The organism is Acidocella sp. C78, assembly GCF_907164655.1.
In genome coordinates this window covers 56544-99944 of the sequence record NZ_CAJQZK010000069.1, presented here as the reverse complement: position 1 = coordinate 99944, position 43401 = coordinate 56544, and the positions used below count along the sequence as shown (strand labels likewise).

The 43401-nt window shown below is 67.6% G+C and carries 47 protein-coding genes and 1 pseudogene (1 of these 48 cut by a window edge); 29 read left to right on the top strand and 19 right to left on the bottom strand.

Annotated features, from left to right (window positions below; all coding sequences use genetic code 11):
- The 7 genes and pseudogenes from ACIDOCELLA78_RS88050 to ACIDOCELLA78_RS88020 all read left to right on the top strand — a co-directional run.
- Positions 1 to 196 (top strand): annotated as a pseudogene (locus ACIDOCELLA78_RS88050) (hypothetical protein); the annotation flags it as partial.
- Positions 193 to 516: a hypothetical protein gene (locus ACIDOCELLA78_RS88045; protein ID WP_249675711.1), complete on the top strand. Its 324-nt coding sequence runs from the start codon at positions 193 to 195 to the stop codon at positions 514 to 516. The pseudogene ACIDOCELLA78_RS88050 and the gene ACIDOCELLA78_RS88045, both read left to right, overlap by 4 nt.
- Entirely contained in the window at positions 513 to 1580 is a 1068-nt protein-coding gene (gene acsF / locus ACIDOCELLA78_RS88040) for a magnesium-protoporphyrin IX monomethyl ester (oxidative) cyclase (RefSeq protein WP_201728541.1), read from the top strand. The genes ACIDOCELLA78_RS88045 and acsF overlap by 4 nt, the downstream gene beginning before the upstream one ends.
- A gap of 10 nt (positions 1581 to 1590) precedes the next feature.
- On the top strand, positions 1591 to 3453 hold the full coding sequence (gene puhE / locus ACIDOCELLA78_RS88035) for a putative photosynthetic complex assembly protein PuhE (RefSeq protein WP_201728540.1): 1863 nt from the start codon (positions 1591 to 1593) through the stop codon (positions 3451 to 3453).
- Between the two features lie 46 nt (positions 3454 to 3499).
- Positions 3500 to 4711: a 5-aminolevulinate synthase gene (gene hemA / locus ACIDOCELLA78_RS88030; RefSeq protein WP_201728539.1), complete on the top strand. Its 1212-nt coding sequence runs from the start codon at positions 3500 to 3502 to the stop codon at positions 4709 to 4711.
- Between the two features lie 180 nt (positions 4712 to 4891).
- Entirely contained in the window at positions 4892 to 5995 is a 1104-nt protein-coding gene (locus tag ACIDOCELLA78_RS88025; RefSeq protein WP_249675708.1) for an NRAMP family divalent metal transporter, read from the top strand.
- Complete coding sequence (locus tag ACIDOCELLA78_RS88020; protein WP_249675705.1) at positions 5992 to 6156, top strand: hypothetical protein; 165 nt, start codon at positions 5992 to 5994, stop codon at positions 6154 to 6156. The genes ACIDOCELLA78_RS88025 and ACIDOCELLA78_RS88020 overlap by 4 nt, the downstream gene beginning before the upstream one ends.
- Before the next feature lie 84 nt (positions 6157 to 6240).
- On the opposite strand, the gene ACIDOCELLA78_RS88015 is transcribed toward ACIDOCELLA78_RS88020, so the two are convergent.
- The 6 genes from ACIDOCELLA78_RS88015 to ACIDOCELLA78_RS87990 all read right to left on the bottom strand — a co-directional run bounded on the left by ACIDOCELLA78_RS88015 (position 6241) and on the right by ACIDOCELLA78_RS87990 (position 10333).
- On the bottom strand, positions 6241 to 6672 hold the full coding sequence (locus ACIDOCELLA78_RS88015; protein WP_201728538.1) for a dihydroneopterin aldolase: 432 nt from the start codon (positions 6670 to 6672) through the stop codon (positions 6241 to 6243).
- Positions 6673 to 6768: 96 nt separating this feature from the next.
- A complete protein-coding gene (locus tag ACIDOCELLA78_RS88010) occupies positions 6769 to 7194 on the bottom strand; it encodes a CHRD domain-containing protein (RefSeq protein ID WP_249675702.1) in 426 nt (141 codons plus the stop codon).
- A 126-nt stretch (positions 7195 to 7320) separates the two neighbouring features.
- Positions 7321 to 7611, bottom strand: coding sequence for a high-potential iron-sulfur protein (locus ACIDOCELLA78_RS88005; protein ID WP_201728536.1), 291 nt, complete (start codon positions 7609 to 7611; stop codon positions 7321 to 7323).
- Positions 7612 to 7775: 164 nt separating this feature from the next.
- Positions 7776 to 8753: a quinone oxidoreductase gene (locus ACIDOCELLA78_RS88000; protein WP_201728535.1), complete on the bottom strand. Its 978-nt coding sequence runs from the start codon at positions 8751 to 8753 to the stop codon at positions 7776 to 7778.
- A 19-nt stretch (positions 8754 to 8772) separates the two neighbouring features.
- Positions 8773 to 9267: a methylated-DNA--[protein]-cysteine S-methyltransferase gene (locus ACIDOCELLA78_RS87995; protein WP_201728534.1), complete on the bottom strand. Its 495-nt coding sequence runs from the start codon at positions 9265 to 9267 to the stop codon at positions 8773 to 8775.
- Between the two features lie 184 nt (positions 9268 to 9451).
- Positions 9452 to 10333 carry a pyruvate, water dikinase regulatory protein gene (locus ACIDOCELLA78_RS87990; RefSeq protein WP_201728533.1) on the bottom strand — a complete coding sequence of 294 codons (882 nt, stop codon included), beginning with the start codon at positions 10331 to 10333 and terminating at the stop codon, positions 9452 to 9454.
- Between the two features lie 280 nt (positions 10334 to 10613).
- Between ACIDOCELLA78_RS87990 and hemE the strand changes: the two genes are divergently transcribed.
- The 10 genes from hemE (at position 10614) to ACIDOCELLA78_RS87940 (ending at position 19420) form a co-directional block, all read left to right on the top strand.
- The gene (gene hemE, locus ACIDOCELLA78_RS87985; protein WP_201728532.1) at positions 10614 to 11690 is read left to right on the top strand and encodes a uroporphyrinogen decarboxylase; all 1077 of its coding nucleotides are present in this window, start codon (positions 10614 to 10616) and stop codon (positions 11688 to 11690) included.
- 5 nt (positions 11691 to 11695) lie between these two features.
- Positions 11696 to 12784: a ferrochelatase gene (gene hemH, locus ACIDOCELLA78_RS87980; protein ID WP_201728531.1), complete on the top strand. Its 1089-nt coding sequence runs from the start codon at positions 11696 to 11698 to the stop codon at positions 12782 to 12784.
- Complete coding sequence (locus ACIDOCELLA78_RS87975) at positions 12781 to 13467, top strand: HAD family phosphatase (RefSeq protein ID WP_201728530.1); 687 nt, start codon at positions 12781 to 12783, stop codon at positions 13465 to 13467. The genes hemH and ACIDOCELLA78_RS87975 overlap by 4 nt, the downstream gene beginning before the upstream one ends.
- The gene (gene hemJ, locus ACIDOCELLA78_RS87970) at positions 13464 to 13913 is read left to right on the top strand and encodes a protoporphyrinogen oxidase HemJ (RefSeq protein WP_201728529.1); all 450 of its coding nucleotides are present in this window, start codon (positions 13464 to 13466) and stop codon (positions 13911 to 13913) included. Before ACIDOCELLA78_RS87975 ends, hemJ begins: the two co-directional genes overlap by 4 nt.
- A gap of 159 nt (positions 13914 to 14072) precedes the next feature.
- A complete protein-coding gene (locus ACIDOCELLA78_RS87965) occupies positions 14073 to 14216 on the top strand; it encodes a hypothetical protein (RefSeq protein ID WP_201728528.1) in 144 nt (47 codons plus the stop codon).
- An 89-nt stretch (positions 14217 to 14305) separates the two neighbouring features.
- On the top strand, positions 14306 to 15052 hold the full coding sequence (locus ACIDOCELLA78_RS87960) for a ribonuclease activity regulator RraA (protein ID WP_201728527.1): 747 nt from the start codon (positions 14306 to 14308) through the stop codon (positions 15050 to 15052).
- A gap of 2 nt (positions 15053 to 15054) precedes the next feature.
- Complete coding sequence (locus tag ACIDOCELLA78_RS87955; protein WP_201728526.1) at positions 15055 to 16761, top strand: IlvD/Edd family dehydratase; 1707 nt, start codon at positions 15055 to 15057, stop codon at positions 16759 to 16761.
- Positions 16758 to 17741: a 2-hydroxyacid dehydrogenase gene (locus ACIDOCELLA78_RS87950; RefSeq protein ID WP_201728525.1), complete on the top strand. Its 984-nt coding sequence runs from the start codon at positions 16758 to 16760 to the stop codon at positions 17739 to 17741. Before ACIDOCELLA78_RS87955 ends, ACIDOCELLA78_RS87950 begins: the two co-directional genes overlap by 4 nt.
- The gene (locus ACIDOCELLA78_RS87945; protein WP_201728524.1) at positions 17738 to 18664 is read left to right on the top strand and encodes a dihydrodipicolinate synthase family protein; all 927 of its coding nucleotides are present in this window, start codon (positions 17738 to 17740) and stop codon (positions 18662 to 18664) included. The genes ACIDOCELLA78_RS87950 and ACIDOCELLA78_RS87945 overlap by 4 nt, the downstream gene beginning before the upstream one ends.
- Before the next feature lie 12 nt (positions 18665 to 18676).
- Complete coding sequence (locus ACIDOCELLA78_RS87940) at positions 18677 to 19420, top strand: SDR family NAD(P)-dependent oxidoreductase (protein ID WP_201728523.1); 744 nt, start codon at positions 18677 to 18679, stop codon at positions 19418 to 19420.
- A 7-nt stretch (positions 19421 to 19427) separates the two neighbouring features.
- On the opposite strand, the gene ACIDOCELLA78_RS87935 is transcribed toward ACIDOCELLA78_RS87940, so the two are convergent.
- Positions 19428 to 20333 (bottom strand): HAD-IC family P-type ATPase, encoded by a 906-nt coding sequence (locus ACIDOCELLA78_RS87935; protein WP_307850892.1) that lies wholly within the window; start codon positions 20331 to 20333, stop codon positions 19428 to 19430.
- Positions 20282 to 21673 carry a cation-translocating P-type ATPase gene (locus ACIDOCELLA78_RS87930; RefSeq protein ID WP_307850890.1) on the bottom strand — a complete coding sequence of 464 codons (1392 nt, stop codon included), beginning with the start codon at positions 21671 to 21673 and terminating at the stop codon, positions 20282 to 20284. Before ACIDOCELLA78_RS87930 ends, ACIDOCELLA78_RS87935 begins: the two co-directional genes overlap by 52 nt.
- 158 nt (positions 21674 to 21831) lie before the next feature.
- On the opposite strand from ACIDOCELLA78_RS87930, the gene ACIDOCELLA78_RS87925 reads away from it, so the two are divergent.
- The 7 genes from ACIDOCELLA78_RS87925 to ACIDOCELLA78_RS87895 all read left to right on the top strand — a co-directional run bounded on the left by ACIDOCELLA78_RS87925 (position 21832) and on the right by ACIDOCELLA78_RS87895 (position 29371).
- A complete protein-coding gene (locus ACIDOCELLA78_RS87925; protein ID WP_201728522.1) occupies positions 21832 to 22038 on the top strand; it encodes a heavy-metal-associated domain-containing protein in 207 nt (68 codons plus the stop codon).
- Between the two features lie 13 nt (positions 22039 to 22051).
- Complete coding sequence (locus ACIDOCELLA78_RS87920) at positions 22052 to 23179, top strand: FAD-dependent oxidoreductase (protein ID WP_201728521.1); 1128 nt, start codon at positions 22052 to 22054, stop codon at positions 23177 to 23179.
- Positions 23180 to 23380: 201 nt separating this feature from the next.
- Complete coding sequence (locus ACIDOCELLA78_RS87915; RefSeq protein WP_201728520.1) at positions 23381 to 24901, top strand: acyl--CoA ligase; 1521 nt, start codon at positions 23381 to 23383, stop codon at positions 24899 to 24901.
- Positions 24898 to 25869 (top strand): 2-dehydropantoate 2-reductase, encoded by a 972-nt coding sequence (locus ACIDOCELLA78_RS87910; RefSeq protein ID WP_201728519.1) that lies wholly within the window; start codon positions 24898 to 24900, stop codon positions 25867 to 25869. Before ACIDOCELLA78_RS87915 ends, ACIDOCELLA78_RS87910 begins: the two co-directional genes overlap by 4 nt.
- Positions 25870 to 26022: 153 nt before the next feature.
- Positions 26023 to 26622: a hypothetical protein gene (locus ACIDOCELLA78_RS87905; protein ID WP_249675699.1), complete on the top strand. Its 600-nt coding sequence runs from the start codon at positions 26023 to 26025 to the stop codon at positions 26620 to 26622.
- Between the two features lie 292 nt (positions 26623 to 26914).
- Positions 26915 to 28594, top strand: a complete 1680-nt coding sequence (ettA, locus tag ACIDOCELLA78_RS87900; RefSeq protein ID WP_201728518.1) for an energy-dependent translational throttle protein EttA — start codon at positions 26915 to 26917, stop codon at positions 28592 to 28594.
- 249 nt (positions 28595 to 28843) lie between these two features.
- Positions 28844 to 29371 (top strand): GNAT family N-acetyltransferase, encoded by a 528-nt coding sequence (locus ACIDOCELLA78_RS87895; protein WP_201728517.1) that lies wholly within the window; start codon positions 28844 to 28846, stop codon positions 29369 to 29371.
- Between the two features lie 25 nt (positions 29372 to 29396).
- Here the strand turns inward: ACIDOCELLA78_RS87895 and ACIDOCELLA78_RS87890 are convergent, their stop codons facing one another.
- Positions 29397 to 30224, bottom strand: a complete 828-nt coding sequence (locus ACIDOCELLA78_RS87890) for an IS5 family transposase (RefSeq protein WP_201727504.1) — start codon at positions 30222 to 30224, stop codon at positions 29397 to 29399.
- 118 nt (positions 30225 to 30342) lie between these two features.
- Here ACIDOCELLA78_RS87890 and ACIDOCELLA78_RS87885 point away from each other — a divergent pair, with 118 nt between their 5' ends.
- From ACIDOCELLA78_RS87885 to ACIDOCELLA78_RS87870, 4 genes are all read left to right on the top strand, one after another.
- Positions 30343 to 31281, top strand: coding sequence for a 5'-nucleotidase (locus ACIDOCELLA78_RS87885; protein WP_201728516.1), 939 nt, complete (start codon positions 30343 to 30345; stop codon positions 31279 to 31281).
- Between the two features lie 3 nt (positions 31282 to 31284).
- Complete coding sequence (locus tag ACIDOCELLA78_RS87880; protein WP_201728515.1) at positions 31285 to 31833, top strand: hypothetical protein; 549 nt, start codon at positions 31285 to 31287, stop codon at positions 31831 to 31833.
- Between the two features lie 171 nt (positions 31834 to 32004).
- Positions 32005 to 32280 (top strand): immunity protein Tsi6 family protein, encoded by a 276-nt coding sequence (locus ACIDOCELLA78_RS87875; RefSeq protein WP_249675696.1) that lies wholly within the window; start codon positions 32005 to 32007, stop codon positions 32278 to 32280.
- Positions 32281 to 32512: 232 nt separating this feature from the next.
- The gene (locus ACIDOCELLA78_RS87870; protein WP_201728514.1) at positions 32513 to 33052 is read left to right on the top strand and encodes a hypothetical protein; all 540 of its coding nucleotides are present in this window, start codon (positions 32513 to 32515) and stop codon (positions 33050 to 33052) included.
- 88 nt (positions 33053 to 33140) lie between these two features.
- Here ACIDOCELLA78_RS87870 and ACIDOCELLA78_RS87865 read toward each other — a convergent pair whose 3' ends face one another.
- The 10 genes from ACIDOCELLA78_RS87865 to ACIDOCELLA78_RS87820 form a co-directional block, all read right to left on the bottom strand.
- Positions 33141 to 34415: a sulfotransferase gene (locus ACIDOCELLA78_RS87865; RefSeq protein WP_201728513.1), complete on the bottom strand. Its 1275-nt coding sequence runs from the start codon at positions 34413 to 34415 to the stop codon at positions 33141 to 33143.
- A 7-nt stretch (positions 34416 to 34422) separates the two neighbouring features.
- A complete protein-coding gene (gloA, locus tag ACIDOCELLA78_RS87860) occupies positions 34423 to 34815 on the bottom strand; it encodes a lactoylglutathione lyase (protein ID WP_201728512.1) in 393 nt (130 codons plus the stop codon).
- Positions 34812 to 35672 carry an LpxI family protein gene (locus tag ACIDOCELLA78_RS87855; RefSeq protein WP_201728544.1) on the bottom strand — a complete coding sequence of 287 codons (861 nt, stop codon included), beginning with the start codon at positions 35670 to 35672 and terminating at the stop codon, positions 34812 to 34814. The genes gloA and ACIDOCELLA78_RS87855 overlap by 4 nt, the downstream gene beginning before the upstream one ends.
- Before the next feature lie 23 nt (positions 35673 to 35695).
- Entirely contained in the window at positions 35696 to 36502 is an 807-nt protein-coding gene (gene lpxA, locus ACIDOCELLA78_RS87850) for an acyl-ACP--UDP-N-acetylglucosamine O-acyltransferase (RefSeq protein WP_201728511.1), read from the bottom strand.
- Positions 36499 to 36996 carry a 3-hydroxyacyl-ACP dehydratase FabZ gene (fabZ, locus tag ACIDOCELLA78_RS87845; RefSeq protein WP_201728510.1) on the bottom strand — a complete coding sequence of 166 codons (498 nt, stop codon included), beginning with the start codon at positions 36994 to 36996 and terminating at the stop codon, positions 36499 to 36501. Before fabZ ends, lpxA begins: the two co-directional genes overlap by 4 nt.
- 41 nt (positions 36997 to 37037) lie before the next feature.
- Complete coding sequence (gene lpxD / locus ACIDOCELLA78_RS87840; RefSeq protein WP_201728509.1) at positions 37038 to 38138, bottom strand: UDP-3-O-(3-hydroxymyristoyl)glucosamine N-acyltransferase; 1101 nt, start codon at positions 38136 to 38138, stop codon at positions 37038 to 37040.
- A 6-nt stretch (positions 38139 to 38144) separates the two neighbouring features.
- Complete coding sequence (locus tag ACIDOCELLA78_RS87835) at positions 38145 to 38927, bottom strand: OmpH family outer membrane protein (RefSeq protein WP_201728508.1); 783 nt, start codon at positions 38925 to 38927, stop codon at positions 38145 to 38147.
- A 4-nt stretch (positions 38928 to 38931) separates the two neighbouring features.
- Positions 38932 to 41250: an outer membrane protein assembly factor BamA gene (gene bamA / locus ACIDOCELLA78_RS87830; protein ID WP_201728507.1), complete on the bottom strand. Its 2319-nt coding sequence runs from the start codon at positions 41248 to 41250 to the stop codon at positions 38932 to 38934.
- Between the two features lie 134 nt (positions 41251 to 41384).
- Complete coding sequence (locus ACIDOCELLA78_RS87825) at positions 41385 to 42341, bottom strand: cytochrome c oxidase assembly protein (RefSeq protein ID WP_249675693.1); 957 nt, start codon at positions 42339 to 42341, stop codon at positions 41385 to 41387.
- A 15-nt stretch (positions 42342 to 42356) separates the two neighbouring features.
- Positions 42357 to 42863, bottom strand: coding sequence for an Lrp/AsnC family transcriptional regulator (locus ACIDOCELLA78_RS87820; protein ID WP_201728506.1), 507 nt, complete (start codon positions 42861 to 42863; stop codon positions 42357 to 42359).
- Positions 42864 to 43007: 144 nt separating this feature from the next.
- Here ACIDOCELLA78_RS87820 and trxB point away from each other — a divergent pair, with 144 nt between their 5' ends.
- Positions 43008 to 43401: the 5' portion of a thioredoxin-disulfide reductase gene (gene trxB, locus ACIDOCELLA78_RS87815; protein ID WP_201728505.1), read on the top strand. 578 nt of this gene lie beyond the right edge of the window; 394 of the gene's 972 nt are visible here — the first part of the coding sequence; the start codon lies at positions 43008 to 43010; its stop codon lies beyond the right edge, outside the window.

Genomic DNA, 43401 nt, shown 5'->3' with positions numbered 1-43401 from the left:
TCGCCGCCCGCGCCCGCGCCGGCATCACCCGCGACCTCCCTTCCAGCTCGCCCTTTACGGGCCCGACCGCCTCGTCGTCGCCGATCCGGCCACGCACGAGCGGATCGACCTGCGCGCCTTCGGGCCCGCCAACGCGAAACAGTTCGCGACGCTGCTCCGCAACGCGGAGACCCTCAAACCGGGAGAGAAACCATGATCGGCAGCATCCGCGACATCGAGCTGCTCTGCTCGATCGACATCGAGCAGACACCCGAAAGCCTGCACGCCCACGCCATTCCCGAGGATGTCGAGATCCGCCCCGGCGATGTCGTGATCGTCCACGACATGCCGACCGCGATCGGCTTCGGCACCCGCCTGACCTGCGCGCGCCGCGCCACCCTGCGCCGCGCCGGCCCGATCGAGCGCTGGTGGGTCGAGTTCCGCTCGATCCTCGAGATCACGAGCTTTACGAGGTCGGCTTCATGCCGTTCGCCGAGGCCGAAGCCGCCCTCGCCGCGCCGGGAGCCTGAACCATGAACGCCAGAACCGCGCCCACGGCCGCCCCCAACGCGCAGACGGCCATCGCCCAGTCGAGCACCATGCTCAGCCCGCGCTTCTACACCACCGATTTCGCCGCCCTCGACCGGCTCTCGATCGAGCCGGTGCGCGCCGAGTGGGACCGGCTGATGGCCGAGTTCGAGGCCGATCCCAACAAGGGCCATTTCGTGCGGACCGACGAATTCGCCGTCGATCTCTCGAAAATGGAGCCCGAACTGCACCGCGAATTCATCGATTTCCTGGTCAGCTCCGTCACCGCCGAATTCTCCGGCTGCGTGCTCTATGCCGAAATCCGCAAGCGCATCGCCAACCCCGACCTCAAGGCCCTGTTCGGCTACATGAGCCGCGACGAGGCGCGCCACGCCGGCTTCATCAACGAGGCCCTGCACGACATCGGCATGAAGGTCGATCTCGGTTTCCTGACAAAGGCGAAGAAATACCATTTCTTCCGCCCGAAATTCATCTTCTACGCGACCTATCTCTCCGAGAAGATCGGCTATGCCCGCTACATCTCGATCTTCCGCCAGCTCGAACGCCATCCAGAGCTGCGGATCCACCCGATCTTCAAGTGGTTCCGCGAGTGGTGCAACGACGAGTTCCGCCACGGCGAGGCCTTCGCGCTGCTGATGCGCGCCAATCCCGGCATGCTCACCGGCACCAACCGGCTCTGGGTCCGTTTCTTCCAGCTCGCGGTCTTCGCGACGATGTACATCCGCGATCACGCCCGCCCCCGCTTCCACGCCGCCCTCGGGCTCGACCCCACCGCCTACGACATGCAGGTCTTCCGCATCACCTCGGCGATCTGCCGGCAGGTCTTCCCGCTGACGCTCGATATCGAGAACCCCGCCTTCCTCGCCGGGCTCGAAACCCTGCGCCGGCTCGACGTCGCCACTCTCGCCCTGCGCGAGGTGCCCGGCCCGCTCGCCCGGCTGCGCCGCGGCGCGAACGCCGCCCGCGCCGCCCTCGCCTTCGGCCGGCTCTACCTGATGCGCCCGAAGCCCAACGCCCTGCCGGCGGACATCCGCATGCAGCCGGTCTGGTAGGAGCCGCGCCATGCACCAGTATGTCATCCCCGCCGCCTTCGCCCTGTTCGTCTGGTGGTTCAGCACCGGCGCGATCATCTATCTCGATGGCCTGCCCCGCCGCACCTTCAAATGGAGCATGCTCGGCGCCAGCGCGGTGCTGCTCGCCTGCCTCTGGGGCCTGCACGACACCGCCGGGCGAACCACCGTCGGCGCCGCCTATCTCGCCTTCTTCTACGGCCTGTTCGCCTGGGGCTGGCAGGAAATCAGCTTCTACATGGGCTACGTCACCGGGCCGCGCCGCGCGCCCTGCCCGGAGAACTGCGCCGGCTGGCGGCATTTCGGCCACGCGGTGCAGACCAGCCTGTGGCACGAGCTGGCCATCATCGCCACTGCCGGCCTCGTCGTCGCCCTCACCTGGGGCCAGCCGAACCAGATCGGCACCTGGACCTTCATGGTGCTGTGGTGGATGCATCAGAGCGCCAAGCTCAACGTCTTTCTCGGCGTGCGCAACCTCAACGAGGAATTCCTCCCCGAACACCTGACCTTCCTGAAGAGCTTCCTGCGCAAGCGGCCGATGAACCTGCTCTTCCCGTTCTCCATCACGATCTCGACGGTGATCGCCGTGCTGATGTTCCAGCGCGCCGGCGCCGCCCCCACCGCCTTCGCCCGCGTCGGCGGCATGTTCCTCGGCACGATGATGTCGCTCGCCATCCTCGAGCACTGGTTCCTCGTGCTGCCGCTGCCGGCGGCGCGGCTGTGGAAATGGAGCCTGCGCTCGCGCGCCCCGGCGCGGCCCTTCGCGGTCGAGATCGTCGCCGGCTTCCTCGGCGCCGGCAAGACCACCTTCATGCGCCGCCGCCTCGCCATGCTGGCCGAGCAGCCGGCCGCCAGCCGCGAGAAAACCGTTGTCCTCGTCAACGATTTCGCCACCGTCGGCATCGACGGCTCGCTGTTGCGCGGCCAGGGGGCGGATGTGGTGGAGCTGCCGAACGGCTGCATCTGCTGCTCGCTGCGCGACGATCTCGCCACCCAGCTCGAAGAGGTGGTCGCCCGCTTCGCGCCCGACCGCGTCCTGATCGAACCCTCGGGCGTGGCCGACCTCGCCTCGCTGATCGGCGTCATCCAGCGCCCGACCATCGCCGGCTTCGTGCGCGACCTGCGGGTGATCACCCTGATCGATGCCGGCGCCTTCCTCGCCGATTTCGCCGAAATGCAGGCGCACCTGACCGTCCAGGCCCGGCTCGCCTCGCTCGTGGTGATCAACAAGACCGATCTCGTCAGCCCGACCGAGCGCCTGCTCGTCGAGGCGACGCTGCACCGCCTGAGCCCGGAGACCAGGCTGGTCACCGCCTGCTACGGCGCGGTGCCGCCGGCGGCACTCCGCCCCGATCCCGCGCCGGACGCCGCGCCCCCTCACGCGCCCCCTCACGCGCCCCCTCACGCGCACGATCACGCACACGATCACCACGCGCACGATCATGCCCACCACCACGACGCCCCCCACGATCATCACGACCATCACGATCGTGACGACACCGCCCACGGCCATCACGACGACCACGAGCACGATCACCACGATCACGACCACGGCGCCGCCGCCGGCTTCGCCTCCTGGCACGGACCGCTCGGCCCGCTCTGCGATGCCGAGGCGATCGGCCGGGTGATCGAGGCGGCGGCCCGCGGCACTTTCGGCCCGGTCGCCCGGCTCAAGGGCCTCGCCCGCGTCGGCCGCGGCTGGATTCAGTTCGATGTCGCCGGCCACCACGCCAGCATGGCCGCCTTCGCCGCCGCCGAGGGGGAATCCCCGCGCGTCGTCGCCATCGGCCGCGATCTCGATGAAACCGGCCTCGCCGCCGCCTTCGCCGGCTGCGAACTGCACCTCGCCACCTGATCCGTCACCGCGCGGCACCAACACCAAGAAAGGGAGGATACGCGCCATGGACTACGAACATTTCTTCCGCTCCCAGCTCGACCAGCTCCGCAGCGAGGGGCGCTACCGCGTCTTCGCCGACATCGAGCGCCATGCCGGCAACTTCCCCCGCGCCACCCAGCACGGCGACGATGGCGGCCGCCCGGTCACCGTCTGGTGCTCGAACGACTATCTCGGCATGGGTCAGCACACGGCCGTGCTCAGCGCCATGCACCAGGCGCTCGACCGCTGCGGCGCCGGCGCCGGCGGCACCCGCAACATCGCCGGCACCAACCACTATCACGTGCTGCTCGAAGCCGAGCTGGCGGACCTGCACGGCAAGGAAGCGGCACTGCTGTTCAATTCGGGCTACATGTCCAACTGGGCCTCGCTCTGCACCCTCGCACACAAGCTGCCGAACTGCGCGGTGCTGTCTGACGCCTCGAACCACGCCTCGATGATCGAGGGCATCCGCCACAGCCGGGCCGAATGCATCGTCTTCCGCCACAACGACCCGGCCGACCTCGCCCGCCACCTCGCGGCACTCGACCCCGCCCGGCCCAAGCTCGTCGCCTTCGAGAGCGTCTACTCGATGGATGGGGACATCGCCCCCATCGCCGAGATCTGCGACGTCGCCGACCGCTACAACGCCATGACCTATCTCGACGAGGTGCACGCCGTCGGCCTCTACGGCCCGCGCGGCGGCGGCATTTCCGAACGCGAGGGCCTCGCCCACCGCCTCACCCTGATCGAGGGCACGCTGGCCAAGGGCTTCGGCGTCATCGGCGGCTACATCACCGGCAGCGCCGCGCTGTGCGACTTCGTGCGCAGCTACGCCTCGGGCTTCATCTTCACCACCGCCCTGCCGCCGACGGTCGCCGCCGGCGCGCTCGCCAGCATCCGCCACCTCAAGACCAGCGACGCCGAACGCACGGCGATGCACGCCCGCGTCGCCACCCTGCGCCGCAAGCTCGACGCGATCGGCGTGCCGCATCTGCCCAACCCGAGCCACATCGTGCCGGTGATGGTGGGCGACGCCACGCTCTGCAAGCAGATCAGCGACACCCTGCTCGACCGCTTCGGCATCTACGTCCAGCCGATCAACTATCCCACCGTGCCGCGCGGCACCGAGCGCCTGCGCCTCACCCCCTCGCCACTGCACACCGAGGCGGATATCGACCGGCTGATCGACGCGCTGCGCCATATCTGGCGGGAGATCGAGGTCGCCCGCGCCGCCTGATCGGGCGGCGCCTCGCGCACGTTCCGATCCTTCCAGATCGGAACGTACTCTATCCCGTTGACAACTTGGAGCCTCGTCCGATCGGGTAAACCCGCCTGATCGGACGAGGCCCTGTTTTCCGCGGGCAGACCAAGGCTATAGACTGGCGGTCCCCGATCCCGAACCGACAGGGTGCCGCCGATGAACAGCAATCCCGCCCGGCCGGCACGCTGGCTGCGCGTCCCCCGCGCCCTGTTCGCCCGCCTCGGCCCCGGCTTGATCACCGGCGCCGCCGACGACGATCCGAGCGGCATCGCCACCTATTCCCAGGTCGGCGCCCAGTTCGGCTACACCCTCGGCTGGACGGTGGTACTCGCCCTGCCCTTCATGGTCGCGGTGCAGGAGATCAGCGCGCGGATCGGCCGCATCACCGGGCGCGGCCTCGGCGCGGCGATGGAGGCCCATCTGCCCCGCCCGCTCGCCCTCTTCCTGATCCTGCTGCTCGCCATCGCCAATGTCTTCAATCTCGGCGCCGATCTCGGCGCGATGGCGCAGACCGCGCACATGCTCGCCGGCGGCCCCGAGCGGCTCTACACCGTGGCGATCGCGATATTCTGCGTCATCGCCGAAATCCGCATCCCCTACCGCCGCTACGTCGCCGTGCTGAAATTCCTCACCACGGCCCTGCTCGCCTATGTCGCCCTGCTCTTCGTCCTGCGCCTGCCCGCGCGCGACATCCTCGCCGGCGCGCTGATCCCCCGCCTCAGCCTCGACCGTCCGGCCCTGCTCGCGCTGATCGCGGTCTTCGGCACCACGATCAGCCCCTATCTGTTCTTCTGGCAGGCCGCCGAGGAAGCCGAGGATGCCGGGCGCATCCCCGCCGCCGGCGCGGAGGTTGCCGGCGAGCTCGCCCGCATCCGCTTCGATACCTGGGCCGGCATGACCTATTCCAACGCCGTCTCGCTCTCGATCATCATCGGTACGGCGGCGACGCTGCATGTCCACGGCATCACCGACATCACCTCGGCGGCGGATGCGGCCAGCGCCCTCGCCCCCATCGCCGGCCCCTTCGCGCGGCTGGTCTTCGCCATCGGCATTTTCGGCACCGGCCTCCTCGCGGTTCCCGTCCTCGCCGGCAGCACCGCCTATGCGATCGGCGAGGCCCTGCACTGGACGGTCGGCCTCTCCCGCCGGGCGCTGGAGGCCCGCGCCTTCTACGGCGTGCTGGCCGTCGCGACGCTTGCCGGCGTCGGCATCGTCTTCTCGCCGCTCCCGCCGATCCGCGCGCTGTTCTGGCGGCGGTGATCAACGGCATCGCCGCGGTGCCGATCATCGCGGCGATGGTCGCCCTCGCCAGCCGCCCCGCGGTGATGGACGGCCACGTCCTGCCCCGGAAGCTACGGATCATGGGCTGGCTCACCGCAGCACTCATGGGCGCCTGCACCCTGGCGATGCTGCTGGTCTAGAGCATCATACGATCAGATGGAGTCATCTGATCGTATGAAGATGCTCGTTTTATCTGTACGCTAGAGCTAGAGCGCTACATCCGATCAGGAATTCCGCCGCTCGATCTCCACGCCGACCGAGTCCATGTCCGCGAACACGTCGAGCTTCTCGACCCGCACCCGCACCAGCACGACCCGCGCATCCGCGAGGCACAGCTCCGCCAGCCGTTCCGCCAGCGTCTCGACGAGCTGGACATGCCCCGCCGCCACCGCCGCCCGCGCGCCGAGCACGATCCGCTCGTAATCCACCACCCGCGCCAGATCGTCCCGCCCCACCCCGCCGCGCGACATCTGCGCGCCGGCGGCGTCGTGCTCCTCGCGCACCGCGAGATCGAGATTGATCCGCACCCGCTGCGTGCGGCCGAATTCATGGGCATGGACGCCGATATGCGCCTCCAGCACCATGTCCCGCACGAACATCCGCCGCAGCGCCTGCGCTGCGGTGGCAGGCGGGGCGGGAAAATGGCTTTCGTTCATGCTCCGCCCATGCGCCGCCGCGCCGCCAAAGGCAAGTGCGGGCGGATGCGCATCCGGCCGGGCAGACCCGCCCGGCCAGCGCGCGTCAGAGAAACCTCAGCCCGCGTGAACCCGGCCGCGCAGCTCGCCCGGCATGTGCATGACGGTATGGATCATGACATACCACTGCCCGCCCATCAGTTCCTTCGCCTGCGCCGACGTCAGCACCGCCGAACCCCTGATCGGCCCGGCCGCCATCGGATGCGGCGGCTTCTTCGTCAGCCACACCTGCACCCCCGCGTTCTGCCCGGGCTTGCTGATCGGCCCGTGGAAATGCGCCATGATTACCTTGCTGGTGAGGTGGCTGTAGGTCACGTCCCAGGTCACCCGCCGGGTCGCCGTGTTGAACGTGCCGTGCATCGCGCCCGTCGCGTGGGACATCGTCCCGGCCACCGGATGAAGCCGGGCGGAAAGCCGCACGGTCTTCGCCTGCGCAATCCCGGTCCCGCCGGCCAGCCCGGCCGCAAGCACAAATGCAGTCAAGCCTCGCCTGGTCACTCTCACATTCGTCTCCTGTGTGTCGATGCGGCGCGATCATCCCCTCGCGCCAGGGGGTGTGCGGGGCGGCCGCACCCGGCCACCCCACGAGCGGTCACGCCAATGGCGTGGTTACGATTTCGGGCTCCACAGTTCGCACCAGCCCTTGGGCGAAATCGCGCCGGCCACCGCCTTGCAGCGGCCATCCTTGCCGGCGGTCGATGCCGGGATGTACAGCGCGCAGCCGTCGCACTGATGGCCATCCTTCGGCATGTCCTGATATTTCACCGCGGACTTGGCCATGCCGGCCGCTTCCGCCGCCTGCGTGGCGACGATGCCGGCCACCGCGATGCCGGCGGAAATTCCGGCCGCCTTGCGCAACAGCGCGCGCCGGCCATTCTGTCTGCTCTTGTCGTCGGACATTGTCTCTGCTCCTGTTTTGGACTGTCCTCGAAAGGACAGGATTGGAGTGTGGGAACGAAACCCGGTACGGCAAGCACCGCGCCGGGTCTCTCCACTCTGCAAATCCAAACGTGGCAGGAATCCGGCGCTCGCGCGATCGTGACCGCGCGCCGCGAGCGGTCCCTTCAGGGCAGCAGCACGGTGCTGCCGGTGGTCCGCCGCGCTTCCAGCGCCTCGTGCGCCGCCGCCGCCTCGGCGAGCGGAAAGGTCTGGTTGACGCGGATCTTCACCGCCCCGGCCTCAACCACCCCGAACAGGTCGTTCGCCACGGCGACGAGGTCGGAACGCTTCGCCGTATAGGTCGCAAGGGTCGGCCTGGTCAGGAACAGGCTGCCCTTGGCCGAGAGGATGCTGATATCGACCGGCGGCACCGGGCCCGAGGCATTGCCGTAACTCACCATCAGCCCAAGCGGCGCCAGCGAATCAAGGCTCGGCCCGAACGTGTCCTTGCCCACCGAGTCATAGACCACCGGCACCATCGCGCCGTCGGTCAGCCGCTTGACCTCGGCGGCGAGATTGTCATGCCCGACGATGACATGATGCGCCCCGTGCGCGCGGGCGAGTTCCGCCTTCGCCTCGGTCGAGACGACGCCGATCACCGTCGCCCCGAGATGCCGCGCCCACTGGCAGAGAATGAGGCCGACCCCGCCGGCCGCGGCATGCACGAGAATGGTCTCGCCCGCCTGCACCCGGTAGGTCCGCCGCAACAGATATTGCGCGGTCATGCCCTGGAGCATCATCGCCGCCCCGGTCTGGAAGTCGATCCCCGCCGGCAGCTTCACCAGCCGGTCGGCGGCGATCACCCGCTCGGTCGCATAGGCGCCGACCGGCCCGCCGGCATAGGCGACGCGGTCGCCCGCCGCCACCTCGCTCACGCCCTCGCCCACCGCGACGACGACGCCCGCCCCCTCCATGCCGATCGTCGCCGGCAGATGCGGCACCTTGTAGAGGCCGGTGCGGAAATACACGTCGATGTAATTCAGCCCCACCGCCTCATGCCGCACCAGCGCCTCGCCGCGTCCCGGCTCCGGCGTGGGCACGTCCTCCCAGCGCAGCACGTCGGGTCCGCCATGGGTATGGATACGGATGGCCTTGGTCGTCATGTCCTGTCTCCCGGATTTTTCAGATGCCGCGGCGCGTCCGTTCGCCGAACGCAGCCCCTTCGAGGGTGAGCAGCCGGCGTTTCATCGCCAGGCCCCAGCCTTCCGCGCTACTGCCGCAATAGCCGCCGAGCCCGTCCGCCGCCCGCACCCGATGGCACGGGATCAGGATGGGGATCGGATTGGCCCGGTTCGCCCCGCCGACCGATCGCGCGCTGCCGCCCACGGCGCGCGCCACCTCGGCATAGGTTCTGGTCTGGCCGCGCGGAATGGCGCGCAGATGGTCCCACACGCGCCGCTGATACTCGGTGCCCGCCGGCGCCAGCGGCAGGTCGTCGTCAAGCGCGTCACCGTCGAAATAGCGCGCGAGGGCGGCCGCCGTCCGCCGCAGCAAGGGCGTCGGCTCGTCCGCCGCCGCATCCTCGCCGGCGCCGAAATCGACCGACACGATCGCCCCGTCCCGCTCATGCAGGACGAAACCGCCGAACACCTTATGCCGCATCGAAAGCTGGGCCACAGGACCTTCCCCATTTTCAGGCTCGTGGCCCATCCCTGAACGGCGCATCTCGGCTTCAGGGACCATCGGGCCACTAAAATACTGATTTTGCTCGTGTCCGCCTCATGTCGAGGCCCATCTGATCTCGTTTTGCGGACACTAGAGCCTCACCTCCGGAAGTCAAGCGGATGTGATCGCCCGCCCCTCACCGGTCCGGCGCCCCGCTCCGCCGGCGCCGCTCGTGCCAGGCATCCATCAGTTTCAGAACCGCCGCCGCGGTCTCCTCGATCGAGCGTCGGGTGACATTGACCGTCGGCCAGCCCCGCGCCGCGCAGATCCGCCGCGCCCCGAGCAGCTCCGCCTTCACCGCCTCCTCGTCGACATAGTCGCCGCGATCCGGCCGGAAGCCGCCGGCCGCGCCACCGCCGACCGAACCGCCCTGGCCCAGCAGCGTCAGCCGGTGCCGCCGGATCTCGATCAGCGGTTCGAGATCGATGAACAGCCCGACCACCGGGCAGGGCGGATCGTCCAGCATCGCGGGCGGGTCGATCCCCGGCACCAGCGGCACGTTCGCCGCCTTGATGCCGCGATTGGCGAGATAGAACGAGGTCGGCGTCTTCGACGAGCGCGACACGCCCACCAGGATCACATCCGCTTCCGCCAGCCCGCGCAGCGCCTGCCCGTCATCGTGCGACAGCACGAAATGCATCGCGTCGATCCGGCGGAAATAATCGGCATCCAGCACATATTGCCGCCCCGGCGTCGGCCGCGCCGGCGCGCCCAGCTCGTCGGCCAGCAGCTCGAACACCGGGTCGAGCACATGCTGGATGCGCACGCCGAGCCGCTGGCACGCCTCGTCCAGCTCATGGCGCAGCGCCTGGTCGAGCAGGCTGCACAGCACCGGCCCCCGCTCCGCCTCGATCCCCTCCAGCACCCGGTGCAACTGCAAGCGCGAGCGGATCAGGCTCCAGCGGTGCAGATGAATGTCCGCCCCCTCGAACTGCACGCTCGCCGCCCGCGCCACCGCGCCGAGCGTGTCGCCGGTGGCGTCGGAAACCAGGTGGAGATTGAGCCGCTTGCCGTCCATGCCCGGTTTCATAGCGTGGATAACCCGGGCCGCGATACCGGAGGCGGTGGAAAGCGGGGATGAATTTTCCGCCGCCCCTGCCGGTGGATGAATTCCGCAGGGTCTCCCGGCTTATGTGGAAAACCTGGGGGTTTGATGCAGAATCAGCAGATTGTAGGCCGGTTTTGCTTGTGGAAAACTTTGTGCAGAAAAATCCGGTTTACGGGGTTCCCCAGAGTTCACAGCCACAAGCCCTACCACCGTCCTTTCCTATAAGTCGAAATGAAGCTAGGCAGGTCGCATGACGGGACAAAGCGCGGAAAAACCGGTTCTCAGGGTGCTCGGGGGCGAGGCGGTCTGGCCGCCGCCAGTATGGCTGATGCGCCAGGCCGGCCGGTACCTGCCCGAATACCGCAAGCTCAGGGAAACGGCGGGAAACTTCATCGCCCTCTGCACCACTCCCGCGCTAGCGACCGAGGTTACCCTGCAACCCGTCCGCCGCTTCGGCATGGATGCCGCGATCCTGTTCAGCGACATCCTGATCCTGCCCTGGGCGCTGGGTCAGAAACTCCGCTTCGCCGAGGGCGAAGGACCCCGCCTCGAACGGATCGACGGCCTGCCCGCCCTGGAAGCGCTCGATCCCGCCGCCCTGCGCCGCGGCACCGAGCCGGTGATGGAAACCGTCGCCCGCGTCCGCGCCGGCCTCGCCCCGGAAACCACGCTGATCGGCTTCGCCGGCAGCCCCTTCACCGTCGCCTGCTACATGATCGATGGCCGCGGCGGCGATTTTCCGCTCACCCGCGCCACCGCCTATGCCGATCCCGCGCTGCTCGCCGCGGTGATCGAAACCGTCACCACCGCGACGATCGACTATCTCTCCTGGCAGATCGAGGCCGGGGCCGACTGCGTCATGCTGTTCGATTCCTGGGCCGGGCTGCTGCCGCCGGATCTCTTCCGCGCCCATGTCATCCACCCCACCGCCCGCATCGTCGAACAGCTCCGCACCCGTCATCCGGGCATCAGGATCATCGGCTTCCCCCGTCTCGGCGGGCTGATGACCCTGTCCTACATCGCCGAAACCGGGGTGGATGGCGTCGGGATGGACACGTCGGTCGATCCCGTCGCCCTCGCCCGGCTCGCGCCGCGCCGCGTCGCCCTGCAAGGCAATCTCGACCCGCTGCTGCTGCGCGCCGGCGGCATCTCGCTCGGCCACGCGGTGGAGCGGATCGCCCGCGGGCTCGAAGGCCATCCGCACATCTTCAATCTCGGCCACGGCATCGTGCCGGACACCCCGCCCGAGCACGTCGCCGCGGTGATCGAACGCCTCCGCTCGCTGGAACCCGGCGAGCTTGAGGAATCCGCCCTCGCCGCCACCTGAGCGCCATGAACGATTCCGAACCCGTCCTGCCGGTCCGCACCGCGATCGTGCTGTTCAATCTCGGCGGCCCCGATGGCCCCGAGTCGATCAAGCCGTTCCGCGTCAATCTCTTCTCCGACCCCGCGATCATTCGCGCGCCGATCTTCATCCGCTTCTGGCTGGCGCGGCTGATCGCCCGCTCCGCCCAGAAAAAGGCCGAGGAAGGCTACGCGCTGATGGGCGGCAAATCCCCGCTGCTCGACCTCACCCGCCAGCAGGCGGATGCGCTGGAAGCCGCCCTTCCCGGCGCGAAATGCTTCATCGCGATGCGCTACTGGCATCCTTTCGCGCGCGACGTCGCCCGCGAGGTCAAGGCCTGGAACCCCGAGCGCATCCTGCTTCTGCCGCTCTATCCGCAGTTCTCCACCACCACGACCGGCAGTTCCCTGGCCGACTGGCACGATTCCGCCGCCCGCGCCGGCCTCGTCGCGCCGACCACCACGCTCTGCTGCTGGTATGACGACCCCGATTTCGCCGCCGCCACCGCCGCGCCGGTGATCGCCACCTACGAAAAGGCCCGGGCCGAACTTGGGGCGGGAGCGAAAATCCGCCTGCTCTTCTCCGCCCACGGCCTGCCGGAATCCATCGTCAAGGCCGGCGATCCCTATCAGGAGGAGGTCGAGGCCTGCACTGCCGCGGTGATGGCGGCGATCGAGCGCCGCCTCGGCCACCGCCCCGATCACCAGGTCTGCTACCAGTCCCGCGCCACGCCGCAGAAATGGCTCGAACCCTCGACCGAGCAGGCCATCGAACAGGCCGCGAAGGACAACACCGCCATCGTCGTCATCCCCATTGCCTTCGTCTCCGAGCATATCGAAACGCTGGTCGAGCTTGACGTCGAATATCGCGAGATCGCCGACCATCTGAAGCTCCCCGGCTATTACCGCGCCCCGGCGCAGAACGACGATCCCGCCTTCATCGCCGCCCTGGCCGGCATCGCCCGCCGCGCCGTGGCGCATGGTCCGGGCCTCTGCTCGCATCGCGGCGGGCGGTCCTGCGATGCGCGCAACCGGGATTGCCCCTGGGCGCGCTATCGGGCAGTCGTGGAGGCATGAAACGCACTTTCGGCCTCGTCATCTTCGATTGCGACGGCGTCCTGATCGACAGCGAGCGCGTTTCCGCCACGGTCATCGCCGCGGCGATGACCGAGCTTGGCTTGCCGATCACGCCGGATGCGGCGATGGCCCGCTTCGTCGGCGTCTCGCTCCGCGCCATGCGCCCGATGATCGAGGCCGATCTGGGCCGCCCGCTGCCGGCGGACTGGAACACCATGCTCGTCGCCCGCATCGTCGCCGCGATGGAGCGGCACGCCGAGCCCATTCCCGGCGCGCGCGACATCCTTGAGCATTTCGACGCCGCCGGTCAGCCCTGGCGCATCGCCTCCAATTCGGCGGATGTGGAGATGGACGCGAAATTCGGCCGCGTCGGCTGGCGCGATCTCGTCGCCGGCCGCACCTTCTCCGCCCCGCGTCTGTTCCCCGAGGGCGGTCGCCCGAAACCCGCGCCGGATGTCTTCCTCGCCGCCGCGCGCTCGCTGCCCGCCGCCCCCGAAACCTGTCTCGTGATCGAGGACAGCGTCACTGGCATCACCGGCGCCGTCGCCGCCGGCATGACCTGTTACGGTTTTGCTCCGCACGGCAACGGCGAGCTTCTTCTCGCCGCCGGCGCCCACCGCGTCATAAGCGGCCACCACGAACTGCGCGACCTCGTCGCCGCCGCGATCGGAGCCAAAGCATGACCATCGCCGCCCTGGCACCCTTCTACCGCTGGGAACTCGCCTTCCACGTGATGTCGATCATCGCCTGGATGGCCGCGTTGTTCTATCTGCCGCGCCTCTATGTCTATCACTGCCAGCTTGCTCCCGGCTCGGCCGAATCCGCCCGCTTCAAGGTGATGGAACGCCGCCTGCTCAAGCAGATCGCCACCCCGGCGATGATCTCGTCCTGGACCTTCGGCATCCTGCTCATCCTCACCCCCGGCGCCATCTCCTGGTCGGCCGGCTGGTGGTGGGCGAAATTCATCTGCGTCATCCTGATGAGCGGCTTTCACGGCGCGCTCTCCAAATGGCGGAAAAACTTCCTCAACGACGCCAACACGAAACCCGAGCGCTTCTACCGCATCGCCAACGAGGTCCCGACCATCCTGATGGTCATCATCGTCATCATGGTCTTCGTGAAGCCCTGACGTCGCGGGATTATAGAACAAATTCCTAATTCCAGTATAGGAATACTATCCCAAATTACTTGATCAGGACAAAATTCCACATCCCCGCCACATTGGCGTCATCGAAACACCGGCTTTGCCCGATCTGCTGCCTCCGATCCACGAGGAGGAAAACCGCAGATGAACCGCTCCGCACTCCGGGCCGCCATTCTGGCCCTTGCCTTTGCCGGCCTCGCCACCGCTCTGGCCGGCTGCGTCTATTACCCCTACGGTTACGGTCCGCCCGGCTACTATCACGGCTGGCATCATGGCGATGACGACTGACGGCCCGCCTTGCGGCCTGGCGTGCCCCTAATATACAAACAACCGACTGGCGCGCATGGCGCCGTCCGCGCCAGACAGGGGAAACGCCAATGACCGCGAATGCGACGCCCGACACCGGAACCGACAAGGCGCAGGACGCCGCCTTCATCTCAGCACTCCAATCGGTCTCGACCGCGACGCTCACCACCGTCCTGCTGAAAAAAGGCCTGCGCAATGTCTGGCTCCGCGGCACGACGCCGCTCGCCCCCGGCCAGGGCCGCAAGGTCGGCCGCGCCTTCACCCTGCGCTTCGTCCCCGCCCGCGAGGATCTCGCCACCCCCGCCTCCTGGGCCTCGCCCATTTCCACTCGCGGCGCGATCGAGGCGATGCCCGAAGGCTGCATCGCCGTCGCGGATGCGATGGGCATCACCGACGCCGGCATTTTCGGCGACATTCTCTGTGCCCGCATGGGCAAGCGCGGTGTCGCCGGCCTCGTCACCGACGGGGTGATGCGCGATCTCGCCGGCGTGCTCGGTACCGGTCTGCCGGTCTGGTGCCGCGGCGCCGCCGCCCCGCCCTCGGTCGCCGGCCTCACCTTCGTCGCCTGGCAGCAGCCCATCGCCTGCGGCGGCGTCGCCGTCTTCCCCGACGACATGATCGTGGTCGATGACGACGGCGCCGTGGTCATCCCCCAGGCCCTGCTCGCCGAAGTGGTGCCCGAAGCCATCGAGCAGGAAGCGCTCGAGGCCTGGATCATGACCGAGATCGAACGCGGCGTGCCGCTCCCCGGCCTCTACCCGGCGAACGCCGAAACCAGAGCCCGGTACGAAGCCTTCCGCGCCAGCCGGAAAGCCTGACCATGTCGGGCTTGCGCAAGGGCCTGACCAGCTACGGCGATTCCGGCTTCTCGCTGTTCCTCCGCAAGGCCTTCATCAAGGCCATGGGCTATTCCGACGATGCGCTGGACCGCCCGATCATCGGCATCACCAACACCGGCAGCGACTACAACCCCTGCCATGGCAACAGCCCCGACCTGATCGAGGCCGCCAAGCGCGGCGTCATGCTCGCCGGCGGCCTGCCGATGGTCTTTCCCACCATCTCGATCGGCGAGAGCTTCGCCCACCCCACCTCGATGTTCCTGCGCAACCTGATGGCGATGGACACCGAGGAAATGATCCGCGCCCAGCCGATGGACGCCGTGATCGTCATCGGCGGCTGCGACAAGACGCTCCCCGCCCAGCTCATGGGCGCGATCAGCACCAACCTGCCCACCATCGTCGTCCCCACCGGCCCGATGGTGGTCGGCCACCACAAGGGCGAGGTGCTCGGCGCCTGCACCGATTGCCGCCGCCTCTGGAGCATGCACCGCGCCGGGCAGATCGACGCGGCGGAAATCGAAACCATCAGCTCCCGCCTCGCCCCCTCGGTCGGCACCTGCATGGTGATGGGCACCGCCAGCACCATGGCTTGCATGATCGAGGCGCTCGGCTTCTCGCTTCCCATGAGCGCCACCATCCCCGCCGTCCACGCCGAGCGCCGCCGCATCGCCGAGGCCAGCGGCAGGCGCATCGTCGACCTCGCGAAATCCGGCGCGCCCCGCCCGCGCGACCTCATCACGCCCGCCGCCTTGCGCAACGCCCTTACCGTGCTGCAAGCCATCGGCGGCTCGACCAACGGCATCATCCATCTCACCGCCATGGCCGGCCGCGCCGGCGCGAGAATCGATCTCGACACGGTGGATGCGATCGGCCGTTCCGTCCCCGTCCTGGTCGACCTGAAACCCTCCGGCGATCACTACATGGAGCATTTCCACCATGCCGGCGGAATCCCCCGCCTGCTGCGCGAGCTTTCGCTCCATCTCGATCTCGCAGCACCCACCGTCGGCGGCCGGACCATCGGCGAGATCGCCGAAGCCGCCGAAATCGTCCCCGGCCAGACCGTCATCCGCGGCGCGGACAAGCCGCTGAAATCCTCCGGCGCCCTCGCCGTGCTGCACGGCAATCTCTGCCCGCGCGGCGCCGTCATCAAGCAATCCGCCGCCTCGCCGCATCTGCTGAACCATACCGGCCCCGCCCTCGTCTTCGAAAATGTCGAGGACATGGCGGCCAGAATCGATTCGGATGATCTGGACGTCACACCTGACACCGTCCTCGTCCTGCGCAATACCGGTCCCATCGGCGCGCCCGGCATGCCCGAGGCCGGCTATCTCCCCATCCCCCGCAAGCTCGCCCGCGCCGGGGTGAAGGACATGGTGCGGATTTCGGATGCGCGGATGAGCGGCACCGCCTTCGGCACCATCGTGCTGCACATCGCCCCGGAATCCGCTGCCGGCGGCCCGCTCGCCCTCGTCCGCACCGGCGACCCGATCCGGCTCGATGTCGCGGCGCGCACGCTCGATCTGTTGATCGACGATGCCGAATGGCAGCGCCGCGCCGCGGACCACGCGGCGCGCCCGCAGCGACAGCCGCCCCCGCGCGGCTATGCCCGCCTGTTCGAAACCACCGTGCTGCAAGCCGATGAAGGCTGCGATTTCGATTTCCTCCGTGGCGAAGGACCCTGCGCATGAGCGAGCGCCCCACACTTCTGTTTCTTGGCGACCTGATGCCCGTCATCGAGACATCGCTTGCCGCCCGCTTCGACATTCTGGTCGATGACGGCAGCAATCTCGACGCGCTGATCGCCGCCCATGCCCCCAGGATTCGCGGCCTGGTGACGCGCGGCCGCCGCCCGACCGATGCGGCGCTGATCGCCCGCCTGCCCGCGCTTGAACTGATCGCCAATTTCGGCGTCGGCTACGACACGGTCGATGCGCACGCAGCCGCCCAACATGGTGTCATCGTCACCAACACGCCGGATGTCTTGAACGACGAGATGGGCGATTTCACCGTCGGCCTCCTGCTCGCCACGATCCGAACCATCCCCGCCGCGGAGCGCTATCTTCGCGACGGCAAATGGACCGGCGGCGCCTTCCCGCTCGGCCACAGCCTGCGCGGCCGGCGCATCGGCATCGCCGGCATGGGCCGTATCGGCCGCGTCGTCGCCCGCCGCCTCTCGGGCTTCGACCTGCCGATCGCCTATCATTCGCGCAACCCGATCCCGCATCTCGACTATCCGCATTTTCCCTCGCTCCGCGATCTCGCCGCGGCGGTGGATGTGCTGATCGTCGTGCTCCCCGGCGGTGCCGCCACCCGCCATGTTGTCAATGCCGAGGTGCTCGCCGCCCTCGGCCCCGACGGCATCCTGATCAACGTCGCCCGTGGCACCGTGGTCGATGAAGCCGCCCTGATCGACGCGCTGACGCATCGCAAAATCCTCGCCGCCGGCCTCGATGTCTTCGAAAACGAGCCGCATGTGCCAGCCGCGCTTCTCGCCTGCGACAATGCGGTTCTCGTGCCGCATATCGGCACCGGCACAAATCACACCCGCGGCCTGATGGCCGATCTGCTCATCCGCAACGTCATCTCCTGGTTCGACGGCAAGGGCCCGATCACCCCCGTCGCCGAAACGCCCGTCGCCGAAACGCCGGTCCGGATGCCGCCGCAATGAAACTCGACCATACCGCGAGCGGCGTCTTCCCCATCGCGCCCACGCCCTTCCTGCCCGATGGCGCGGTCGACACGCGCTCGATCGACACGATGTGCGATTTCTATTTTTCCTGCGGTGCCACCGGCCTGACCATTCTCGGCATCATGGGCGAGGCTCCCAAGCTCGATGCTGACGAGGCGTTAGCCATTTCCCGCCAGGTCATCGGGCGGAGCGAAATTCCCGTCATCGTCGGCGTCTCCGCGCCCGGCTTCGCCGCCATGCGCAACCTCGCCCGCGCGGTGATGGATGCGGGTGCCGCCGGCGTCATGATCGCCCCGCCGTCCTCGCTGCGCACCGATGATCAGATCGTGAACTACTATCACAACGCGATCGCGGCGATCGGGAGCGACATCCCGTTCGTGATCCAGGACTACCCGCTAACGCTCTCGGTGATCATGACGCCGAACGTCATCCGCCGCATCGTGATGGACCTGCCCTCCTGCGTGATGCTCAAGCACGAGGACTGGCCGGGGCTTGAAAAAATCTCCACCCTCCGCGCCTTCCAGCGCAAGGGCAGCCTGCGCCCGCTTTCGATTCTCACAGGCAATGGCGGCCTCTTTCTCGATTTCGAAATGGAGCGCGGCGCCGATGGCGCGATGACCGGCTACTGCTTCCCCGACATGCTGGCCGATATCGTCCGCCTCTCGAACGAGGGCAAGCGCGACGAGGCGCACGACCTGTTCGATGCGCATCTGCCGCTGATCCGCTACGAGCAGCAGCAGGGCGTCGGCCTCGCGACACGAAAATACGTGCTGCGGAAACGCGGCGCCATCGCGCACGACACCCAGCGCGCCCCCGCCGGCAAACTCACCGACACCGCGCGCGCCGAAATCGATTTTCTGATCCGCCGTCTCGCGAAGCACGAACCCCGCGCCCGTTTCTGAAGGAATCCACAGTTGAAAAACCGTTTCGAAGGCAAGACGGCGGTGATCACCGGGGGCGCTGCCGGCATCGGCCTTGCCGCCGCCACGCGCATCATCGCCGAGGGCGGCAACGCCATATTGTGGGATCGCAGCCGCGAGGCCATCGTTGCCGCCGCGCAGGAGCTGGGCCCCGCCTGCTCCGGCGTCGCGCTCGACGTGACCGACCTGCGCGCCCTTGAGCGTGCCGCCGCCGAGGTGGTGCGCGAACACGGCGCGATCGACGCGCTGATCGCCAGCGCCGGCATCACCGGGCCGAACGCGACCACATGGGACTACCCGCTGGATTCCTGGCGGCAGGTCATCGAGGTCAATCTCACCGGCGTGTTCTGCGCCTGCAAGGCGGTGGTGCCGCACATGCGCGCGCGCAATGCCGGGCGCATCGTCACCATCGCCTCCATTGCCGGCAAGGAAGGCAACCCCAACGCGCCGGCCTACAGCGCCTCCAAGGCCGGCGTCATCGGCCTGACCAAGTCGCTCGGCAAGGAACTGGCGAACACCCCGATCACGGTGAACTGCATCACCCCCGCCGCCGTCCGCACCGCGATCTTCGAGCAGATGAGCCAGCAGCACATCGACTACATGCTCTCGAAAATCCCGATGAACCGGTTCGGCACGGTCGAGGAAATCGCGGCGCTGATCTGCTTTCTCGCGTCCGACGAAGCCTCCTTCAGCACCGGTGCCGTGTTCGACATCTCCGGCGGCCGCGCCACCTACTGACGCGGCGTTATTTCACCGGCGGCCGCCAGCGGCGCAGCAGCAGCGCGTTGGTCACCACGCTGACGCTCGATGCCGCCATCGCCGCCCCGGCGACCATCGGGCTCAGCCAGCCGAGGGCCGCCAGCGGGATGCCCACCACGTTGTAGACGAACGCCCAGAACAGCCCCTGGCGGATCTTGCGCATCGTCGCCCGCGCCACGTCCAGCGCCGCCACCACCAGCGCCGGCTCGCCGCGCATCAGCGTGATCCCCGCGGTGTGCATGGCGATGTCGGTGCCCGTCGCCATCGCCATCCCGATATCGGCGGCGGCAAGCGAGGGCGCATCGTTCACCCCGTCCCCCACCATGGCGACGACGTGCCCATCCCGCCGCAGGGCGCTGACGATCTCCGTCTTGTCCGCCGGCAGCCGGCCCGAAAACACCTTGTCGATCCCGAGGTCCCGCGCCACCGCGGCGGCCGCGCCGGCATTGTCGCCCGTCAGCAGCGCCACCAGCCGCCCCTGCGCCCGCAAGGCCGCGACCGCGGCGGCCGCCCCTGGTTTCACCCGGTCGCCGAACCCGACCAGCCCGAGCACCCGCGCCGCGCGATCTGCCCCATCGGCGCCGATCACCCAGGACACGCTGCGCCCCGCCGCCTCCAGCTCATGCGCCGTCGCGCCGAGCGCCCCGGCGGCAGCGCCACTCTCCTCCAGCAGGCGCGAACTGCCGATCGTGATCCGCTGGCCGCCGACCTCCCCGCTCACCCCGCGCCCCGGCAGCGCCTTGACCGCCTCGGCCGGCTGCGCCGCGATCCCGTCGGCCGCCGCCCGCGCGCACACCGCGCGCGCCAGTGGATGCTCGCTGCCCGCCTGCACCCCCGCCATCATCGCGAGCAGCTCCGCGTCCGAAACCCCCTCGGCCGGCGCCACCGCCACACCGAGGGCTTCCCCTCCGTCAGCGTGCCGGTCTTGTCGAAGGCGATCGCCGTCACCCGCGCCGCCGCCTCCAGCGCCTCGGCATCCTTCACCAGAATGCCGTGCCGCGCGGCAACGCCGGTGCCCGCCATCACCGCCGTCGGCGTCGCGAGGCCGAGCGCGCAGGGGCAGGCGATCACGAGAACCGAAACCGCGTTCAGAATCGCCACCGGCGCGCCCGCCCCCGCCAGCAGCCATCCCGCCAGCGTCGCCGCCGCCACGGCCACCACCACCGGCACGAACACCGCCGCTACCCGGTCCACCAGGCGCTGGATCGGCGCCTTCTCGGCCTGCGCCGTCTCCACCAGGCGGATGATGCGGGCGAGCATCGTCTCCGCCCCCACCGCCTCGGTGCGCAGCAGCAGCGCGCCCTCGCCGTTGATCGCCCCGCCCGGCACAAGCCCGCCCGGCCCGCGCGCCACCGGCAGGCTCTCGCCCGTCAGCATCGACAGATCGACGCTCGACTCCCCCGCCTCGATCACGCCATCCACCGGAATCCGCTCGCCCGGCCGCACCGCGACGAGATCGCCCCGCCCGACCTGCCCGATCGGCACCTCCCGCTCGCCGCCATCGGCGTCGCGCAGCCGCGCCGTGGTCGGCCGCAATGCGGCAAGGGCCGCCAGCGCCGCCCCGGTCTGCCGCCGCGCCCGCGCCTCCAGCCACTTGCCGAACAGGATGAGGGTGATCACCGTCGCCGCGGAATCGAAATAGAGCGGCGCCCCGCCATGCCCGCCGGCCCAGCCCTGCGCCAGCAGCACCAGGCTCAGCCCATAGGCGGCGCTGGTGCCGAGCGCGACGAGCAGGTCCATGTTCCCCGCCCCCGCCCGCAGCGCCGCCCACCCCGCCCGATAGAACCGCGCGCCGAGCCAGAGCTGCACCGGCGTCGCCAGCGCGAGTTCCGCCCAGCCCGGCAGCCCCAGCGGCGCGCCCGCCATATGCAGCGCCATGTTGCCGATCAGCGGCGCCGTCAGCAGTGCGGCGATGATCACGTGGCGCAGCTCCCGCCGCCCGTCCGCCGCCCGCCGCGTCGCTTCCGCCGCCCCGCTCTCCGCCACCTCGCGCGCGGCGTAGCCCGCCTTGCCGATCGCCGCGATCACCGCTGCGGCGTCGAATCCGGCGCCGGAAATCCGCGCCCGCTCGCTGGCGAGGTTCACGGCCGCACCGCTCACCCCCGCCACCTTCCGCGCCGCCCGCTCCACCCGCGCCACGCACGAGGCGCAGGTCATGCCCTCGACCGCGAGGTCGATCACCCTGTCCCCCGCATCTTTCCGGCCCGTCGCGGCGTCGCTCATCTGGTCCATGGCAAACTCCTTCGCCGCAGGATATGGGTTTGCCATCGTGGGAAGGTCAAACCCCGCCTCCCGCGCCGCGCATCCCTGCCCCCACCCGCCGGGCTTGACCTTGTCCCTGTGTCAGACCCCACGTTGGACTGGCATCATACCGAACCAAGGAGCCAACCATGATCGAATTCGACGTCGAAGGCATGACCTGCCAGCATTGCGTCCGCGCCGTCACCGAGGCGATCCGCGCGGTGCATCCGGGCGCCGAGGTCGCGGTCGATCTCGCGGCCGGCAAGGTGAGCGTCCCCGCCGCCGTCGCCGCCGAGGCCGCCGCCCTCGCCGCCGCCATCGAGGACGAGGGCTACAAGGTGAAGCGCCCGGCCTGATCGCGCCGCCCCGATGCCGGATTCCCGTCACCTGCTGCTCGTCGGCGCCGGCCATGCCAGCATCGCGGTGCTGCGCGACCTGGCGCGCGCGCCGCTCCCCGGCCTGCGCCTCACCGTGCTCACCCCGGCGACCGATCTGGCCTATTCCGGCATGCTGCCCGGCATCGTCGCCGGGGATACCGACGCCGCGGCCGGGCGGATCGACATCGCCCGCCTCGCCGCCGCCGCCGGTGCCACGCTCTGCCTCGACCGCGCGACCGGCATCGATCCCGATGCGCGCCGTGTCCTCCGCGCCGGCGGCTCGCCGCTCGGCTACGACCTGCTGGCGCTCGATGCCGGCGCCCCGCCGGCGGCGCCGGAGTCCGATCGCGTCATCCCGGTCCGCCCGCCGGATGCCCTGCTCGCCCGCCTGCCGGAGCTGGACGCGGCTTCGTCCGGCCCGGCGCCGTTCCGCCTCGCCGTGGTCGGCGGCGGTGCCGCCGGGGTGGAACTCGCCTTCGCCTTCGCCCACCGGCTGCGCGCCCGCCGCGCGGCCGCCGGCGCCGATCCGGCGGCGCTCTCGCTCACCCTGCTGCCCGGCCCGTCCGGCCTGCTGCCCGGCCTGCCCCGCCGCGCCGCGCGGCTGGTCGCCGCCCGCCTCGCCGTCTGCGGCATCGCGCTCGGTCCGCCCGCGCGCGCCGGCATCCCGCAGGCGGGGCATATCCCGCTCGATGACGGAACCAGCCTTCCCGCCGACGCCGTGGTCTGGGCCGCCGGCGCCGCCGCCCCCGCCTGGCTGCGTGGCGGTTCCCTCGCCCTCGATGCGGCGGGGTTCGTCGCCGTCGCCCCCACCCTGCGCTCCCGCTCGCACGACACCGTCTTCGCCGCCGGCGACATTGCCGGGTTCGGCGCCCTCGGCGTCCCGAAATCCGGCCTCTACGCGATCCGCCAGGGCAAGGTGCTCGCCGAAAACCTCCGCCGCGCCCTCGCCGGGCAAAGGCTCCGCCGCTTCCGCCCGCAGCGCGCCGCCCTCTATCTCCTCGCCACCGGGCCGGACCACGCGATCGGCACCCGCAACGGCCTCGTCGTCTCCGGTGCCTGGGTCCGGCGCTGGAAAGACCGGATCGACCGCCGCTTCATCGCCGCCTACGCCGCGCCCTGACCCCGCGCGGCCTCTTGCCCGCCGGCCCGATCCGCGCCAGAGACATCGCCGCACGAGAGCACGTTCCGGTCCATCAGGATCGGAACGTGCTCTATCTTGTTGATAACTAGAGCATCTTCATCCGATCAGATGTTTCCATCTGATCGGATGATGCTCTAAAACCTCTGATCGCAGCACATAAGAGGAGGCGGCAAGCCAGCCATGAGCGAAACAGTCCATGACATCCTGCGCGCCCATACCGGCGCCCGCGCCATCGCCGCGCCCGCGCGGCACCCCTGTTCCGGCCCCCGTCTTGCCGCGCTGGCGGACGAGGTGCGCACCGCGCTGAACGCGCGCGGCATCGGCCGTGGCGACCGTGTGGCCATCGTCCTGCCCAACGGCCCCGCCGCCGCCACCGCCTTCGCCGCCATCGCCGCGATGTGCTGCGCCGCCCCGCTCAACCCCGCCTACAAGGACCAGGAATTCGAGTTCTATCTCGACGACCTGAAACCCCGCGCCGTCATCGTCGCCGCCGGGTCCGACAGCCCGGTGCGCGGCGTCGCCGCGAAACTCGGCATTCCGCTGCTCGACCTCGCCGAGGACGACTCAGCCCCCGCCGGCGTCTTCACGCTCGACGTCTCCGCCCTGCCCGAAACCCCGGCCGCCAACCCCGGCCCGGCCGAACCGGAGGACGAGGCGCTGGTCCTGCACACCTCCGGCACCACCGCGCGGCCCAAGATCGTCCCGCTGCGGAGCAGGAACCTCGCCGCCTCGGCGCGGCACATCGCCGCCAGCCTCGCCCTCGCGCCGGACGATCTCTGCCTCAACGTCATGCCGCTGTTCCACATTCACGGCCTGATCGCGGCGACCCTCGCCTCGCTGCGCGCCGGCGCCGCCGTCTGCTGCACGCCGGGCTTCAACGCCTTCCGCTTCTTCTCCTGGCTCGAGGAGGAAAACCCCACCTGGTACACGGCGGTGCCGACCATGCACCAGGCCATCCTGCTTCGCGCCCCCGAGGATGACGCGGTGAGGGCGCTGGCCAGCCTGCGGTTCATCCGCTCCTCCTCCGCCTCGCTGCCGCCGCAGGTGATGGCGGCGCTGGAGCAGAAATTCGGCGCCCCGGTGATCGAGGCCTACGGCATGACCGAGGCCGCCCACCAGATGGCCTCCAACCCGCTGCCGCCGCGCGCCCGCAAGGCCGGTTCGGTCGGCATCGCCGCCGGCCCCGAGATCGCCATCATGGACGATGACGGCACCCTCCTGCCGCAGGGCGAAACCGGCGAGGTCGTCATCCGCGGCCCCAACGTCACCGCCGGCTACGCCGCCAACCCCGAGGCCAACGCCAAGGCCTTCACCAATGGCTGGTTCCGCACCGGCGACCAGGGCATGCTCGACGCCGAAGGATATCTCTTCCTCACCGGCCGGCTGAAGGAGCAGATCAACCGCGGCGGCGAAAAGATCAGCCCGCTGGAGGTCGATGTCGCCCTGCTCGACCATCCGGACATCGCCGAGGTCTGCACCTTCGCCATCCCGCACGACAAGCTGGGCGAGGAAGTGGCCGCCATCGTCGTCCCCCGCGCCGGCACCGCGCCCGACCCGCAGGCGATCCGCGATTTCGCCGCCGCGCGCCTCGCCGCCTTCAAGGTGCCCCGCCGCATCCTGATCATGGAGGCGATCCCCAAGGGCCCGACCGGCAAGGTCCAGCGCGTCGGCCTCGCCACCCGCCTTGGAATCACGGCATGACCAGCATCTGCGTCTTCGGCGCCGGCGCCATTGGCGGCCTCGTCGCCGCCCGGCTCGCCGCGTCCGGCACCGATGTCTCGATCGTCGCCCGCGGCCCGCATCGCGCCGCCATCGAGGCCAACGGCCTCAAACTTGTTTCTGAAAACGAAACGATCATCACCCGCCCCCGCGTAGCCGACGCCGCCGAACTCGGCCCGCAGGATTATGTTCTCATCACGCTGAAGGCCCAGGGCATCGAGCCCGCCCTGCCGCAGCTCCGCCACCTGATCGGCCCGCACACCACCATCATCGCCGCGATCAACGGCATCCCCTGGTGGTACACCTACGGCCTGCCCGCCCCCTTCACCGACCGTCGGATCACCGCGGTCGATCCCGAGGGCGCGGTCTGGGCCGCCCTGCCGCCGGCGCAGACGCTCGGCTGCATCGTCTATCCCGCCGCCGAGATCGTCGAACCCGGCGTGGTCAACCACACCTATGGCGACCGCTTCATCCTCGGCGAGCCCGATGGCGCCCGCACCGAGCGCGCGTCCCTGATCAGCCGCCTCATGATCGAGTCCGGCCTCAAGGCGCCCGTTCGCCCCCGCATCCGCGACGACATCTGGGTGAAACTCTGGGGCAACATGGCCTTCAACCCGATCAGCGCGCTGACCGGGGCGACGCTCGACGTCATCACCGCCGACCCCGGCACCCGTGCCCTCGCGCGGGGGATGATGCTCGAAGGCGCGGCCATCGCCGAGGCGCTCGGCGTGCGCTTCGCCATCGATGTCGAGAAGCGGATCGATGGCGCGGCCGAGGTCGGCGCGCACAAGACCTCGATGCTCCAGGATCTGGAGCGCGGCCGCCCGATCGAGATCGAGGCGCTGCTCGGCGCCGTGGTGGAAATGGCTGGCTGGGTCGGCCTGCCTTCCCCCACCTGCGCCGCCGTGCTCGCCCTTGTGCGCCAGCGTGCCAGAATCGCCGGCGTCTGATCACATCCATGCGACTCACGTATAAGTGAATACAAAAGGTGGCGATCTCGTAATCTGGTTTGAATAAGAAGCTTGCGGCGCCGAACAATTGTCGGACCGTCCGCGCCGGCCCCGTGCCGGCGCGGGCTCAATCAAACCAATGAGAGACGCCCGATGACACCCACCATCTTCAGTTTTCCAACCTCGGCCTACGTGCCGCTCGGCCTCGCCTTTTTCGGCCTCGGCACCGGCTATCTCATCTACGGCCCGCAGGAGCTTTTCGGCTTTCCGGAGCGCTCGCCTGCGGTCGACTGGGCCAATGGCTGGTACGGCGTCTGGATGCCCGGCTTCCTGCAGTTCCTCTGCGGCACCTACATCCTTGTCGGCCTGACCTGGTTCCACGTCTTCCACGGCGCGCCGCTCTACGCCGCCGGCATCCTCACCTCGGTCTTCGGCGTTCACTGGTTCGCCATCGGCCTCAGCCGCATGCGTCAGGGCGACATGCGGGTGAACGGCTTCATGGCCGTCGCCTTTTTCCTGGTCTCCATTCTCGGCCTGATCGTCTTCGCCGAAGCGGGCGACATTCCGGTGGCCATCCTCTTCGTCGGCCTCTCCTGCGTCTATTTCGCCGGCATCTTTTCCTATTTCGGCATCGGCGCCCCGCTCAGCCTCCGGGCCCAGGGCTTCTTCCACACCGTCACCGGCCTCTGGCTGATGTATCTCACCTACGGCATCGTGCTCGATCTCGCCCTGGGCTGGCACATCCACATCTGACCCAACGCAACCCCAACGCCTGATCACACGGCCGGCCCTCGTGCCGGCCGTTCTTATATCTTGCTCCGGCCCTCGTGCCGGCCGTTCTTATATCTTGCTCCGGCCCTCGTGCCGGCCGTTCTTATATCTTGCTCCGGCCCTCGTGCCGGCCGTTCTTATATCTTGCTCCGGCCCTCGTGCCGGCCGCCCTGCATTCCGCACCTGCCACGGGCGCAACCCCCCCCTCGGTTGCCCGCGCGTCGCCCCCCACCTATACCGGCTGCAAAACCCCGCACGCGCACAGGAACTCCCGATGGCCAGCTACCAGTACGTCTACGTGATGAAAGACCTCACCAAGGCCTTCCCCGGCGGCCGCGAGGTCTTCAAGGGCATCACCCTCTCCTTCCTCCCCGGCGTCAAGATCGGCGTCCTCGGCGTCAACGGCGCCGGCAAATCCACCCTGCTGAAAATCATGGCCGGCATCGAGACCGAATTCGGCGGCGAGGCCTGGGCTGCCGAGGGTGCCCGCGTCGGCTACCTCCCGCAGGAGCCGCATCTCGACCCGACCCTCACCGTCGGCGAGAACGTCGCCCTCGCCTTCGCCGACATGCGCGCCGCCCTCGCCCGCTTCAACGAAATCTCCGAAGCCTTCATGGAGCCGATGGACGACGAGAAGATGAACGCCCTTCTCGCCGAACAGGCCACCCTCCAGGAAAAGATCGACGCCGGCGACGGCTGGGAGCTTGACCGCCAGATCGACATCGCGCTCGACGCCCTCCGCTGCCCCCCCTCCGACAGCCCCGTCACCAACCTCTCCGGCGGCGAGCGCCGCCGCGTCGCCCTCTGCCGCCTCCTCCTCGAAAAGCCCGACCTCCTGCTTCTCGACGAACCCACCAACCATCTCGACGCCGAATCCGTCGCCTGGCTTGAAAAGACGCTGCGCGCCTACGCCGGCACCGTCATCCTCGTCACCCACGACCGATACTTCCTCGAAAACGTCACCAACTGGATTCTCGAACTCGAACGCGGCCGCGGCTACCCGTTCGAGGGCAACTACACCTCCTGGCTGGAGCAGAAACAGAAGCGCCTCGCCCAGGAGGAAAAGGAAGAATCCGCCCGCCAGCGCGCCCTCAAGGAAGAGCGCGAATGGATCGGCGCCTCCCCCAAGGCCCGCCAGGCGAAAAACCAGGCCCGCATCAGCCGCTACGAGGAAATGCTCGCCAAATCGACCGAGCAGGTCTCCGGCGTCGCCGAAATCGTCATCCCCCCCGGCCCGCGTCTCGGCGGCACCGTCATCGAGGCCCAGGACCTCCGCAAGGGCTTCGGCGACAACCTCCTGATCGACGGCCTCTCCTTCAAGCTCCCCCCCGGCGGCATCGTCGGCGTCATCGGCCCCAACGGCGCCGGCAAGTCCACCCTCTTCAAGATGATCACCGGCGTCGAAAAACCCGACGCCGGCACCTTCACCGTCGGCGACACCGTGAAACTCGGCTATGTCGACCAGTCGCGCGACAGCCTCGACGGCAACAAGACCGTCTGGGAGGAAATCTCCGGCGGCACCGACGTCATCCACCTCGGCAAGCGCACCGTCGCCTCCCGCGCCTATGTCGGCGCCTTCAACTTCAAGGGCTCCGACCAGCAGAAGAAGGTCGGCATCCTCTCCGGCGGCGAACGCAACCGCGTCCACCTCGCGAAAATGCTCAAGGGCGAACACAACGTCATCTTGTTGGACGAACCCACCAACGACCTCGACGTCGACACCCTCCGCGCCCTGGAAGAAGCCCTCGCCGAATTCGCCGGCTGCGCCGTCATCATCTCGCACGACCGCTGGTTCCTCGACCGCCTCGCCACCCACATCCTCGCCTTCGAGGGCGACAGTCACGTCGAGTGGTTCCAGGGCAACTTCCAGGACTACGAGGAAGACAAACGGCGCCGCCTCGGCGCCGACGCCACCGAACCCCACCGCATCAAATACCGCCCCCTCACCCGGTAGCCAGCGGATGCAGGGTCTTGGTTCCGGGCCCACGCAGGGGGTTCTACCCCCTGCACCCCCGCCAAAGGCGGAGCCTTTGGAATCCTCTGGTTTTGGTTTTGGGGAGGGCATGGACGTGCCTTCGCCAAGGCAATCGCGCGGATGCCCTCCCCAAAACCAAAACCGTAAAGCGGTTCCAAGGGCTCAGCCCTTGGCGGGGTTCAGGGGCAGCGCCCCTGATGGGGTCCGGGGCAAAGCCCCGCCATCTCCATGACCACCAACCCCGCCTGGCGCGTCACCACGGCGCGGCTGCGACTGGACCCGGTAAGCTGGGCGGACCGCGACGACCTGATCGCCCTGAAAACCGACCCCCGCGCCTTCGCCATGATGCTCGGCGGCGTCCGTACGCCCGAGCAGGCCACGGCGGAACTCGCGGATGAAATCGCCGCCTGGGGCGCGCACGGCTACGGAATCTGGACCATCCGCGGCCAGTCCACCAACGCCTTCCTCGGCATCACCGGCCTCGAAGACCGCCCGGACGGCCGCGGCATCGCCCTCCGCTTCGCCCTATGGCCCGAAGTCCGCGGCGCCGGCCTCGCCCGCGAAGCCGCCAGCGCCGCCCTCCGCTACGGCCACGACCGCGTTTCGCTCCCCCGCATCATCGCCATCGCCCGCGCCGACAATTTCGCCAGCCGCACCGTCCTCGGCGCCATCGGCATGACCGAATCTGATTCTTTCTCCCGCAACGGTGTGCAGATGCTAGTTTATGAGAGTGTGAGTGATAACTTATTGTCTTAGAGCCCGAATCTGAATGGTAGTGCGACTATCGGTGACGGGCGATTTTTCGTGTGAGCAGGCGGATATGGGCGAGGAAGAGCCATGCGGTGGCGCTGGTAACGGTGGCCTCGAAATCCCTTGCGAGACGTCGGCATCTGCCGAGCCAGGCGAAGGTTCTTTCTACCACCCAGCGCCGCGGCAGGAGTTCAAACCCGCTCGCGGCGTCGGAGCGCTTTACGATCTGTATGGTCCATTTGCCGATTTTGGCGAGGCGTCCATTGAGTTTAGGACCGGCATAACCGCCGTCAGCGAATATGTGCCGCAACCAGGGATACAGGGATTTGACGGATTTGAGCACGTCGGGCGCCCCGTCGCGGTCCTGAATACCGGCATGATGAACGACGGCACCGACGAGGTGGCCGATTGTATCTGTGATGATGTGGCGCTTGCGGCCCTTGATCTTCTTTCCGGCATCGAACCCGCGCGGCCCGCCGGCTTCGGTGGTCTTGACCGACTGACTGTCGATCACACCGGCTGTGGGCGAAGCCTCGCGTCCGGCCATTTCCCGCGCCTGCATGACTAGGACGTGATTGATGCGATCGAACGTGCCGTCACGACAGAAGCGGTAGAAATACCCCTGCACGGTGGTGAACGGAGCGAATTCCTTCGGGATCTGGCGCCACTGACAGCCGGTTGCCAGCATGTAGAAGATGGCCTCCACAATCCTTCGAAGCGCCACCCTTCGGGGTCGGCCTCGATGCTGCGGAGCGGGCATGAACGGCTCGATCATGGCCCATTCAGCGTCGGTGAGGTCGCTTGCGTAGCGCAATCCGGCCCGGCAATATCGTCGCCGAGCGATTTCAGTCCAGGTCATCGTGTCTCCGTCCGTCTTCGCAAACGAACTGAATCACAACTTACTGAAATCGCTCAACTATCTTTTTCGGTCCGGCTCTTAACTAAGAACTGGCCAAAATCGGGAGATAGAGAAATTTATGCCTTATGATTTAGCAAACCGGCTGGTAATCGGTGTTGCATCAAGCGCCGTTTTTGATTTGAGTGAATCTGATGCGGTTTTTAAGAAAGACGGTGAAGAAAAATATCGAGAATTTCAAGAACAAAATCTAGAGGTGCCGCTTCCAACGGGCGTTGCATATCCGTTTATCAGACGCCTACTTTCTCTCAATGACTTAGTGTCTGATCCAGAAGATCCTTTGGTAGAAGTCGTATTGTTGTCGAGAAATGACCCTGATACCGGCCTTCGGGTAATGAAAACGATCGAACTACATAAATTAAATATTACAAGAGCAATATTTATGCAAGGGAAGGCGCCATACGAATATATACCCGCTCTGAATATATCATTGTTTTTATCTGGAAATAAACCAGATGTTGATGCTGCGATTAAGGCAGGCTATCCTGCTGGGCATGTTCTTGAGTCAAAGTTTGAAGATGATGATGATGATAATGCTTTGCGGATAGCATTTGATTTTGATGGTGTAATTGCGGGTGATGAATCTGAACAGGTAATGCAATCAAATGGATTAGTGAGATTTCATGAACATGAAGTTCAGAATGTTATGTCTTCTCACAATCCAGGTCCATTGAAAGAATTTCTCGTTAGGATTAATAAAATTCAAAGAGTCGAGGAAGATTATAAAAAAGAACATCGATCATATAAAAATAGATTGCGGGTTTCAATCGTAACAGCAAGAAATGCGCCGTCGCACGAACGCGCACTACGAACGTTAAAGAGTTGGGGAGTCATGGCCAATGACGCGTTTTTCTTAGGTGGAATTGAGAAGAAGAGTGTTCTATCGGTGCTTAAGCCGCATATCTTTTTCGACGACCAATCTAGGCATCTTGAGAAAGCTAGTGATGTGGTTCCGTCCGTACATATACCGTTTGGCGTAATTAATTCTGAAAAGGAATGAGGATTGTCGGAGGATAACGAGGATAATAGTGCTTCTAATATTGATAATGATCTCTTAAAGTGCCTTAAAGTTGAAGAATATAGTGGTGTTAGACGTATCATTGAACTTAATGCGTATTCTATGGATGGGTTAGAAAGGTTCTGTATTGGCGCTTCTGGTGCAATATTTGCGTTTATATTTTCTGTTGAAGGGCGACAAGACTTTAAGCCGTATATAGCGCTATTGCCTCTGACTATTACATTATATGGATATTTAAGATTTTTCTGGCAAGACAAAATCGTGGGATTTTGTAACGAATTTCTTGTAATTCACTATCCTCAGATAAAATTTACAGAATATTTCCGAAATAAAAATAAAAATATATTATTCCATTCTCGCAATGGTGTGTGGATAATATTATCGCTTATCGGTTTTTTCGCGGGTTTGATCGCGATTGTTAAATATAGTTGTGGCGAAATTGAGGAAGCTATCTTGGTTTCGTTCATTTCGTTTTTGATGCTAGGATTTATCGGGATTCAATTGATTGCTTTTCTACAGAAAAAGAAACAATGAGACAACATGTTTGAGATAGATAGTCGGAGATCGTGCCGCAGTCTATTTTATATGCTTTGGTCCCCTTTTGACGCCGAGCGTCACACCGACAAGGCCACGCGAACCGCGAGGTCAACGCCATCATCGCCCACGCGGTGCAAAACCTCCGGTGGACGCTGAAGACGCAACGACATGACCATGGATGACCTGAAACCCGACCTCGCCGAAGCGCTGCAACGGTGCGAAACTCTGCTCGCCGGGCGTCCGGGCTTGCAGCCCCTCATCTCCATCCGCAACCAGCTGATCTATCTTCAGCAAGTCTGCGCCGGAACCGCCGGGCCGGAACGGCTCGGGGAGATCATTCTGGGCGTCCTCGCCGTCCGCGAAATTGAGGGCTGGGACGATGAACTGGCCGACCTCCTCCACCGGATCAGCGCGGCGGGGACCCGGCTGAAACCGGCCGGCTGAGCGACCCCACCGGGCTCGTCCCGGCAACCCTCCCCGCGCCGCCGCAATTGTTTCCCGTGAAACATTCCCTGCCTTCGAGTTCACCGCACGCCACGGCAGTCCTATCGGTAAACAATCCGCGCCAGCAGTCGATAAACTATCAAAATATTAACCCCCGCTTCACCGCTTTCGCGCCCCAAACCCGCGTCTCGCCTGTATAAAAAATCTTCATTACACAGAAGGACCGAGTGCCATGCGCGTCCTCGTCGCTTACTATTCCCGCACCGGCACAACTGCACGCATCGCCAGCATGATCGCCGCGGAATTCGGCGCTGACCTCGAAATGATCCGCAGCCCCGCCTGCGCCTCCGGCATTCCCGGCGCGCTCCACGCGCTCGGAACCTGCCTTGGCGCCCGCCCGCCGGCAATCCTTCCCACCAGGCTCAACCCGGCCGACTACGCGCTCGTCATCCTCGGAACCCCGGTCTGGGCCCTCTCCCTCGCCGCCCCGCTCCGCGCCTGGCTCGCCACCAGGGCGCGAAACCTCCCCGCCTGCGCCGCCTTCGCCACCGCCAGCGCCGCTGGCTTCCGCGGCACCTTCGCCGCCATCGAAACCCTCACCGGCCAGAAACTCCGCGCCTCCCTCGCCATCACCGCCGAAGACATCTGCGCCGGCCGCGAACACCTCGCCACCCTCCGCTTCGCCGAATCCCTCCGCGGCGCCACAACCCGCCTCTGGCGCCACACCCCGCCTCGCCTCGCCCACCACCACGAAACCTTCCTCGGCTGGTAACCGCGCAAGGAAAATCTTCCTGCCCCGCGCCCCGCGCAAACAGGATCATATTCCTATAAAACCCTGGGAATATCGTCCCAGCCGCCCCTCAGGCCGGCTGCGGCCCGCCCGGCTTGCGCGCCTGCACCCCGAAATATTCGACATATCCGGCAAAGCGCGGCCGCAGCCGCTCGGCATTGATCCCGAAATCCGCCAGCCGGTAGCGGTTCCGCCCATAGCCCCCGCGCGGCGCCGCATCGAGATACTGCCGCATCGCCGTCTCCGCCGCCCGCGTGAACGTCTCGCCAAATCGCGCGTAAATCCCCGCCACCGCGCCAATCGGGTCCGCCGTCAGCGTCTCATACTGGATATTCACCAGCCGCTCCGCCGGCACCGCCCCGCTCCGGTCGAACGCCACCAGCCGCCGCGCCCCGTCGATCCACCGTTCCGTCACCTGCCGGCCGATCTCCGCTGTGTCGATCCCCCGCAGGAACGGCCGCCGCAGCACCTCCGTCATATGCGCGACCGAGGCGAACACATGCACCGGGTCGCGATGCACCACGACAAACCGCGCATCCGGATAGGTCCGCAGAATCGCCTCGACCGAAAACGTATGCTCCGGGCATTTCAGCGCCCAGAACCGCCCGCCCGTCCCGTGCTGCATCGCCTGCAGCCACTGCCGGTGAAACGCGAAGGCCGCCCCGTCATCCTCGCCGTCCAGCCAGGCCGTATAGCTCGGCACCCGGAACGTCGTGTCGAACCGCAGCGAGTGGAACACATGCGCGGTAATCTCGCTGCATTCCTGCGGGCTGTCCGCGTCGATCGGGTGAATCGCCGGAAACTCCGGCGCCATCCCGGCGAACATGTCGAGCTGGCGGTCGGTCCGGCGCACGGCGGCGTTCCGCCGCGCATCGAACCCCACCGGCCGCGCCGCCGGATACAGCGTCTGCCACACCCGCGGCACCAGCACCTCGGGGTCATGGCCGAACAGCGTGTGCAGAAACGTCGTCCCCGAGCGCGGCAGCCCCATGATGAACACCGGCGCGGCCACCCGTGCCGCGCCAATCTCCGGCGCCGCCGCGTGCATCCGCCGGATCGCCTCGGCATTGCGCGCCAGCCGCATCAGGTCGTAGCGAACCGAAACCCGGCCGAACAGCGAAAGCCGCGTCTCCGCCGCCAGCGAGGCCGTGAGCCGCTCCAGCCCCTCGCGCGCGAAATTCGGCATCGCCCCGCCCGCGGCGGCGGCAATCCCCGCCGCGTCCAGCGCCGGCACCCCGCGCGGCAGCACCCGCTCCGCAGCACCAAACGCCGCCGACAGCAGCTGGAATTTCAGGCTCTTCCCCGGTCGTCGCGAAGGCGGCTCCGGCACCGGATCCCGCGGCATGGTCAGATCACTTCCGTTCGATCAGCTCGATCTTGTAACCGTTCGGGTCCTCGATGAACGCGATCACCGTCTTGCCGAACTTCACCGGCCCCGGCTCCCGCGTGATCTTCACACCGGCGGCGCGCAGCCTCTCCACCGCACCGTAGATGTCCGGCACGCCGAGGGCGAGATGTCCAAAAGCGGTGCCCTGGTCATACGCCTCGACGCCGTAATTATAGGTCAGCTCCAGCACCGTGTGCGTCGCCTCGTCGCCATAGCCGACAAAGGCGAGCGTATACTTGCCATCCGGCACGTCGTTGCGGCGCAGCTCCTTCATGCCGAGCAGCTCGGTGTAGAACTTCACGCTCTCATCGAGGTTCCTCACCCGGATCATCGTGTGCAGATACTGGAAATCGCTCATGACTGTCTCCCTTCGGTCCATCGCGCGGCGCGAGGGTCGATCCCGAGCAGAAACAGCCCGGCCGCGTCGGCGGCGCGCGTCATCGCCTCGCGATCCATCAATATGGCACCGCCGGCCTCGAATGCGATGCCGCGCAATCCTGCCTCCACCGCCCCCTGCACGGTCTTGACACCAAGGGTCGGCAGATCGGCGCGGCGGTCCTGCCCGGGCTTGACCAGCTTCACCAGCACGCCGCCCGGCCCCGGCCGCCGCAGCGTGGCCGCGCGCGCCAGCATCGCATCCGTGCCCTCCACCGCCTCGACCGCGAGTGCGATGCCCTGCTGCACCACCGCCCCCTGCCCGACATCCGCCGCCCCCAGCGCCAGCACCACGGCAACGCCGCGCGCGATGTCCGCCAGCGCCGCCGCGTCCGGCGCCGTCGTGCTCAGCAACCCTTCCGGCGCGAGCACCTCGCCGATCACCTCATGCGCGCCGATCACGGTGAACCCTTCCTCGCCCAGCACCCGCACGATGGCGGCGAGCAGCCCGTCATCCCCGGCGAAGGCGGCCCGGCCGATGCGCGCCAGCAGTTTCGCCCCCACCGCATCCGGCCGCAGATCGAGCAGCGAGGGCCGCTTCACCGGGCCCGCCAGCACCAGCTCGCGGCAGCCGGCGGCGCGCAGTGCCGCGATCGCGGCCCCCACCGCGCCAACCCGGATCGTCTCGTGCGGAAACGCGCTCACCACCGCGGGATCGGCATAGGAATCGAGCGCCACGATGAACACATCCCGCCCGCCGGCGCGCGCCGCCGCCGCCACCCGCCCGGGCAGCGTGCCGCCGCCGGCGACGATGCCAAGCGGCGTCGTCGTCCGGCTCATGACCGCGAAGCGCGCATCCGCGCTCACGCCTCGGCGTCGTCGCCGTGGCGGGTCGTGCTGCGGATCAGGCCGCGCTTGCTCGGTGCGTCGATGAAGGCGAGGATCTCCGCGAGATACGGATCATCCCCGGCGCCGCCGCGCAGCGTCTCCACCCGCGCGGCGAAAGTCCCCTCGCCCTGGAACAGCAGGCGATAGGCGTTGCGCAGCCGGTGCTGGCCCTCCTTGTCGAGTCCGCGCCGGCGCAGCCCGACGATGTTGAGCCCGTGCAGCCGCGCGCGGTTGCCGATCACCGAGCCATAGGGGATCACATCCGCCTCGACGCCGGAGGCGCCGCCAACCATGGCCCCGGTGCCGATCCGCACGAACTGGTGGATCGCGGTCGCCCCGCCGATGATCGCGCGATCGGCGATCTCGACATGCCCGCCCATCACCACGTTGTTGGCGATCACGATATTGTCGCCCAGCGCGCAATCATGCGCGACATGCACCACCGCCATCAGCAGGCAGCCGGCGCCGATGCGGGTGATGCCGGTGCCGGTCACGGTGCCGCGATGGATGGTGCAGTGCTCGCGGATGACGCAGTTCGGCCCCAGCTCGGTCCGCGTCGGCTCGCCCTTGTATTTCAGGTCCTGCGGCGCGAGGCCGATGGTGGCGAAGGGAAACACGCTGGTGCCGGCGCCGATGCGCGTATGCCCGTCGACCACCACGTGCGAGACGAGTGCCACCCCGTCCTCCAGCACCACATCCGGGCCGACCGTGCAGAACGGCCCGACGCTGACCCCCGCGCCGATCGTGGCGCGCGGGTCGATCGACGCTGTGGGGTGGATCATGCCTCGCCGGCTTTCTTGTCCATGATCATCGCGGCGAAGCCCGCCTCGGCGACGGTCACGCCGTCGACCCTGGCGATGGCGGTGAACTTCCAGACGTTGCCGCGGTTGCGATCCTTGGCGACATGGATGCGCAGCACGTCGCCCGGCACCACCGGGCGGCGGAATTTCGCCCCCTCGACCGACATGAAATAGACCACCTTGCCGGCCTCCTCGGGGCCGAGCGTCTCCACCACCAGCACCGCCGCCGTCTGCGCCATGCTCTCGATGATGAGCACGCCCGGCATCACCGGGTGGCCGGGGAAATGGCCCTGGAAGAAATGCTCGTTGACCGAGACGTTCTTGACCCCCACCGCCGAGACATTCGGCACCAGCTCCACCACCCGGTCGATCAGCAGGAACGGATAGCGATGCGGGATCGCGTGCATGATCCCGGCGATATCCACCGTGATCCCCCCCGTCTGCCGTTCCGTGTCGTCCGTCGCGCTTCGGTCCATGTCAGAGCGTCCGTGTCCCGTTCGTGTTGTGGATGATCCGGTCAGGATTTCGCATCCCGCTCCGGTGAAGGCGGAGAATGCCTCAATCCGCCGCGCCGCGCAAAGCGCCGCAATGTCGCGACCTCGCGCATGAACTCCTTCGCCGGCCGCGCCGGGCTGCCGAGCAGGTCGATCCCCGGCTTCACGTCGGACATCACCCCGGCCTGCGGCCCGATGCGCGCGCCCCTGCCGAGGGTCAGATGGCCGGCAACCCCGGCCTGGCCGGCCAGAACCACGAAATCCTCCAGCGTGGTCGAGCCCGATATCCCAACCTGCGCGACGATCACGCAGCAGCGCCCGATCCGCACGTTGTGGGCGATCTGCACGAGGTTGTCGATCCGCGTGCCCGCGCCGATCACGGTATCCTGCGCCGAGCCGCGGTCGATCGTGGTGTTCGCGCCGATATCGACGTCATGCTCGATGATCACCCGGCCGAGCTGCGGCACCGAGAGAAACCCGTCCTTCGTGGTCGCGAAGCCGAACCCGTCCTGGCCGATCCGCACGCCGGGATGAATCATCACCCGGTCGCCGATCAGCGCATGGCTGACGCTCGCCCCGGCGCCGACGCTCACGCCCTCGCCCAGCACGCAGCCCGGCCCGATCACCGCGTGCGGGCCGATACGGCAGGCGGCGCCGATCCGCGCCCCCGCGCCGATCACCGCGAAGGGCCCGATCTCGGCCGCTTGATCGATCTCCGCCCCCGCGCCGATCACGGCACTCGGGTGAATGCCCGGCACCGCCACCGGGGCGGGGTGGAACAGCGCGCAGGTCCGCGCCCAGGCCTCGTAGGGGGTGGGCGTGATCAGGCACGCCACCGTCGCCGGCGCCGCCTGCGCCATCTCGGCGCGCAGAATCACCGCCCCGGCGCGGGTTTCCGCCAGCAGCCTGAGATATTTGCGGTTGTCGAGAAAGCTGACATCCTCCGGCCCGGCCGACTGCAACGGGGCGACGCCGGAAAGGCGCCGCCCCGCGCCGCGCCCGTCCGCACCGCTTTCCGCCGCCACCGTGGCCCCTGCCGCCGTGGCGATCTCCGCCAGGCTGAAGGGGCCGCTCCGGGTGAAGAACCGCGCATCGCCCGGCCGCGAATCGCGCCCGCCGCTCATCGCGGCCTACTTCTTCTTCGCGGCCTTCTGCGCGTCGTGCGCCATCTTCGGCACGACCGAGGGCGGCACCGCCACCTGCGGCAGGATCTTGTTGAGCTGGTCGGCGACTTCCTTGGTGATGTCGAAGGCGTTGACGTTCAGCGCCACCTGCGAGCGGTGCAGCACGAGGTTCATGCCATGCGCCTGCGCCACCTGGCGGATCACCGCGATCAGCGAGCTTTCGATCTTGCCGAGCGCGGTGCGCGCGGAGACCTCGATGGCGACGCTGCGGTTATGGAAATCGAGCTGCGCCTGCTCGATCTCGCGCTGCAAATGCTGCTCGCGCGCGGCCAGCGCCGGCTTCGAGAGCTTGCCCTTCTCGGCGATGATCGCGTGCTGCTCGCCTTCCCATTTCTTCTGGTCGGCCTGGGCTTCCTCGGCGAGCTTCTGCCGCCGCGCGTTGATGATCTTCTCGACGCCCTGGGCGGCGGTCGAACTGCGCATCACGTCGGGCACCGAGAGCACGCCCATCACGGCGGCGGGCGGCGCCTTTTCCTTGGGCAGCGGGGCGAGCTGCGGAATCGGCGGCAGCTTTTCGGGCGGCACCTGCTGCACGCCGGGCTGGCCGGCGGGCGCGGGCTGCTGCTGGGGCAGCGGCGCGTGGATCGGCGCGGTGTGCGGCGCCTCGACCTTCGGCTTGGGGATGAAATATCCCTTGCCGTTGTTCGACTGCGCGTGGCCGGTGCCGGCGAACGCCATGATGAGGGCCGGAAGCGCCAGCCCGGCGCGGAATGTCGCGATGCGTGTCACGTGATCAGAACCTCGTACCAAAGGAAACGCGGAATTGCTCGATCTGGTCGTATTTGTATTTCTTGATCGGCTGGGCATAGGACAGGTCGATGAGCCCGAACGGCGTGTTCCACGCCACGCCGAGACCGGCCGAGACGCGCGGCGCCGCGTTGTCGTAAACGCCGAGCGTGGTGCCGTTCACCGTGATCGGCGAAACGCCGGTCAGGCTGCCGATATCGGCGAAGGCGAAGCCGGTCACGCCGAGATCGGGGCTGACCGGCAGCGGGAAGTGCAGCACCGTGTCCTGCGTCCAGATGAAATTGCCGCCGATGCTGTCGCCATACTGCGTGTCGTGCGGCCCGGCGCCGCCGGTCTGGAAGCCGAGCATGCTGTCGCCGCCAAGGAAGAAGCGGTCCGCCAGCGTCGTCCGGTAGCCCTCGATGCCGAGGATCTTGCCGACATGGCCGTCGAATTCCAGCACCCAGGCCTTGTCGCCGAGCAGCCGTTCGAGCGGAATGTAATACGCCCCGCGCGCTTCGAGCCGGACATATTTCGCACTCCCGCCCAGCCCGGCGAAATCGCCCGACAGCGAGAGAATCTCGCCGCTCGAGGGATCGATGCGGTTGTTGCGGTAGTCGAAGGTCAGCGTGGTGCCGAGCTGCGAGAGCGTGGTCTTGCCCTGCTCGCTCTGGATGTAGAGGCTGGCGGTCGAGGCGATGTTGTAGATGTCGCGCGTGCTCAGCGTGTAGGTGAAGGCCTGGCTGACATGGTCGTTGTAGCGGAAGCCCACCCGCACGTCGCCGCCGAGCGAGCGCTCGCTGAACACATAGGCGGTCGAGTTGTAGGTATCGGTGCGGAACAGGTCGAAACCGGCGATCAGGTTGCGCCCGAGGAAATACGGGTTGGTGACGCCGAGGTTGAACTGCGTGCCCTTCTGCGCCAGTAGCGCCGAGATCGAGGCGCTGACCCCGGTGCCGAGGAAATTGTCCTGGCTCAGCCCGATATTCGCCAGCGCGCCGAGATCGGTCGAATAGCCGCCGCCGAGCGAGAACTGCCCGGTCGCCTGCTCGTCGACATTGACGTCGAGATTGACGCGGTCCTGCGTGCTCGTCGGCGCGGTCGAGATCCGCACCCCGTCCTGCTTCTTGAAATAGCCGAGATTTTCGAGGTTCTGCTTCGACTGGTCGACCGCGTCCTGATTATACGCATCGCCCGGCGCCAGCTCCACCTGCCGGCGGATCACCTCGTCCTCGGTGCGGGTATTGCCGCTGATCACCACGTCATTGACGTAAACCTTCGGCCCCTCGACGACGCGGAAGGTGAGGTCCACCTTGTGCGTCGCGTGGTCCTCGTGAACGTCCGGCACCACCTGGGCGAAGGCGAAGCCGCGATTCTGCGCCGCCTTCGAGATCGCCTTCACCGCGGTCTGGATCGCATCGCCGTCGAACAGGTCGCCCTTTTCGATCGGCACCAGCGCGCGCAGCGAGGCGGCGGGCAGGTTGGCGACGCTGCTCTGCACCTTCACCGCGCCGATATGATAGCGCGGCCCCTCATGCACCACGAAGGTCAGGAAGAACGACTTGCGGTCCGGCGCCAACTGGGCGGTGGCACTCTGCACCTTGAAGTCGGCGTAGCCGTGATGGAAATAGAACCGGCTGAGCAGCGCCTCGTCGTATTTCACCCGCTCGGGGTTGTATTCGTCGGCGCTGGAGAGGAAGCGGAACCAGGCGTTCTCCCGGCTCGAAATCACTTCGCGCAGCCGCGTCTGGCCATAGGCGTGGTTGCCGATGAAGTCGATCCGGCTGATCAGCGTCTCAGCGCCGTCATGGCAGCGGAACACCACATTCACCCGGTTCTCCGGCAGCTTGACGATCTCGGGAGTGACGGTGGCGCTGTAATGCCCCTGCTTGCCATAGAGCGCCAGGATCGCCTTGGTGTCCGCCGCCGCCGCCGCCCGGGTGAACACAGCGCCGGGCTTGAGCGAGATCGCCTTCGAGAGCTTGTCGTCCTTCAGCACCGAATTGCCGCGGAAGAACACCTGGTTGACCACCGGGTTCTCCTGCACGTCCACCATCAGCGTGTCGCCCTCGCGGGTGAGCGAGACCGAGCTGAACAGGCCGGTGGCGTAGAGCGTCTTCAGGCTGAGATTCATCCGCCGCTGGCTGAACCGCTCGCCCGGGCGCAGCAGGATATAGGAGAGAATGGTGCTGGCGTCGATGCGCTGGTTGCCGCGCACCCGGATTGCGGCGATCCGCCCGGCGCTCGCCGCGGCCGCGGCCGGGGCGGGGGTCGCCGCCCGGGCGGCAGGAGCCAGGAACACCGGCGCGAGGCACGCCGTGGTCATCAGAGCCAACCGCAGTCGCCGCAAGGACCGTCTCCCCATCACACGATGTTCATCAACCGGACCCGGGCGCATCCCGCATCCGCTCAGACAAGCGGCCTAGCCGCAACCGCCCCGCGCCGCAAGGGCGGCCCCGCCTAGCGCCCGGTCCAGCGCGCCTCGATCACCCGCGCCCCCGGCGGGATCGGCGTCGCCGCCACCTGCCTGTCCTCGCTCCTGCGGATCGCGTGCAGCAGCACGAACAGCACCGCCGTATTCAGCATCCCCGGCGGAATCCATTGAATGATGCCGCCCAGCATCTGGTCCTTCATCGGCGAAATCGCCGGATAGAGCCGGCCGCACAGGTCGTAGAAATTATACAGCCCGGTCTGGGTCAGCGCGATATACGACGACACCGCGATCTGCGGAAACATCGGCAGGAACCCGGCCGCCATCCGCGTCAGATAGGAATACCCCGCCTCCGCGCGCGGCCGCGGGTCGAGCACCACCAGCCAGAACAGCAGGCCGGACAGGATCATCGCGACATTCATGACCGCATAGAGCGGCGGGTTGATCATCGAGGCGAAATTCACCTCCGGGATCAGCCACACATCCGTCACCGCCAGCGACACCACGATCGCCACCGGCGGAAACCGCAGCACACCCAGCGCCGCCCGCCCCGCGCCGCGCTCGAAGGCGCGGATCAGCCCGGCCGGCACGCCGGCGGCCAGCACGTCGCGCGGCCAGGAAAACGCGATCAGGAACGGGCCGAACACGCCGAACGTCGCCTGCTGCACGCGGTTGAGGAAGAACATGTGCTGGGCGGCATATTCGAACCGCGTCTGCCCGACGAAATAGATCGCCGCCACCCCGGCATAGAACGCGAGGATGCGCCAGCGCGCCGGCCGCGTTTCGCACCGCGCGAGCCCGCGCCCATACCAGAACGCCGCCAGCAGCGGCCCGGCGAACAGCGGCGCGTTGAAGATATATGGCGCGAGATAGGGCAGCACAGCGGGGGCCAGCCGGCTCGCGAGGTCGAGCGCGGCGCCGAGCACGGCGATGGCGATCAGCCCGCGCGCGTCGGTGCGGTCGAATTCATGCCGGGACGTGTTCATGCGCCGGGTATGGTCTCAGATCGGCACCCCGGCAAGCGCCTTGCTGGTGCGGATGGTCTGCAGCGTCTGCACGCGGGTGACGTTGGGGGCGGCGGTCAGCCGCTCGGTGAGCTGGTTCTCGTGCGCCGTGTCGCGCGCGACCATGCGCAGCAGAAAATCGTCGCCGCCGCGGATCATGTGGCACTCGCGCACCTCCTCCCACCCGCCGACCATCGCCTCGAACGCGTCCAGCACCGCCTGGCGCTGGCTGTCCAGCCCGACAATGGCGAACAGCTCGATCTGCCAGCCCAGCTTCTGCGCGTCGGTCTCGGCGTGATAGCCGCGGATCAGCCCGGCCTCCTCCAGCCGCCGCACCCGGCGCAGGCAGGGCGGCGGCGAAATCCCGGCGCGGCTCGCCAGCTCCACATTGGTCATCCGCCCGTCGGCCTGCAATTCGGCGATGATCCGCCGGTCGATATCGTCGATCGGCGTGGCCTCGGCGGCCAGGCGCGGCGCGGACGGGATGGCCGGGGTTGACGGCATGGGTTTTCACCGCTCGGAAAGAGTTGATCGCGTGACAGATATAGTCCGGTCATATAATTGCATAACCACAGGGTGTGAATGCGGCATGCGGAAAGCTGGAAATCCCGCCGCCGCACCCTTAATTCCGCATCAGAGGTGCATCAAATGGCGGATCAGGCCACGATCGAGACGAAACTGCTGATCATCGGCGCGGGGCCGGCCGGCTACACGGCGGGAATCTACGCCGCGCGGGCGAATCTCGCCCCGGTGATCGTCGCCGGGCTGCAACCGGGCGGCCAGCTCACCATCACCACCGATGTCGAGAACTATCCCGGCTTCGCCGACGTCATCCAGGGCACCTGGCTGATGGAGCAGATGCGCGCCCAGGCCGAGCATGTCGGCACCCGCATCGAATACGACATCATCACCGACATCGATCTATCCGCCCGCCCCTTCGTCGCGCGCGGCGATTCCGGCGCGCTCTACCGCGCCGATTCGGTCGTGATCGCCACCGGCGCGCAGGCCCGCTGGCTCGGCCTGCCCTCCGAGCAGCGCTACC

What these genes read in the sequence shown, in the direction of transcription:
- ACIDOCELLA78_RS88045 (WP_249675711.1), top strand. Translation starts at nt 193, where the DNA reads ATGATCGGCAGCATCCGCGACATCGAGCTGCTCTGCTCGATCGACATC.
- acsF (WP_201728541.1), top strand. Translation starts at nt 513, where the DNA reads ATGAACGCCAGAACCGCGCCCACGGCCGCCCCCAACGCGCAGACGGCC.
- puhE (WP_201728540.1), top strand. Translation starts at nt 1,591, where the DNA reads ATGCACCAGTATGTCATCCCCGCCGCCTTCGCCCTGTTCGTCTGGTGG.
- hemA (WP_201728539.1), top strand. Translation starts at nt 3,500, where the DNA reads ATGGACTACGAACATTTCTTCCGCTCCCAGCTCGACCAGCTCCGCAGC.
- ACIDOCELLA78_RS88025 (WP_249675708.1), top strand. Translation starts at nt 4,892, where the DNA reads ATGAACAGCAATCCCGCCCGGCCGGCACGCTGGCTGCGCGTCCCCCGC.
- ACIDOCELLA78_RS88015 (WP_201728538.1), bottom strand. Translation starts at nt 6,672, where the DNA reads ATGAACGAAAGCCATTTTCCCGCCCCGCCTGCCACCGCAGCGCAGGCG.
- ACIDOCELLA78_RS88005 (WP_201728536.1), bottom strand. Translation starts at nt 7,611, where the DNA reads ATGTCCGACGACAAGAGCAGACAGAATGGCCGGCGCGCGCTGTTGCGC.
- ACIDOCELLA78_RS88000 (WP_201728535.1), bottom strand. Translation starts at nt 8,753, where the DNA reads ATGACGACCAAGGCCATCCGTATCCATACCCATGGCGGACCCGACGTG.
- ACIDOCELLA78_RS87990 (WP_201728533.1), bottom strand. Translation starts at nt 10,333, where the DNA reads ATGGACGGCAAGCGGCTCAATCTCCACCTGGTTTCCGACGCCACCGGC.
- hemE (WP_201728532.1), top strand. Translation starts at nt 10,614, where the DNA reads ATGACGGGACAAAGCGCGGAAAAACCGGTTCTCAGGGTGCTCGGGGGC.
- hemH (WP_201728531.1), top strand. Translation starts at nt 11,696, where the DNA reads ATGAACGATTCCGAACCCGTCCTGCCGGTCCGCACCGCGATCGTGCTG.
- ACIDOCELLA78_RS87975 (WP_201728530.1), top strand. Translation starts at nt 12,781, where the DNA reads ATGAAACGCACTTTCGGCCTCGTCATCTTCGATTGCGACGGCGTCCTG.
- hemJ (WP_201728529.1), top strand. Translation starts at nt 13,464, where the DNA reads ATGACCATCGCCGCCCTGGCACCCTTCTACCGCTGGGAACTCGCCTTC.
- ACIDOCELLA78_RS87965 (WP_201728528.1), top strand. Translation starts at nt 14,073, where the DNA reads ATGAACCGCTCCGCACTCCGGGCCGCCATTCTGGCCCTTGCCTTTGCC.
- ACIDOCELLA78_RS87960 (WP_201728527.1), top strand. Translation starts at nt 14,306, where the DNA reads ATGACCGCGAATGCGACGCCCGACACCGGAACCGACAAGGCGCAGGAC.
- ACIDOCELLA78_RS87955 (WP_201728526.1), top strand. Translation starts at nt 15,055, where the DNA reads ATGTCGGGCTTGCGCAAGGGCCTGACCAGCTACGGCGATTCCGGCTTC.
- ACIDOCELLA78_RS87950 (WP_201728525.1), top strand. Translation starts at nt 16,758, where the DNA reads ATGAGCGAGCGCCCCACACTTCTGTTTCTTGGCGACCTGATGCCCGTC.
- ACIDOCELLA78_RS87945 (WP_201728524.1), top strand. Translation starts at nt 17,738, where the DNA reads ATGAAACTCGACCATACCGCGAGCGGCGTCTTCCCCATCGCGCCCACG.
- ACIDOCELLA78_RS87930 (WP_307850890.1), bottom strand. Translation starts at nt 21,673, where the DNA reads ATGGACCAGATGAGCGACGCCGCGACGGGCCGGAAAGATGCGGGGGAC.
- ACIDOCELLA78_RS87925 (WP_201728522.1), top strand. Translation starts at nt 21,832, where the DNA reads ATGATCGAATTCGACGTCGAAGGCATGACCTGCCAGCATTGCGTCCGC.
- ACIDOCELLA78_RS87920 (WP_201728521.1), top strand. Translation starts at nt 22,052, where the DNA reads ATGCCGGATTCCCGTCACCTGCTGCTCGTCGGCGCCGGCCATGCCAGC.
- ACIDOCELLA78_RS87915 (WP_201728520.1), top strand. Translation starts at nt 23,381, where the DNA reads ATGAGCGAAACAGTCCATGACATCCTGCGCGCCCATACCGGCGCCCGC.
- ACIDOCELLA78_RS87910 (WP_201728519.1), top strand. Translation starts at nt 24,898, where the DNA reads ATGACCAGCATCTGCGTCTTCGGCGCCGGCGCCATTGGCGGCCTCGTC.
- ACIDOCELLA78_RS87905 (WP_249675699.1), top strand. Translation starts at nt 26,023, where the DNA reads ATGACACCCACCATCTTCAGTTTTCCAACCTCGGCCTACGTGCCGCTC.
- ettA (WP_201728518.1), top strand. Translation starts at nt 26,915, where the DNA reads ATGGCCAGCTACCAGTACGTCTACGTGATGAAAGACCTCACCAAGGCC.
- ACIDOCELLA78_RS87895 (WP_201728517.1), top strand. Translation starts at nt 28,844, where the DNA reads ATGACCACCAACCCCGCCTGGCGCGTCACCACGGCGCGGCTGCGACTG.
- ACIDOCELLA78_RS87890 (WP_201727504.1), bottom strand. Translation starts at nt 30,224, where the DNA reads ATGACCTGGACTGAAATCGCTCGGCGACGATATTGCCGGGCCGGATTG.
- ACIDOCELLA78_RS87885 (WP_201728516.1), top strand. Translation starts at nt 30,343, where the DNA reads ATGCCTTATGATTTAGCAAACCGGCTGGTAATCGGTGTTGCATCAAGC.
- ACIDOCELLA78_RS87875 (WP_249675696.1), top strand. Translation starts at nt 32,005, where the DNA reads ATGACCATGGATGACCTGAAACCCGACCTCGCCGAAGCGCTGCAACGG.
- ACIDOCELLA78_RS87870 (WP_201728514.1), top strand. Translation starts at nt 32,513, where the DNA reads ATGCGCGTCCTCGTCGCTTACTATTCCCGCACCGGCACAACTGCACGC.
- ACIDOCELLA78_RS87865 (WP_201728513.1), bottom strand. Translation starts at nt 34,415, where the DNA reads ATGCCGCGGGATCCGGTGCCGGAGCCGCCTTCGCGACGACCGGGGAAG.
- gloA (WP_201728512.1), bottom strand. Translation starts at nt 34,815, where the DNA reads ATGAGCGATTTCCAGTATCTGCACACGATGATCCGGGTGAGGAACCTC.
- ACIDOCELLA78_RS87855 (WP_201728544.1), bottom strand. Translation starts at nt 35,672, where the DNA reads ATGAGCCGGACGACGACGCCGCTTGGCATCGTCGCCGGCGGCGGCACG.
- lpxA (WP_201728511.1), bottom strand. Translation starts at nt 36,502, where the DNA reads ATGATCCACCCCACAGCGTCGATCGACCCGCGCGCCACGATCGGCGCG.
- fabZ (WP_201728510.1), bottom strand. Translation starts at nt 36,996, where the DNA reads ATGGACCGAAGCGCGACGGACGACACGGAACGGCAGACGGGGGGGATC.
- lpxD (WP_201728509.1), bottom strand. Translation starts at nt 38,138, where the DNA reads ATGAGCGGCGGGCGCGATTCGCGGCCGGGCGATGCGCGGTTCTTCACC.
- bamA (WP_201728507.1), bottom strand. Translation starts at nt 41,250, where the DNA reads ATGACCACGGCGTGCCTCGCGCCGGTGTTCCTGGCTCCTGCCGCCCGG.
- ACIDOCELLA78_RS87825 (WP_249675693.1), bottom strand. Translation starts at nt 42,341, where the DNA reads ATGAACACGTCCCGGCATGAATTCGACCGCACCGACGCGCGCGGGCTG.
- ACIDOCELLA78_RS87820 (WP_201728506.1), bottom strand. Translation starts at nt 42,863, where the DNA reads ATGCCGTCAACCCCGGCCATCCCGTCCGCGCCGCGCCTGGCCGCCGAG.